Here is a 57,671-nt window from a genome sequence, read left to right as displayed (position 1 = left end):
GACCCCAGCCGGTCATCATGGGTATGGTGTTTTCGGGAAGCTCCATTTCCATCTTGCCCATGTCGGACATGCCGGCCGTACCCATCGGCATGTATTCCGGGTGGACCTTCCGGATCTTTTCCGCGGCCCCCTTCTTGTCGACGCCGATGAAGGTTGGGATGTCGTGTCCCATGGCGTTCATCGTGTGGTGCGACTTGTGGCAGTGGATCGCCCAATCGCCCGCGTATTTGGCGTCGAATTCGTAGGCGCGCATGGCGCCGACCGGAATGTCGATGCTGACCTCCGGCCAGCGCGCCTCCGGTCGGACCCAGCCGCCGTCGGTACATGTGACCTCGAAGTCGTAGCCGTGCATGTGGATCGGGTGGTTGGTCATGGTGAGATTGCCGACCCGCACGCGCACGCGGTCGTTCCTGGAAACGACCAGCGGGCTGATGCCCGGGAAGATGCGGCTGTTCCAGCACCACATGTTGAAGTCGGTCATTTCCATGACACGCGGCACGTAGGAGCCCGGCTCGATGTCGTAGGCATTGAGCAGGAACACGAAATCCCGGTCGACCGGCATGAATTTCGGGTCCTTGGGGTGGATCACGAAGAAGCCCATCATCCCCATCGCCATCTGCACCATCTCGTCGGAATGCGGGTGGTACATGAAGGTGCCCGACTTCACGAGATCGAACTCGTAGACGAAAGTCTTGCCGGGCGGGATGTGCGGCTGCGACAGCCCGCCGACGCCGTCCATGCCGGATGGCAGGATCATGCCGTGCCAGTGGATCGTCGTCGGCTCCGGCAGCTTGTTGGTGACGAAGATGCGGACCCGATCGCCTTCGACCGCCTCGATCGTCGGACCTGGCGACTGGCCGTTATAGCCCCAGAGATAGGCGGTCATGCCCTCCGCCATCTCGCGCTCGACCGGCTCGGCGACGAGATGGAACTCCTTGACGCCGCTGTTCATCCGGTGGGGTGCGGTCCAGCCGTTGATGGTCACCACCGGGTTGTAGTCAGGCCCGGAGGAAGGCCGGACGGGGGCTTGCGTATCCGCCGTCTCCATGAATGCCGCCTCGGGCAGGCCCATATTCGACGTTTTCGCCCAGGCGGCGGTGGAAACCAGTGCGGCGCTCGCGCCGAGTAACTGTCGTCTGTTGAACATTTTGCGTGCCTTTCTCATTCGCCGTTTTCGGCGGCCGCCGCGACCTCGGTTTCGCGGGAGGCCGCGCCCCCGCCGTAGATCGCCGGAGCCAGATCCGCCTCGGCCAGCCAGAAGTCGCGCTTGGCATTGATCGCGAGCAGGATCGCATTGACCTTTTCGCGGCTGTCGGCGAGCAGTTCGAAGGTGCTGGTGATCATCCCGTTGTAGGTGAGGAGTGACTGTTCCTCGATTTCGGTGCGCAGCGGCACGACGCTGCTGCGGTAGTGCCGGGCGATGTCGTAGTTGGCGCGGTAGGCCTGATAGGCCGAGCGTGCTTCCGAGCGGACATTGACGGCCTTTTCGGCGAGAAGGTTCGCCGCCCGCATATAGGCGAGCTCGGCCTTGCGCATGCGCGCTTTGCCGCTGTCGAAGATGGGAATGACGAATTCGAGATCGGCCCGGCCCGTCGTCTCCGACGAGATGTCGCCGTCCTCCTTTGCCCGCTCGGTCTCGAAGCCGGCGAGGAGGTTGAGGTCGGTGACGTAGCGGGTGGCCTCGGTCAGATTGTAGGATCTGGCCGTCGCCTCCAGATCGAGCTTCGCAATCTGGAGATCGACCCGCCGCCGCAGAGCTTCCGCCTCGATCTGGTCGCGCTTCATCAGACCCTTCGGCAGGGGAGCCAGCCGGTTCGGCACCTGGAATTTGACGTCCGAACCCCAGAGGCCCATCAACCGCGTCAGTTCCTCCTTGGCCAGACGCGCCTGGAGCCGCGCCTTGGCCCCCTCTCCCGCCAGTTCGGCGTAGAAGACATGCTCGCGGGCCTGCGCCCCCTTTGTCATGGCCCCGCTCTCGCCGAGCTTTTCGGCAAGCGCGGACGCTGCGTCGGCCGCCGCCTGCGCCCGGTTGAGCTGGCCCACCGTTTCCCAAGCCGCTACGGCATTGATCCAGGCGCGCCGCGTCTCGGAAGCAAGCTGCAAGGTGCGCGAAGCGGCATCCAACTGCGCCTTCCGGAACTCGGTGTCGGCGAGCGCGATATTCCTGTCGCGCGTGACGAGCGCAAGAATATTGGAGACGATCGCGCCCTCGACCGTCCGGAATGCCGTAAGCCCCGGCGTGCCGATGCCCGTCAGCCCGACACCCACGGTCGGGTTGACGAGCATTGTCGCCTGCCAGGCGTCGGACGCCGAATCGCCGAGATCGGCATAGGCCGCCTGCAGCCCCTTGTTGTTGAGCAGCGCGACCTGGACTGCCGTCTCGACGTCGATCGACTTCTTCGCCATCAGCGCCTTCACCCGCTTGGAGACGGATCGGGCCTGTTCCTGGTTCTGCACCCACACGGTCTGCTTGCCGGCGGCTTCGGCCGTTGTCGCCGCGACCAGGGAAAATCCGGCGTGCTTGACTGCGTACTCGCCAGCCGTAACGCAACCGCCGAGCACCAGCGGCAGTGAGAGCGTCGCCGCCAGCTTCATCTTGGCTTTCATCATGATCCGCCTCCTTTCGGAGCCTGCGCATCATTCTGGTCGCGCCATGGTTTGGGATCGACGGCCCTGCGGTCCGTATAGCCCGCGACAGGACTCGTATAGGCAACGGGCCACACGTCGGCATCGCTGGCCGGGAGTTCGCCCGAGGCGATCACATCGGGAGGCAAGGTGGCGGCGCAACCGCTCGCAAAAAGCGGCAGGACGGCCACGAAAAGCAGATGTTTCATGGATTTATCCGAATAGGAGATTGCGGCAGCGCTCGAGAGCAAGGCTTGCTCGCGAACACGCGTTCGACCCGTCAAACGGACGGGCGCATCCTATTCAGGCGCTTGGGGGGCGGTGCAGCAGCGGCAATTCGCCCGTGGTCCCGGCCTCGTCGACGAATTCCCGGACGGGGGATAGGCGGGGTCTGCCAATAGCGTCGGTCCCCGCCAGAATCGCCATGCTGGCACAAACGTCTTTACAGCATTGCTGCTTCCCGGGCTTCTCGTCGCCTGCGGCAGAGGAGTCCTGATCGCCGTGCGAATGCGCGCCGCTCGCCATATCGGAATGATCGCCCGGCTGCGCGATTTCAGACTGGGACCAGTCGCCGTGCATGGCTGCGGCGGAACTCGGCAATGCATATGCCGCCAGTGACACGAAAATCACCAGGCGGAACAGAATCAACAGCTTCTGCGTCGTGATTCGAAGCATGCCCATGTTCAATGCCTATCATCGGGCCCAAAATTTTCAATCTTCAGCTCACGTTGACGCGCAAGGCGCATCGAGTGTGGCGCGGCCACAACGGGCGAACTTCGCCGCTGCAACCTGATTTTCAAGTTCTAGGGCTTACAACGATGGCAAGGTCAATCGGAAAAATTTCAGGGAAGAGAAGCAATTGAAAGCCTCAGGTGGCGTGGCATGCCCGCCACGGTCAGGAGATTGTTAACCATATTCTCCGTTCCTCGGGGAACAGTCCGACCGGCGCCACAGGAATAACTCTATTCCGCGGTCTTTCACACGCGCAAACAAGCAACGGTCGGAGAAGATGGACATGATCAAATCGGGTCTCGGCGTCACTGTCGCGGTTCTCGCGCTGTCCATCACAGTCAGCGGCATCCTGCATTTTGCGCTGTCCAGCTATCGCCCGGAGGCGAATGCCGCCGTGTCGCACGAAATCACCTCATCGATACCACGATGAAAGCGGCCGCCTTGTCAGGCGCAAAGATCGCCTGGGGACATGCGTCATGAAACGCGGCGACGTTGCTCCGGGCCGAAATCTCCCAGCTGAGCCAGAAGTTCGTCGCAGGAACACTTCTTCGTGTCCATCAGGTCGAGAATGCGCTTGGCGGCCCTGTTGGCCTCCACACCATCCCTGCCGACATTGTGCAGAGCGCACCAGATATCGAGCGCTCCGCGCATGACGTCCACGTCATCCGGAGAATAGGCCTGACGCACGAACCCCTCCCAAGGTGTACCTCAACGACCTCATCATGGGGCAATCGGGGGGAAATTCAAGGAAATAGTGAGGTACCGCAATAAGTCATATGATTGAGGGATTGGAAGCCGCAGACGCCGGCTTCTTCCCCCGTCACACCCGTACGGATTGCTCCACGAAATCCTCGCTGCCGAAGAATTTCAGATAGCGCGAGACTTCGGCCGGATCCCCCGTCGCCTTGCGCGGGTTGTCCGAGAGCTTGACCGCCGGGCGGCCATTGGCCTCACTGACCTTGCATACGATGGAGATCGGGTTGAGGCCCTTGATTTCGGTCGGAGCGCAGCCGGCGAAATCATTGGTGAGATTGGTTCCCCAGCCGAAGCTCATGCGCACGCGCCCTTCGAAGTGGCAGTAGGTCTTGATGATCGTGTCGACGTCGAGGCCGTCGGAGAAGATCAGGAGCTTCTCCCGCGGGTCTCGGCCCATCTTCTTCCACCAGGCGATGATCTTCTCGCCTCCCTCGATGGGCGGGGCGCTGTCCGGCCGGAAGCCGGTCCAGTCCGCCACCCAGTCGGGCGCATCCCTGAGAAACGCGGCCGTCCCGAACGCGTCCGGGAGCACGATCAGGAGGTTGCCGCCATAGAGCTGGTTCCAGTCCTGCAGAACCTTGTAGGGCGCGGCCGCAAGCTCGCGGCCGTTGCGGGCAAGCGCCGCGGCCACCATCGGCAGCTCGTGCGCATTGGTGCCGACCGCCTCCAGGTCGTTGTCCATTGCCAGCAGCACGTTACTGGATCCCGTGAAGGACGGGCCGATGCCTTCCTTGAGCGCCTCGACGCACCAGCGCTGCCATAGGAAGCTGTGCCGCCGGCGCGTGCCGAAGTCGGAGATGCGCAGGTTCGGATGCTCGCGCAGCTGCTCGACCTTCGACCACATCTTGGCCTTGGCGCGGGCATAGAGCACGTCCAGCGTGAACGGGCCGAGCCCTTTCATCGCCGCGCGCGAGCGCAACTCGTTGATGATCGCGAGCGCGGGGATTTCCCACATCGTCGTCTCGGCCCAGCGGCCACGGAACGTCAGCTCGAACTGGCCGTCACGACGCGACAACTCGTATTCCGGAAGGCGGAATTTTGCGAGCCAGGCCAGAAATTCCGGCGAGAAGATCTGCGTGCGGCCATAGAAGCTGTTACCCGCGAGCCATATCATCTCTTTCTTGGTGAAGCGCAGGCCGCGCGCGTGGTCGAGCTGGTCGCGCAGTTCCTGCTCGTCGATCTCCTCGGCAAGGCGTACCGTCTTCGTGCGGTTGATCAACGAAAAGGTCGCGTCCACGCCCGGATAGAGCTGCCAGATCATCTGCAGCATCAAAAGCTTGTAGAAATCCGTATCCAGCAGGCTGCGGACGATCGGATCGAGCTTCCAGGTATGGTTATAGACCCGTCGCGCGATATCGGTCTTTGGCATCTGCAATACGCTCCTCTTGGACCGTCATGACCCGCTCTGTGGCGAGGCGATCGTGGTCGATATCCTAAGTCCGGGCGGGGATGCGGCCGGTGCCGCGCTTCCCCGTCCCGGGGCGACTAGATCAGCCGGACGCCGGCATCGCGCATGCGCAGGGTCATGGCCGCGAGAGAGCCGTTCAGATCGATGCCGCGGCAGGCACCGAGCACCACCGACGTCGAAAAGCCCTGAGCGACCGCATCGAGTGCCGAGAAGCCAACGCAGAAATCGGTAGCCAGGCCGCAAAGCGTCACGCTCTTTAAGCCGCGCTCGCGCAGGTAACCGGCAAGTCCGGTCGGGGTCCGGTGGTCGTTTTCGAAAAAGGCGGAATAACTGTCGATCTCGCGGCGGAAGCCCTTGCGTATGACCAGTTCCGCCGAGGTCCATCGCAGGGACGGATGAAAATCGGCACCGGGGCTCCCCTGGACGCAATGCTCGGGCCAGAGCGTCTGCTCTCCATAAGGCATCGCCACGGTCTGAAACGGAGCCTTGCCCGGATGCGTCGAGGCGAAACTCGAATGGCCGGCCGGGTGCCAGTCCTGGGTCAGGACGACATGCGGCGACGCGTCGATGAGGCGATTGACGGCAGGCACGATCTCATCGCCGCCCTCGACCGCGAGAGCGCCGCCGGGGCAGAAGTCGTTCTGCAAGTCGATAACGATCAGGGCGTCGTCAGGCATTGCCTCTCGCAATCCGGCCGAGCCGCATCGGCCATCAACAATCGATCTCGATCACGATGGTTCAGGTCGGATCGACCTCAGTCACGAACGTGATCGATTCTAATTAGCTAGAGCGGGATGCGGGCGGAAAATCGCATACACCTTTCCTCATCCCGCTCTAACCAGATCAACCATAGAACGCGCACCGCGGCAAGCACGTTCGGCGCTCGTGACGTGAATCTCGCGGCGAACGGGCGAACCTTATAAAGGTGATTGATTATAAGATCTTAATTCATGCCGGCCGAAAGCGTTCAGCGGCAACCGCGTCGACACCGGACCGACGCCCGGTGTCGCGCGCCCCAAGATCAGTTGTTCAAATCGCTGAGATTGTCGGCGACGTTCACGCCGGAGTTGACGATACCGATCGGCCTTGCGACGAAATCGAGGAATTTCGTGATGTCGACAGAAGGATGGCGCGAGGCATAGATGACGTCGCGATTTTTGACCGGGAAGGTCTGACCGACAATGAGGCTGTCCGGTTTCGTCATGTCGAACCGGTAGACGACCGGGTAGCGCCCGACGCGGTCGGCCTTCATGCCCTTGCTCAGCAGCTTGTGAAACCGCTCCTGCCCAAGCAGGCTCATGACGATGTCCGGCTCCTCGTAGCGGAAGACGAAGTAACCCTTGGCATCCACCGTCCGATCCGAGCCGCCGCCCGCGAGCGCGACGGCCTCTAGCAGGTTGAGATCGTTGGCGCCGAATTCGACGCGCTGATTTGCGCGGACCTGGCCGAGCACGGTGAAGGTCCGCGGATCGCGCGTCACGAAGATCTGGTCGCCCGGCTTCACGTGAATGTTTTCCGACGGGCTCTCGATGATCGATTTCAGCAGGACCGTGCCGGTCTTCTTGCCGCGCACCAGGGTCACATAGGTCTCGTAGGGCTGCGCCGACGGGCCGCCCGCCTTCGCGATGACCTCGTTGATCGTCTCGCTGACGAGATTGAGAGGCACGACCGAGGGACGGCCGACGGCACCGGAGACCGTGACGATGCGCGACGCCGTCGACGTCGACGTCACGATCACATCCGGCTCGACGGCCTTCTGTTTCAATGCATCGAGGATCGCCTGGCGCGCCTGCTCGAGCGTCAGGCCGGCAAAACGGACCGATCCGACATAAGGAATTGCCGCCTTGCCATCGGGCTGGACGACGAGATCGATGCTCGTCTGCTTCGATTCAGTTGTGGAAAACAGTCCGTCGCTGCCCGCCTCGAAGATCGTGACCTTCAACTGGTCGCCAATGCCGATGACCACCTGACCGACGCCGCCGCCAATGCCGAAGCGGCGGCTGAGGGTTGTGGAAACATATTCGGAAACGAGCCGCGCCGACTGGCCATCGACATCTACAATATCAAATACCGTCGCGTTCCTTCTGCCGATCTCCGAGCCGGACTGGCCGGCATCCGAAACGATATCGGTTGTCAGAGGGCCCTCGCCCGGCACGGCCTGGCATCCCGCAAGCGCGGTACAAAGCAGAAGGGCAGTCACTCGTTTCACTACGACACTCCGTGTTCGGCGCAGCAATGATTCCATACAGATATCTGCGCCGCATTTTCCCGGCAGGGAATCCGCCGGTCTCTGAAAAGCACAAAGGCCGTCCCACAACAAGCCACCTCGCCGCGACAGCCGGCAAAATAATCGAGACTGCGCTCTTCCGGCCATACCGCCTCGATCTTGGTTACGAACCGTCGCGGTAATTGTATTGGACGGAACGCAGGAGACGTATATCTAGCCCTTCGGGGTTGAAAGCTAGGCACTATGAGTTAAAAGCTCACTAATACAGCGCAGGGGATAAACCCGGGGATACCTACAGAGCAGGAATGTCGCCGATTGCAATTTACGTTTGACCTTGCAATGGGCTAAGACAATTTTAACGGCAGTTCAGAGCGTTCGATCTTACATGACGGTTGAAATCATAGGGCGTGCATGCCTTGCCCCGGGAGCGAAATCTCCGCAGGCGCTGTTCAAAATCCTTCGTCAGGGCAAGTGCACCGTGACCCGCGTCCCTTCGGACCGCTGGGACCTTGCGCGATTCTGGCATCCGGTCATGGGCACGCCCGGCAAGACCTATTCCTTTGCCGCCGGCGTCCTCGACCATATCTACGATTTCGATCCCGCCGTTTTCGGGATGTCGCAGCGCGAGGCCATGTATATGGACCCTCAGCAGCGGGTTCTGTTGCAGCTCGCCTGGCGTGCGCTCGAGGACGCCAATATTTCCGTCGCCTCGCTGCACGGTGAAAACGTCGGCGTCTATGTCGGGGCCTCCAGCCTCGATCACGCCAATCTCACGGTCGACGACCCGGCTGCCGCCGGCCCCTACTTCATGACGGGCAACACGCTGTCGATCGTCTCCAACCGTATTTCCCACGTCTTCGGCCTGAGCGGTCCGAGCATGACCGTCGACACGGCCTGTTCCTCTTCGCTCGTAGCCCTAGATCAGGCAATGCGGGCGCTGAACGCCGGAGAGATCGACACGGCCATCGTCGGCGGCGTCAATATCCTCGCCCACCCGCTTCCCTTCGTCGGCTTCGCACAGGCGCGCATGCTCTCGCCCGAAGGGCTCTGCCGCGCCTACGACAACGACGGCGCCGGCTATGTGCGCGCCGAGGGCGGCGTCGTCTTCGTCCTGCGCCGCACGGACCGGGCGCAACGCGAGCGCGACCGGAGCTATGCGCGGATCGTCGCCACCGGCGTCAATTCGGCCGGCCGCACCAACGGCATCTCGCTGCCCTCGCGCGAGGCGCAGGCCAATCTGCTGAGGATGATCTACGAAGGCAATGGCATCGACGCCAACCAGGTCGCTTTCGTAGAAGGCCACGGTACCGGCACGAAGGTCGGCGACCCGGCTGAGGTATGGTCCATCGGCACGGTCATCGGCGCGAAGCGCCGGGCTCCGGTGCCGATCGGCTCGATAAAGTCCAATATCGGCCATACCGAGCCGGCCTCCGGCCTGTTCGGGATGCTGAAAGCGGTTCTGGCTCTGGAGAACAATTATCTGCCGGCCTCGCTGCATTTCGAGACGCCGAACGAACAGATCGACTTCGACGGACTCAATGTCCGCGTGACGGCCAATCCGATCGAGCTGCTGAAGGGCAAGCGGGCGCGGCTCGCCGGCATCAATTCCTTCGGCTTCGGCGGCGCCAACGCCCATGTCGTCATCAGCGATCCGGATCCGGCACAGGCGGAAAAGGCTGCGACCTCTCCGGCGGGCCACGTGTTTCTGGCAAGCGCCCATACCGCGTCGAGCCTCGAAAACCTGCTCAGAGACTATAAGGCCGCCTTTGCGGGCGCGACGAAGGAAGAGACGCGCGCGATCGTCGCCGCTTCCGGCGCCAACCGGACGCATATGCGCCATCGGTTCGCGGCACGCAGCGATCATCCCGAAGATATCGTCCGGGCGATTGCCAACCACCTGGAAAAGCCCGGCTCCGATATCGGGGAGACCGGCGAAGCGGCGGCGAAGGAAGCAAAGGTCGCCTTCGTCTTCTCCGGCAACGGCTCGCAATGGGCCGGCATGGGTGTCGAGGCGTTCCGCGAGAATCTGCACTTCCGTCAGTCGTTCACCTCGGTCAGCGCCCTTTTCAGGTTCCATTCGGATATCGTTCTCACCGATCTCCTGACCGACCCTGGACTCGACAGGAAGCTCGCGGACACGAAGGTGGCCCAGCCGCTGCTTTTCGCGATACAGGCCGCGCTCTCCGACTCGCTCGTGGCCATGGGCATCAAGCCGACCGCCGTCTTCGGTCATTCGGTCGGCGAAATCGCTGCCGCTTATGCGGCAGGGGCGCTGTCCCTCGTCGACGCCGTGTCGATCGTCGCCAAACGATCGCTGCACCAGGACCTTCTGGCCGGCCAGGGCACGATGGCTGCCGTTATGCTGGGCGAGCAGGCAGCCAAGGCCTTCGCGGCGGAGCGCGGGCTCGACGATGTCTGCGTCGCAGCCATCAACGCTCACAATTCGGTGACGATTTCCGGCCCGGCAAACGAGATTTCGGCGTTCCGCGACGCTGCGCGCAAGGCTAAAATCCCGGTTCAGATCCTCGACATCAATTATCCGTTCCATCATCCGATCATCGATCGGGCGAAAGAGGCGTTTCTCGCCGACATCCCTGATATCGCCCCCCGCCGGACGGAGCTGGCCTATCTGTCGACCGTCACGGGTGCCGCGCTCGACGGGACTGCGCTCGATCCCGACTATTGGTGGAAGAACGTTCGCGAGCCGGTGCGTTTCCAGGCCGCTGCCGAGGCCGCGCTCGATCTCGGCTGCACGCTGTTCATCGAGATCTCGCCGCGTCCCATTCTCGGATCTTACGTCAAGGAGACGATCAAGCAGGCGGCGGTGCCGGCTTCGGTGGTGGCGACATTGCTGCGCGATGCCGGCGAGAACGGCCACGATCCGATCTCGGCATCGATGGCGCGCGCCGTCGCCCACGGTGCCGCCGTCGACCGGTCGCGTGTCTATGGCAAGCGGGACGCATTCATCGAACTGCCCGCGCTGCCCTTCGAGCCGGCAGAGCTGCGGCCGGCAGTCACGACCGATGCGACGGATCTCTTCGGACGCTCCGCAAAGCCCTATCGTCTCAACGGCTGGCGCGGCGACCCCAATGCGGGAAGCTGGAAGAACCACGTCGACGCGCATCTCTTTCCGGATCTCGCCGAGCACGTGGTCGACGGCAAGGCGATCCTCCCGGGCAGCGGTTTCATCGAAATCGCCGTTTCCGCCGCACAGCAATATCACGGCAGCGACGAGGTCGAGATCACCAATCTGGAGATCGTCCGCCCGCTCGAACTGAGCGACAGCCGGATCATGGAACTCTCGACCATCCTGTCGCCGGAGACCGGCGACATCGAGATCCGGTCGCGCGAACGTCTCTCGGAGGACGATTGGACGGTGCATGCCGTCGCGCGAAGCCGCAAGCCCTTGCCGACGACGAGCAACGGCTGTCCGTCCACCAAAGGCTTGGCGAAGACGGCGACCGTGACGGCGGCCAAGGCCTATGAAACGGCGAAGCAGTTCGGGCTGGACTACGGCCCGCAATTCCAACTTCTCTCCAAAGCCGTGGCCTATGGCGACCGGCTCATCGACGTCGAGTTGAAGCATCCTCAGGCGACGGGGCACCCACACGTCACCTACGCCCTTCATCCGATCTCGGTCGACGCGACCTTCCACGGCCTGGTCGCACTCTTCGACCGCTTCACCGGCGACAGGGGCGGCGCCCCCTATATTCCTGTCCGTTTCGGCTCCGTACGCGTGGTCAATGCCGGCCGGGCGATCGCCCGCGCGACGATCGAGATCGAGCGGGTCAGCGCCAACTCGATCAAGGCACGGTTCCATTTCTTCGACGAGACCGGCGTCGCGATCGCACATTTCGAGGATTGCCGCTTCCGCCGTACCTATCTGCGCAAGCACAAGACGCTTGAAGGCCTGTCCTTCCATTATGAGGCAGTTCTGTCCAACGCGACCGTGCCCGGCATGAAAGTTGCGACGGCCATGCCTGCGACGCTGGCCGAGCCGATAGATGGCGATGGCGTCGACAACGCGACCCTGCTCTTCAACGCGGCCATCTATCGCGCCGGCCAGGAAATTGCCCTGAAGCTCGGCAAGGGGACCGCCACAGTGCGAGCCGACGCGCTGCCCGGGGACTTCGCTTTCCAGTGCTTCCTGACGAGCTGCCTCCTGACGCTGGAGGATGCCGGTCTTTGCGAACATCAGAACGGCAACTGGAAGGTCGCACGGGAATTCACGCTTCCGACCGTGCCGGAGATCCTTGGGGAGCTCTATGGCGACCGCCCCGACCGTGCGGTCGAAGCGGTGCTCGTCAACAACGCCTATGCGGAAGCGCTCAGCCGTCTCGACGCGCTGCTTGCTCCCGTACCTGCAGGTGACGACGCGGCTTCGTTCAATGCCGGTTTCGTCAGCGAAGCGACGCTCGACCATCAGGCCGTGCATTCCGTGGCGAGCCGGTCGCGCATGGACCAGGTGCTTCACACGGTCGAACGCGTTCTCGCGGCGCAACCGGCAGGCGCCCGTCTGCGGCTCGTCGAACTCGGCAGCGTCTCTGCCGGCTTCAGCCGCCGGCTGGCCGATCTCGCGGCGCGCAACGGTGCGGTACTTTCCATTTTCGAGCCGCGCGACAATGCACAACGGAGTCTGGAAATCGCCTTCGAGGAGGATGCGCATGTGCGCGTTCTGAAGAAGAGCGAATTCGCAGATATCGGGCCGTTCGACCTCGCGGTCAGCGCTTCGGACAATCTCTACCAGCTGATCGAAGAGGAGAGCGGGGTGCGCACCGCCCTTCGCTCGATGCTCACCGGAAGCGGGCTCGTCGCGGCCGTCAGCGCGCCGTCGATCTTCGCCGATTTCGCCTTGGGTCTCTCGGGCGGATGGTTCGAGCGCAGCCAGACGGCAGAATTCCCGATCGGCAGGATCGCTGCCGTACCCCATTGGCAGAAGTGTCTCGCAGATCTCGACCTCGGCGACGTGGTCGTGACGGATCGCGAATGCCCGCATGGGAACACCATCCTGATCGAGGCCCGGGGCACGGCGGCGGCAGGCTCAGGCGCCGAGCCGGGCGAAGCCGCGACACCCTATCTGCTGATCGAGACTGCCTCTGCCTCGAAACCGGTCGCGGCCGGTGGAAGAAGTGCCACTCCCGTCCGGATGACAGGCGACCTTGCCGCAGACATGGCGACGCTCCGCGCAGCCCTAGAAGCCATGGGCGACAGACCGTTGCGCGCGGTTTTCACGTCTGAGGCGGAGCGCGCCGGCGGCGACGGATCGGACCTGTTGCAGACGCGCGTATTGGCGCTCAGCGCCTTTGCCGAGGCATTGAAACAGCATCTCGCCGGCGTCGAGCCGGAAGGCGACGACCGGCCGCGCCTCGTGCTCGTGGCCCCGGGCGGCGCTCCCCTGTCAGCCTCGGCAAGCTCCGGGCTGAATTCCGGATTGTGGGCCTTCGCCCGCGTCCTTCAGAACGAATATGAGTTCATCGACATTCATGCGCTCGATGTTGCCGGCGCTGCCGACGTCGCCCGCAAGGATTTGCTTGCCGCAGCGCTTTCCCTGCTGACGGTTTCGGGACAGAACCGGGAATGGCTGCTGGACCAGAAGACGGGCCTGCTTTCGGAGCTTCGGGCCGTACCCGGCGCAACGAACAAGGCCGACGGGAAAACCAGCGCGTTTGCGGCCGCGACCATTCGCCAGCGCGTCAGTTCGCAGGTTGCAAGCATCGCCTGGGAAGAGGCGAGCGTACCGGAGCCGGGCCCCGGCGAGGTCGTCGTCGCCGTCGCGGCAACCGGCTTGAATTTCCGCGACGTGATGTGGGCCATGGGCCTGTTGCCTGAAGAGGCGTTGGAAGACGGTTTTGCCGGGGCGACGATCGGCATGGAACTATCCGGCCACGTGGTCGCCGTCGGCGAAGGGATCGACGATCTCGCGGTCGGCGATGCGGTGATGGCGATCGCCTCCGCGGCCTTCTCGACCCATGCGGTCGTCGCGCGCGCCGGCATTGCCAAGCTGCCCCGAGCGATGAGCCCGGTGGCCGCGGCCACCTTGCCGGTCGCCTTCCTTACCGCCTATTACGCCATTGTCGAACTCGGCCGCATTCAGGCTGGAGAGACGATTTTGATCCACGGTGCTGCCGGCGGCGTCGGCCTCGCCGCGCTCCAGGTCGCAAAGCTCAAGGGCGCCAAGGTCATCGCCACGGCGGGAACGCGCGAAAAGCGGCGCTTCCTGACGATGCTCGGCGCCGATCATGTCTTCGATTCGCGTTCGCTCGGCTTCGTCGACGATGTCCGTTCGGTCACCCGCGGGGAAGGCGTCGACCTCGTGCTCAACTCGCTTTTCGCCGAGGCGATGGAGCAGAGCCTCTCGCTGGTGAAACCCTTCGGCCGGTTCCTGGAGCTCGGCAAACGCGACTATTACGCCGACAGCAAGATCGGGCTCAGGCCGTTTCGCCGCAATATCAGCTATTTCGGCATCGACGCCGATCAGCTGCTGGTGAATGCGCCGGATCTGACCAGGCGCATCTTCATGGAGATCGGAGCGCTCTTCGAGGAAGGCAAGCTCACGCCGCTTCCCTATCGCGCCTTCGATTACGATGAAATCGGCAATGCCTTCCGGCTGATGCAGAATGCCGGGCATATCGGCAAGATCGTGGTGCTGCCGCCTGTTGCCGGCAGGCACGAGGTGACCGCGAAGGCTGTAAGGGATATGAAGGTCGACCCGGACGGCGTCCATCTCGTCGTCGGCGGCATCGGCGGCTTCGGCCTCGTCGCCGCCAATTGGCTCGTCGAGAAAGGCGCCCGCCGGATTGCGCTTTGCTCCCGCCGAGGCCAGCCGGATGCGGAAACGCACGCGATGATCGAGCGCTGGCAAAATGGCGGCGTTGCGGCTTCGGTCCATGCTTGCGACATCACGGATGCCGCGGCCGTGGAGACGCTTCTGGCGACGCTTCGTTCGGAAGCACCGCTTCGCTCCGTCGTTCACGCGGCGATGGTGCTCGACGATGCGCTGATCAGCAATCTGAGCCGCGAACGCAACCGGCCTGTCATCGACACGAAAGCCAAGGGCGCGGCAATCCTCGATCGCCTTACCCGTGGTGACAGGCTCGACAACTTCATCCTGTTCTCCTCGGCGACGACGCTGGTCGGCAATCCCGGCCAGGCGAACTATGTCGCCGCCAACGGCTATCTCGAAGGCCTTGCCCGTGCACGGCGCCAGGAGGGCCTGTCAGGGCTCGCCGTCGGCTTCGGCGCGATTGCCGATGCCGGCTACCTGACGCAGAACGCCGACGTCAACGACCTGCTCGCCAAGCGCATCGGCAAAACGGCGTTGAAGGCCCAGGTGGCGCTCGACATGGTGGAGAACCACATCGCCGCGGATCCGGGCACGGTCGACGCGGCCGTCGTGATGATTTCCGAGATCGACTGGACAGCTGCGCGGAATCTGCCGGTCGCCCGCAACGCGCTCTTCGAGGTGATCCTGCGCAGCGCCGATCAGCATGCCACAGGCGCCGAAGGCACGAAGATGGACCTCGTCGCGATGATCGAGGGCAAATCCCCTCAAGAGGCCGAGGACATCCTCTTCGATCTGGTTGCGAGCGAGATCGCCGCCATCCTCCGCGTGTCGAAGGATACGGTCACTCGCGGAAAAATATTGAAGGAGATCGGTCTCGACAGCCTCATGGCGGTTGAACTCGGCATGAGTTTCCAGCAGAACACCGGCTTCGACATGCCTTTGAGCGGCGTCGCGGATAATACCACTGTCGGTGACATTGCACGCAAGCTCCATGAAAAGGTAAGCAAGCGCGATCAGGGCAACGAGACCGAGGCCGGGGACGACAAGCTCGTCACGGAACTTGCGCAACGCCATGTCGGAGCGGACAAGGAAAAAGCACTGAGCCAATGAGCAGCGACGGAAACGGCCAGACTTTCCCGAAGATGAACAGCACGCTCAAGGAGAGTCTGCTGGACAGGATGCGGAACACGCATCAATCGTCCGAGCGCAACCGGATGGCGCGCTCGGAGCGGGAGTTGCCGCCGGCTCCGCGTCGCCAGCAGGCGCGTTTCGAGGATCTGCCCGAATATAAGCAGGTCCTTACCCAGAAGATCGCCAGCGAGCAGCTCGGCATCGCCAACCCGTTCTACCGACCGCATCAGACGGCAGCCGGTGCGACGACGATGATCGATGGCCGCAAGCTGATCAACTTCGCCTCCTACGACTATCTCGGGCTCAACCGGCATGCTCACGTCCTCGAGCGTGCGCGCGAGACGATCGCCGGCTTCGGGATTTCCGCGTCGGCAAGCCGCCTCGTCGCCGGCGAAAGACCGCAGCATGTGGAGCTCGAAGAAAAGATCGCGCAATTCTACGGCGTCGATGCCGCCGTCTGTTTCGTAAGCGGCTACCTGACCAATGTCGCCGCGATCAGCTGCCTGATGGGACCGAAGGACCTCGTCATCCACGACGAGTTCATCCACAACAGCGCGCTCGCCGGGATCAAGCTTTCAGGCGCGACACGCCGCTTCTTCAAGCACAACGACACGGCGGATCTCGAGCATGTCCTGCGCACCGTCGCCGGTGACTACCGGCGCATCCTGGTGATCGTCGAGGGCATCTACTCGATGGACGGCGACGTCGCCAATCTGCCGGCGCTTCTTAAGCTCAGGGCCGAATACGGCTTCTGGCTGATGGTCGACGAGGCGCATTCGCTCGGGGTCCTCGGCCGGCACGGCAGGGGCCTCGCCGAACATTTCGGGGCCGATCCGCACGAAGTTGACATCTGGATGGGAACATTGTCGAAGACCACGTCGAGCTGCGGCGGCTACATAGCAGGAAGCGCCGCTTTGGCGGCCGTCCTGAAGGCATCTGCCGGCGGCTTCGTCTATAGCGTCGGCCTCGCGCCCGTGCTTGCCGCATCCGCGGTCGCCAGCCTCGACGTGCTGGCAAGCGAACCGGAACGCACGGCGGCGGTGAGACGCAACGGCAGCCTTTTCCTGAAGCTGGCCAAGGAGGCCGGCCTCGATACGGGGCTGAGCGGCGGCTTTTCGGTCGTGCCCGTGATCGTCGGCGATTCGCTGCGCGCCGTCCAGCTTTCGAACGACCTGCTCGCCGCCGGCGTCAACGTGCTGCCGATCATCCACCCGGCGGTGCCGGAAGGACAGGCGCGCTTGCGCTTCTTCATCACCTGCGACCACACGGAGGAACAGATCCGCCGCACCGTCACATTGACGGCCGAACGCCTGAAGGATCTTACCGACCGCAATTTCGGGCTCGGCGGCGTCGATATCGAGAAGATGCTGAGTGCGCTCTCGGCGCGCTGACCACGAGCCGCCGCAAGCGGGCCGCCAACGGGTGCGTCCATGACACATGTGATCATCACCGGCGGCTCGAGCGGAATAGGCCTCGCGGTCGCCTCGATCTACGCAGCCCGGGGAGCGAGGCTCTCTCTTGTCGCCCGCTCCCGCGATCTTCTGGAGCAGGCAGCGCAGAAGCTGGTGGCCGAACACGGCCTCGAGGCCGGAGCGCTCCGCATAGAGGTCGCCGACGTCACTAAAGGAGAGGAGATCGAGGCCGCGATTTTGCGCTGTGTGGAGACGTTCGGGCCTTGCGACGTTCTCGTGACCTCGGCAGGCGTCGTCGAACCGGCGCCCTTCGAGGCGATGCAGGGCGCGGCCTTCCAGCGACAGATGGAAACGAACTTTTCGGGCACGGTACATGCCGTGCGCGCCGTTTATCCGGACATGAAGGAGCGGCGCAGCGGCCATATTCTGATGGTCTCTTCGGGCGCCGGGCTGATCGGCATCTACGGCTATACCGCCTACTGCGCCTCGAAGTTCGCCCTCGGCGGCTTCGCCCAGGCATTGCGCAGCGAAGCACGCGTCCACAACGTCGGCATATCGATCTGCTTTCCACCCGATACCGTGACGCCGCAATTTACGAGGGAGCTTGCCGCCCGGCCGCAGGAGGCCAGCCTGATCGTGGGAACCGTCCGCCCATGGACGGCAGAGGCGGTTGCGCGAAAGATCGTCGACGGGATCGACCGGCGGCGCTTCGAGATTTATTTCGGCGGGATCTTATATCTTCTCGGCCGCTTCGGGCCGGCGGTCAGGCCTTTCCTCAATTGGTGGTTCGATCGGGCGATCGCGCGCAACAGTGGACTGTGACGGCGGCGCCCCCGGCCATGCTTGTGCCAGCCAATATTAGGCTTTAAGTGTCGGGAGAAGCCTTCTGCCGAGGCGGCGACGGTGAAATGGCTCAAAGGTATCGGCTTGGCGCTCATTCCCTTCCACCTGCACGACTACCCGATAGCCTTGACCCTCGGGTGCTATCTGCTGTCCTGCGCGGTGATCTTCTATACCGACCGGTTCGCCCTTCCGGCGCGCGAACGCAGGAAGAACGCACCGAAATACGGGCGCTATCAGGACAGGATCGACCGTCTCGCCCGGCTACCGGTCATCGCGCTCGTCTTTGCCGGCTTCTTCGCGATCTCGTGGCGGCCCCTCTATGCCGCCGCCGGCACGATGAGTTTCTTCATCATTTTCACCGGCATTTCCCGCGCGAAGTTCAAGTTCATCCGCGAGCCGCTGGTCTTTTCCGATATTGCCCTGGTCGCGGATGTCTTCAAGTACAAGACGATCTTCTATGCGAGCTCGCTGAACATCGTGTTCTGGATCGTCGCCTTCCTTTACGTGTTCGGCGTATCGGCACTTTACATGTATTTCGAGCCGACGATACTGCCCGAAAGAAGCAGGCTCTTCTGGGTTCTGATGATGGTGGGGATCGCCGCCGGACCCTGGGGCCTGTTGTTTTACGGGCCGGTGAACCGCCCGACGGCCGCCCTCGTGCAGAGACTGGTGAAGGCGATCAACGTCAAGAAGAACACGGTGCGTTTCGGTACCTTCGCTTCCGTCGTCTTCCATTTCATCATCTGGCTCGGCGTCAAGCGCGACAAGATCGTCGCCGAATTGTCGGAAATACTGCGCGCCGCGGTACACGACCTTATCGGCCACGAGGAGGCCCCGCTGATCGTCGTATGGCAGTCGGAGTCCTTCATCGACATGCGGCATTTCGGTGTCGATTCGATCAAGCTTCCGACGGTCGACCGGTTGCGCAAGCAGGCGGTGCAGTGGGGGCGGTTGAGCAATGTCTTCGAGGGCGGCTACACGCTGCGCACCGAATTTGCCGTCCTGAGCGGCCTTGTGCCCGACGACATCCACGTCGATGCCAGCTATCCGTATCTTCGTGCCGCGCACTATGCCGATGTCGTCTGGCCCGGAAAGCTCAAGCGCGCCGGCTGGCGCACGCATTTCATTCATCCCTATGACCGGACGTTCTTCCTGCGGCACAAGGCGATGCCCCTCCTTGGATTCGAGAAGCTTACCATGCTCGATGCCTTCGACCATAAACCGGAGCGCGACGGGCTTTATGTCTCGGACGCCACGCTGGCAGCCCGCGTGCTCGCCGAAGTCGAGAAGCTGCCGGAAGAGGAGAGCGGCTTTTTCTTCGTCGCCTCGATGGCCAATCACGGCCCCTGGGAACCGGGGCGCGTCGGTACGCTCACCCATCCCGTCGATATCTACCTGGCGATCCTCGAGCAGTCTGACGCTGCGTTGAAGCAGCTGATCGACGGCCTCAACAAGCTCGACCGGCCGGTCTGGTTCGTCTTTTACGGCGACCACGCACCCCTTCTGAAATCCTTCGCGGATCCCTTCCCGGATCCCCGCACGGATTATTTCATCGTGCCGCTCGCCAAGGCGCGCGCTGCGGCCCACAGCCCGAAGCGAGCGAAGGACGAGGATCCCTGGAACCTGCTCGGCTCCATGCTGAAGCACGCCAATCTGCACAAGGACGCGCTGCAATAGCAGCGTCTTCCGGAAATCCGCCCGATGACAGCAGATACGACCTTCGATCCCGCGCCGCCAAGAACCTTCCTGTTCCTGCAGGGGCCGGCGTCGCCGGTCTTCGCCAAGGTCGCCGGGCATCTCGAAGCCCTGGGCCATTGCTGTCTACGCATCAACCTCAATCCCGGCGACCAGATATTCTGGCGACGCCGGGGCGCCCATAACTACCGCGGCTCGTCGGCGCGGTGGCCGGCCTATGTCGAGGCCTTCATCCGCCGCCACGCCGTCACCGACCTCGTCCTGCTCGGCGAAGAGCGCCCCTATCACCGGATCGCCACAGCTGCCGCGCGAAAAGCCGGCATCCGAGTCTTCGTGGTCGAAATGGGTTATCTCAGGCCGGACTGGCTGACTCTCGAGCGCGGCGGCATGTCGTCCAACTCGCACTTTCCGGTCGATCCCGCGCAAATCCTGCGCGCGGCAACGGGTTTGCCCGAGCCCGACTGGCAGCGGCGCTACCGGCAGAGCTTTCTTGCAGAGGCTGCATACGACCTCCTGTACAACCTGCCGAACGTGTTTTTCTCTTTCCTCTTTCCCGGCTACCGCCGGCACGGAATCTTTCATCCGCTCGCCGAATATGCCGGGTGGATCCGGCGGCTGGCGGCCGGCAAAGGCGAGCAGCGGCGCGCGGATGCGTTGATCCGCTCGCTTTCGGCGAAAAATGCGCCGTATTTCGTCTATCCGCTTCAACTTGAAACAGACTTTCAATTGCGTGCGCATTCACCCTTCCGCAGCCAGCGGGAAGCGATCGACGGCATTCTTGCCTCTTTCGCGCGACATGCGCCGGCAGGAACCAGTCTCGCCATCAAGGTGCACCCGCTCGACAATAGCCTGATCTCCTGGCGCAGGATCGCCTCGGGCAAGGCCGCCTCGCTCGGTGTCGGCGACAGGGTCCTCTATCTCGACGGCGGCAATCTCGATTCGCTTACGCAGCACAGCTGCGGAATGGTAACGGTCAACTCCACCGCCGGATTGCATGCTCTGAAGCAGGGCAAGCCCGTTAAGGTCCTGGGGACGGCCGTCTTCGACATTGCCGGTCTCACCGACCAGCAGCCGCTCGACGCGTTCTGGACGGCGCCCGAAGCCCCGGATCCGGTGCTGAGCGGGGCAATGTTCAGGCTGATGGCCGCTTCGATCCAGGTGCGCGGGAACTTCTATTCCCGTGCGGGTACGGATGCCGGCGCCAAGGCGATCGCGGAGCGGCTGCACCGCAACGACGTCAATGAACCGGGCGCCTTCGTCGACCCGCCGCCCCGGCAAAAGCCGGCGAAAATCAGCGAAGATCAGGCGACGCCGGCACGCAGCAGATCGTGAATGTGCAGGATGCCGGCCGGCGCGCCCGCTTCGTCGACGAGGAACAGCACGGTGACCTTGTGGTCCTGCATGAATTCCATGGCGGCGCTGGCAAGGACGTCACCCTTGATCACCCGCGGATTGCGCGACATCACCTCTTCGACCGGTTGCGCCAGGAGGTCGCCCGTCATGTGACGGCGCAGGTCGCCGTCGGTGATGACGCCGACCAGCTTGCCGCTTTCATCTTTTATGCCGACGACGCCGAAGCCCTTGGCCGACATTTCGATGACCGCCTCGCTCATCGGGCGACCTACGGAGAGCAGCGGCATCTGTCCGGTGCCATGCGCCAGCTCCTGAACCAGGCGCAGCTGCGCGCCCAGCTTGCCGCCGGGGTGGAAGGTCTTGAAATCCTCGGCCGAGAAGCCGCGCCGCTCCAGGAGCGCGATCGCCAGAGCATCGCCGACGGCAAGCTGCAGCATGGCCGAGGTCGTCGGCGCCAGGCCGTGCGGACAGGCCTCCGGCACCTTCGGCAGCACGAGGGCGATCTCGGAATTGCGTGCAAGCGTGCTCTCGCGGTTCGAGGAGATCGAGACGATCGGCACTTTGAAGCGCTTGGCGTAGGTCAGCATGTTGGCGAGTTCCGCCGTTTCGCCCGACCAGGAGAGCAGCACCAGCGCATCCCGGGCGGTGATCATGCCGAGGTCACCGTGGCTTGCCTCGGTCGGATGGACGAAATAGGCCGAGGTGCCGGTGGATGCGAGCGTGGCTGCAATCTTGCGGCCGATATGCCCGCTCTTGCCGACCCCGGAAACGACGACCCGGCCATCGCCGTCGCCCATCAGTTCGACCGCATCGACGAGGGCGGCCGCGAAGGCTTGGTCACCGGTCAGATGGTCTGCAAGGGCCTTGATGCCGTTCGAGGCAGTCGTCAGCGTCCTCCCGATCGACTCCAGCACGGTGCCACCGGCATGCGCATCCGCCGTCGCGTGTCTCACACCCATCATCGCCCCCCTGTAGGGCACCTCCGGGAAAAGTGTGTCACGGTTTTCCGCCGGAAGTGCGTAGCAAAAAAACGGCCTCGTCAGCGGGCCGCAGCAAGATAGAGGCCAGATAGGCTCTTTTCACGGACAAACCAAGTCATTCGGCGGCCATTTGTACCAAACCGGCGACTTTTCGGGACCGTCAGGTCAGCCGATGCGCTTTTCGGCCGAGGTCTCGGGGGGGAGGATTCCGCCGGCGGCAAACTCGGCGAGCGTCATCGAATCGAGGATGGACGACATCGCGTCACGCACCGAGGTCATCGAGATGCGCACCCGGCAGGTCTCCGGATCGTTGCAGTCATCGCACATTTCATAAGCCGTGCGACTGGCGCAGCGTATCGGCGCCAGCGGGCCGTCGAGCGTCCTTATGACATGGCCGATGCGAATCTCGGAGGCCGGTCGCGACAGGGAATAACCACCGCCGGGCCCTTTCTTCGAGCGCAGCACGCCGGCGTTGCGCAGTTCCAGGAGTATGGTGTCTAAAAACTTCTTCGGAATGTTGTTGCGCTGCGCGATTTCGGTGATGAAGGCAGTCTGCCCGGGTGGAAGCCGTGCCAGGTTGACCAATGCTTTCAGTCCGTATTTTCCCTTCTTCGTCAGCATTCGAGCCAATTCTCCCCGATCCCGCAGAATCGCCGGATCCGCCCTCGGATACAATCTTGTCCTGGCATAGCACAAGAATGCGCTGCCAACACAGCTATAGTCGACAACTGGGAGATGACGGGCAATCAAGACGCAAAGAGCGGGAGCGCGCGTATATTACGCTCGCATCCCGCCCGCGGTCCTGAAACGATAATGGGGACTAAAGCACTTCCAGCGAAACTGTGCAGCGGCATTCCGTCGGGAAATGCGTACTCTTGAGAGTATGCGGTTCTGAAGCAGTTCGACTTCTGCCCTCACGCGGCGGCAATGCCGGGTGGCCGGCTGGTAAGATTCCGCCCGCCCTGGGCGGAAAGGAGCCGGCCAATGGCCGCGCGTGCTTCATCGACCGAACGGAAGCGCTGAGCGTCCAGGTCCCAGACGTGATACTTGACCGCCAGGAACTTCAGACGGTCTTGGTCAGGAACGACGACTCCGACGGCCTCGCCACCATATTCGATAACTTGCTTGCTCATGTAAATAACGCTCCTCCGCACCCACGGGCGCGGATAATTCAATTCTCGGCAAAGGATGAACTCGGTAAGTTTGAACGGTCACATTCGGCGAAGTTGGCGAATGAGACCTTTAACCGTTGCACGACAATGGGAACGTGAGCCGCAGAAAGCGGCGGTCGAGAATTCGAACATGTCACTCTCCTTTGGCTGGCCCGGCACAGGACGCCAGGCGCTCATGAACAAATCGAAGCGGAATCCTTCCGCCTCCCACGATGGCAAACTAAAATAATCTACCAATTTCATCAACTGAAGAAACGAGAACGCGAAAAATAATTCCCCATCTCGTTTCCCTAGCTGCCGTCTCGGCAAATCCGTTCGCCTGTCCGGGCTATCTCGCTATCTAGGTAGCGCCGAATCGCCGTGCAAGGGACGGGTCGAATATAGGCAGTTATTTCCGACGAAAAAGGGGCAGCCCCCGGAGAGGCTGCCCCTTTGCCGCGATCGACACGGCGGCATCAGCAAAAGCGCGGACGGTTTTCCGCCCGCATCCGTCAACGGCGGGGGGCCGTCAGGCCGTCGGCGTTTCCGCCTGCTGTCCGGTGGAACGAGCGGCTTCCCGCTCCTTCCACCAGCGGCTCAGGAACAGCAGGATCGGGCCGCCGATGTAGATGGACGAGGTCGTCGCGACGATGACGCCGAAGATCATCGGCCATGCGAAGCTCTGCACCGCCTCGCCGCCCCAGATCGCCATCGGCACAAGGGAAAGCGCCGTTGCAGCCGAGGTGAAGATGCATCGCGCGATCACCTGGTTGATGCTCATGTCGATGAGATCGGAGAACGGCATCGACTTGTACTTGCGCAGGTTTTCGCGCATGCGGTCGTAGACCACGACCTTGTCGTTCACCGAATAGCCGATCATCGTGAGCAGCGCTGCGATCGCGGTCAGGTTGAAGTCGATGCCCGTAAGCGCGAAGAACCCGACGGTCTTGGTGATGTCGAGCAAGAGCACGGCGATGGCGCCGACGGCAAAGTGCCATTCGAAGCGGAACCAGATGTAGAGCAGGATCGCCAACATGGCGAGGGCCACGGCGAGGAAGCCGGAGCGCGCCAATTCGCCGCTGACCGTCGGACCGACGACCTCGGTCCGCTCCATGCTGGCACCGGGGATGGCGGTCGTCACCGCATCCTTGACCTTGTTCAGTGCCACCGTCTGCGCCTGCTCGCCGCCCGGCTGCCGCTGCACGCGGATCAGCACCGATTGGCCGCCGCCGAAGTCCTGGAGCGCCACCTCGCCGAGATTGAGCTCCTCGAGGCTTTGACGCAGCGTCGGCAGATTGATCTTCTCTTTCGAAACCGCCTCGACCTGAATGCCGCCGATGAAGTCGATGCCGTAGTTGAGGCCCGGCGTGAAGAACAGGATGACGGAGCTGATCGACAGGAATGCCGAGAAGCCGATCGCGAGGAAGCGGCCCTTCATGAAGGAGAAGTTGGGCAGCTGCGGCACCTTGCCAAAAAGCGACGGGATTTCCAGCTTCTTCATCTTGCGGCGCACGACGACCTCGCGCATCAGCAGGCGCACGACCGTAACGGATGTGAACATCGAAATGCCGATGCCCAGCATCATGGTGACGGCAAAGCCTTTCACCGGCCCGCTGCCGAACCAGAAGAGAAGCACAGTGCCCGCAAGCGTGGTGACGTTGGAGTCGATGATCGTCGCATAAGCCTTGTTGAAGCCGAGATCCAGCGCCTTCATCGCTCCGGCGCCCGCCTCGGTCTCTTCGCGGATGCGCGCATTGATCAGGATGTTAGCGTCCACGGCCATGCCGATGCCGAGAATGATACCGGCGATACCGGGCAAGGTCAGCGTCGACCCGATCAGGCCGAGTACGCCGATCGTCATGATCGTGTGCAGCACCAGACCCACATTGGCGATCATACCCCAGGCGCCGTAGAGCACGACCATGAGGACCACGACGAGGCCGAAACCGGCGAGACCGGTATAGAGGCCCATGCGAATCGAGTCGCTGCCGAGATTCGGACCGACCGAGCGCTCTTCGATGATCGTCAGCGGTGCCGGCAGCGCACCGGAGCGCAGGAGCGCGGAAAGAACCGTCGCCTCCTCGACCGTGAAGCTGCCGCTGATCTGGCCGCGGCCACCGAGAATGGGCTCGTTGATGACCGGTGCCGTCAGAACCTTGCCGTCGAGCACGATCGCAAACGGCCGGCCGACGTTTTCGCGGGTGATGTCGGCGAACTGGCGGGCACCGAGCGAGTCGAAGCTGAAATCGACGACCGGCTGATTGGTTCGCTGATCGAAGCCGACCTTGGCGTCGTCCAGGCGCTCGCCGGAAATGGCGACGCGGCTTTCGACCGGATAGCGGTTGCCGTCATTGGCGCCCGGCAGAATGTCGACCCCGCGTGGCGCCGGCTGCGTGACGTCGACGGCCTGGTCGAGCATGTGGAAGCTCATCTGTGCCGTCGAACCCAGAAGCTCGCGCAGGTGAGTCGGATCCTGGAGACCGGGCAGCTGGACGAGAATGCGGTTGGAACCGATGCGCTGGATCAGCGGCTCGGCGACGCCGACCTGGTCGACGCGGTTGCGGATGATTTCCAGGCTCTGCTCGACCGCCTTGGTCATGCGGTCGGCAAGACCCGCCTCGGTCATGGCCAGGGTGATGACATCGCCCGCCGTCGTTACCTCGACCTCGGGAGCGGGGGCGGCAAAACCCACAGTGCTCACGGGCGTCGCCAGTTCCTGCAGCTTCGGCAGAACCTTTTCCCGGTCCTGAGCATCGGGGATGCTTACGGTCACGCTGTTGCCGCTGATACGCGCAGAGGAGGCGGAGACGCGCTCACCGCGCAGGACGCGACGGGTATCGTCGAGAAGCGAGTTGAGGCGAGCCTTCTGCAGCCCCGCCCCGTCCACTTCGAGAACGAGGTGCGAACCGCCCCTCAGATCGAGGCCGAGCGTGACCGGCTTGAACGGAAGAACGGAAGCGACCTGCTCCCTCATGGCCGGCGTCAAAACGCTCGGCAACGCCGCAAGGCATCCGAAAATGATGATCGCGACATAGGCGAGGACCGCCCATCTGGATGTACGCATGTGGGAATTCCATAAATGCCTGAACGCGCTTCGAGCAGCGTCCGGGCTGGGTTTTCATCAATGGCTGAGGCGGGATCGAAAGCCCTGCCGAACTCAAACGATGGCGGCCGACGGTGGCGGCGCGCGGATGCACTCGTTCTGACACGGTGCGCCGCCTGCGATTTCGGCTCGCGGCAGAGTTGGAGCAGGAGAATCCTCGGGCGCAGCGAGCGCAACGCGTTGGAGCTGGATGAACGGCGCCGGATCGCCGCCGACCATCGACTTGCCGTCCGCGCGCTCGCCGCTGAAACGCAGGTCGGGCAGTGCAACCGCCCTGCATATCTGGCGGGCGACCGGCCGGTCGGAGGAACCTGTATCGGGTTGAGCGACATTGCCGGCCGGCGCTCCGGCCGCACGGCTTGCTGCACTCTGGCCGACCGCAATGACCTGCATGGATAGAGAGGCGCAGAACAGCCACAGCACGGCGAGAAGCCGGCTGGCGTGCATGCTCCTGCTGCCACCACCCATGAGGTCCATCTAGGACGCGGTCCCTTTCTCTTTGCGTCCGGTCTATCCGCGATCGAACGCAAGCGAGACAATTCAGCCCGAGCACCAAGCTACACGAAGAACGTGGCCGGATTCGAGCATGTGCGCTCTTAACATCACTCCGGGCCGTAAAAGTCAAATCCGGGCCGTCACGCTGTAGCGCCGGCGGTTCTCTCCTGGTGGATTTCGATGAGCGAAGGCCCCGGGCGCGACGCCGCATCGGCGAGAGCGCGCGGCAAATCCTTCACGGTCGCCAGCCGCTCTGCAGGCAGTCCGTAGGCTTTGGCGGTCAGCAGGAAATCGGGCGCGGAAGGTTTTACGCCCTCCGGCGTGATCCCCGATTCGACCATGTAGGACTCGATTTCCCGGTATCCGTCATTGTTCCAGACGAGGAAGACGACCCTGGCATGCGCATCCACCGCCGAACCGATCTCAGCCAGAGAAAACTGGAACCCGCCATCGCCGACGAGGCATATGACCGGCCGCCCCCGATCGGCGACCGCAGCGCCTACCGCGGCGGGAGGCGCATAGCCGAGCGAGCCGTAGCCCGTCGCCGAATTGAACCACGCCCTTTGCCGCGGTGCATCGCAATAGAGGTTGCCGGCATAGACGGCCTGGGTCGAGTCCCCGACGATGGTGCAGTCGGGAAGCGTCCGGTAGATCGCCTCGACGACGCCGATTTCCGCAAGCATTTTCGGTGTCAGCTCCTTCAGCGCCTGCCTGCGCGCGGCCTCCGCCCGCGAGGCTCCATTCTTGGCTGACGCATGGTCCGGCAGGAAGCCCAGAATGCCCGCAGTCGCAGCCTTCGCGCCGGAAAGTATCGAAAGTGCTGCTTTAGGTCCGCGCGCGAGCTGCGCCGCATCGATGTCGGTGCGAATAAGGTTCTTCAGCAGCGGAAAGCCGCCATCCGCATAGAGATCGTAATCGGTCTGGCCCATTTCGGTGCCGAGCGCCAGCACGAGGTCCGCCTCCCGCAACAGCTCGCGTATCGCCTTGAGGCTCGGGCTTGCCGGTACCCGGAGCGGATGGCCGGCAAGCATGCCGCGGGCGTTGACCGTCGTGACCACCGGCGCACCGATCCGCTCGGCGAGTTCCCGCACTTCGGCTTCCGCCGTCAGGGCGCCGCCGCCGCACAGAATGACGGGCCGGACGGCTTCGGCGCAGAGGATCGCCGCCCTTTGCAGCGTTTCGCTGTCGGAGCGCGGGCGGGTCGCCGCCGCCGGCTTTGCCGGACGACCCTCGATCTTCAGGGCCATCACGTCGGTCGGGATTTCGATATGGACCGGGCCCGACCGGCCGGAAAGCAGCACGGCAAAGGCGCGGTCGACGACGAGCGGCAGATCGGCGGGGTTGAGAAGCGTGTGCGAATAGAGCGCCAGCGTCTTCATCATTCCATTCTGATCGGGCAGCTCGTGCAGCAGCCCCCGGCCATGCCCGAGGGAATCCCGGCGGTTGACGCCGGAGATCACGAGCATCGGGATCGAGTCCTGCCGGGCTTGCGCCATGGCGGTGATCGTATTGGTAACGCCCGGACCGGTGATCACGAGGGCCACGCCAGGCTTGCCGCTGACGCGTGCATAACCGTCGGCCATGAAGCCCGCACCCTGTTCGTGGCGCGGCGTGACGTGGCGAATATTCGATGCGGCAAGGCCCCGGTAAAGTTCGACCGTATGCACGCCCGGAATGCCGAATACGACCTCCACTCCGTTTGCCTCCAGGAGATCGACAAGGGTCTCGCCGACGGTTTTCGATTCGACTGTCATGCGCGGCGCTCCTTGCGGGTGGTGCAGCGTTCGGCCAGTGCGGCGATGCGGCGGCAGGCCTCCTCGATGGCGGCATCCGGAACGGTGAGGCTCACGCGCAGAAAGTTGCGTGCCTTGTCGCCGAAGGACGACCCCGGCATGACCGCAACTCCCTCCTCTTCCAGGAGCGCCCAGGCGAAGGCTTCGCCGGAGAGGCCCGTGCCGGAGACGTCGATCAGCGCAAACATACCCGCTTCCGGCGGCAGCACCGAAACCCCGGACGCCCCCGCAAGACCGTCGATGATCCGCCGGGCACGCCGGCTGTAGGATTTCCGCATCTGCCTCGCCGTATCGATGTCATGCGTCAGCGCGTAAGCGGTCATATCGGCGATGAACGGCTGCTGGCCGAAAAGCATGGTCTCGGAGATCGGCAGCAGGCGCTCGGTGAACTCGGCCGGGCCGACGGCCCAGCCGCTGCGAAAGCCGGGTGCTGCATGCGACTTCGAAATGGACGAGACGACCACGGTGCGTTCGGCAAGATCGGGATTGTCGAACGGCGAAGCGAAGAGCGCATCGAAGACGAGCTCCTCATAGACCTCGTCGCAGACGATCCAGAGATCGTGACGGCGCGCGACTTCACCGATCGCCGCAATCTCTTCCGCCGTCAAAACGGCGCCGGTGGGGTTGTGCGGCGTATTGAGGAGCAGCACGCGGCATTCGGGCGTGACCGCATTTTCCAGATCCTCCGCCCGCATGTGGAATCCGTTTTCCGGGTCAAGCGGTACGAATACCGGATGGGCCCCCGTGGACCGGATGACGCCTTCATAGGTCGCGTACAGGGGGTCTCCGACGAGCACGCCGTCGCCCGTCTCGGCAAGCGCGAACATCACGGCAAAGAGCGCCGTCTGCGTTCCCGGGAAGCAAAGAATGTTCTCCGCGGTCACGGCGGCACGGCGGCGACGGTATTTTTCGGTAAGCGCCGCCACGACCGCCGGCTCTCCGCGGCCGTTTGAATAGCGGTAGCGCCCCGCATTCATCGCCCGCTGGCACTCTTCCAGAAGCGCGCGGTCAGGCGGCAGATCCGGTTCGCCGATTGTGAGCTCGATGAGCTCGGCGCCACTCGCCTTCAGCTGACGTGCGCGGGTGTGCAGCGTCCATTTGCCGGAACCGAGCTCGGCAAGACGTGATGTGATCGACGCGTAGCGCAAGTATTCACTCCCTCATTCGTTTTCTATTTTTCGATCCGAAGACCGAGCAGGGCTTCGACCGAGGCCATGGCGATGCCGACCAGTTCGCCCTCGCGAAAGAGATCGCCGGCTAGGCAGCCTTCGACCCATAGCCCGTCCACGAGGCCGTTGATCGCGATTGCGTAGCGGCGGCACTCCTCGGGACCGGCGGGCCGGCCCTTGGCCGCAAGAAAATCGCTGAGCAACTCCTGCAACGCGTTGCGAAAGGCGAGGTAGCCGTCGCGATGGATTTCCGCGAGCACCGGATCGACCCGCACCTGGCTGATGAAAGCGGCCCAGAGCGAGATGCTGCGGCTGTCGGCGACCGGCTCGGTCAGATTGATGGCGATGAAATCCTTGAGACGCGTCGCCGGATCGCCCTCGACGTTCTTCGCCTTCTCCGTGAGAGAGGCGATGACGGCGCGGTATGCCTCCGCAACCATCTGGTCTTTGGATTCGAAATAATGACGGACGAGCCCTGCGGTAACGCCGGCGCGAACGGCGATCTGGCGCACAGTCGCACCCTTGAGGCCGAATTCCGAGATGCAGTCCAGCGTCGCCTCGATCAGTTCCTGGCGCCGCTCGCCCTCGGGGGCGCGATAGAAGCTGCGCCGGTTCACCGCATACCCCGCGCCGTGCCGTTCAGCCAGATCGTCATTGCCTGCCAACCGGTTGGGCTCATGCGTTGCTCCCGGGAATGACCGTTGTTGCGAGGAGCGTCAGAAAATCGACGCGGGTGTTATTATACGCTTGAATAATAGCGACACAAGTGCAACGATGCCTTCCAGAAACAGCGTGACAAGCCGAAGATGCTGCACGAGAGAACGACCAGGGGAACTGTTTTTATGGCTTCAACGAGCGTTCCGCGAACGAGAGGAGCCGCGCGCCGATGACGGATGCGGCCCAGGCAATCGCGGTTACCGACCTCCACAAGCGTTTCGGGCCATTGGAAGTGCTGAAGGGCGTATCGCTGAGCGCGCAGCAGGGCGACGTCATCGCGATCATCGGCGGCAGCGGTTCCGGCAAATCCACGCTTCTCCGTTGCATCAACATGTTGGAACTGCCCTCGGCCGGCCAGATCAGCGTGCACGGAGAAGAGATCCGCATGACGCCGGACGGACACGGCGGATTGATGCCGGCCGACCGCAAGCAGGTCCAGCGGATCCGCACCCAGCTCGGCATGGTTTTCCAAAGCTTCAATCTCTGGCAGCACATGACGATTCTCCAGAATGTCATCGAGGCGCCGGTGCACGTACTCGGCAAAACGAAGGCCGAAGCGGTTGAGACGGCCGAGGCGCTGCTCCGCCGGGTCGGCCTTTACGAGAAACGGGATGCCTATCCGGCTTTCCTGTCCGGCGGCCAGCAGCAACGCGCCGCCATTGCCCGGGCGCTTGCGATCCAGCCGCTGGTCATGCTCTTCGACGAGCCGACCTCTGCGCTCGATCCGGAACTCGTCGGCGAAGTGCTTTCGGTCATCGGCGATCTGGCGCGGGAAAAGCGGACGATGGTGCTCGTGACCCATGAGATGAAATTCGCGCGTGACGTCGCCACTCACATCGTTTTCCTGCACAACGGCGTGATCGAGGAACAGGGTCCGCCAGAGGCGATCTTCGGCGCTCCGAAATCCGAAAGGCTCAAGAAGTTCATCAGCTCCATTCACTGAATTCCGCAATGCTCAACAACCAAAAAGGGAACGGCATGAAGAAGACATTGAAACTCGTGGCGCTCGCCGCCGCCCTGGCCATCACGGGTGCGGCCGCCGCCTCGGCCCAACAGGTCAAGGTGGGAATTGCGGCGGAGCCTTATCCGCCCTTCACTTCGCCTGACGCCAGCGGCAACTGGCAAGGCTGGGAGATCGAGTTCATGAAGGCCATGTGCGCCGAGGCCAAGCTCGACTGCGTCGTCACCCCGGTTGCCTGGGACGGCATCATTCCGGCCCTGACCTCCAAGAAGATCGACATGATCATCGGCTCGATGTCGATCACCGCGGAGCGGCTGAAGACCATCGACTTCTCCGACAAGTACTACAATACGCCGACCGGCATCATCGGCGCCAAGGGCGACGACATCAAGCCGACGCCGGAGGGTCTCGCCGGCAAGACGATCGGGGTGCAGGTGTCGACCGTGCACCAGGCCTATGCCGTGAAACACTTTGCGCCGGCCGGCGTCGAAGTGAAGGAATATCAGACGCAGGACGAGGCGAACCAGGACCTCGCCGCCGGCCGCGTCGATGCCGTCCAGGCTGACGCGATCGCCCTCGATGCCTTCCTGAAAAGCGATCAGGGCAAGCAGTGTTGCGATTACAAGGGCGAGGTCGCCGAGGACGTCGACGTCATCGGACCCGGCGTCGGCGTAGGGTTGCGCAAGGGAGAGACGGAACTGAAGGAAAAGATCAACGCGGCGATCAAGGCGATCCGCGAGAACGGCACCTACGACGCCTTCTCGAAGAAATACTTCGACTTCGACATCTACGGCGGATAACCGCAACCGGCCGGCGGTCCGGGCGATCGCCGGCCTGAATTCGTGTTCGAGCGGGATGCGGATTGCGGACATCGTCCGTGATCCCGCTCTGTTTAAGAGGCTGCCGTGCTCGGTGATTCCTTTATCAACTGGAGCCTGCTTTCGCTCTCGGCGCCCGGCTGGGGCGGTGTCCTGCTGCAGGGTTTCCTCAGCTCGATCGAGATCGCAGTCGGCGGCTATGCGCTCGGGCTCGCACTCGGTATCGGCGGGGCCTTCGGCAAGCTCTATGGCGGGCCGGTGCTTCGCGATCTTCTGGAGTGTTACACGACGGTGGTTCGCGCGGTGCCCGAACTGGTACTCATCCTGCTTCTCTACTATGCCGGCACCGATCTTCTGAACCAGTTCCTGGGCGCCATCGGGGTCGGAGCCGTCGATATCAGCGGGCTCGTGGCCGGCATCTTCGTGATCGGGGTCGTGCAGGGCGCCTATTCGACGGAGGTGCTTCGCGGAGCGATCAAGGCGGTTCCCGCCGGTCAGATCGAGGCGGCGCGCGCTTACGGCATGTCGCCGCTCCTGGTGCTGCGGCGCATCACGCTTCCGGCGATGCTGCCCTATGCCATCCCCGGGCTTGCCAATCTGTGGCTGATCGCCACCAAGGACACGGCTTTGCTCGCTGTCGTCGGTTTCAGCGAGCTGACGCTGGTCACCCGGCAGGCGGCAGGCGCCACCAAGGCCTATCTCCTCTTCTTCTGCGCCGCCGGCGCGCTCTATCTGACGCTGACGCTCGTTTCCAATGTCTTCATCGGCATGGTCGAACGCCGTGCGCGACGCGGCTTCGCGGAGCAACGATGACCGACGAAACCACCCACGCGCTCGCATACACGCCGGAAGACCTCCCGAGAAAGGAGAGTTTCCTCAAGCCCCATCGCATCGTGCTGATGCTTCTCTTCGCGGCGCTCGTGGTGGCGGTCGCGGTCTTCATGCGCTGGGACTGGCTGCCGCGTTACCTGCCGAGGCTCGGCTCCGGCATTCTCGTAAGCTTGGCGATGCTCTTCAGCACCGCGATCCTCGGCTTCCTCCTGGCCGTGCCGCTCGGCCTCGCCCAGGTGACCGGCCCCTGGTTCTTCAAGGCTCCGGCCCGCATCTTCTGTACCGTCATCCGCGGTACGCCGCTGCTGCTGCAGCTATGGCTTCTCTATTACGGGCTCGGCTCGCTCTTTCCACAGTTCCCCGCGATCCGGCAATCCTTTCTCTGGCCTTATCTGCGCGAGGCCTGGCCCTATGGGGTGGCGGCGCTCACGGTATCCTTCGCCGCATATGAGGGCGAGGTCATGCGCGGCGCGTTCGCCGGCGTGCCGTCCGGGGAGCTGGAGGCCGCCCGTGCCTACGGCATGGGCCGCTGGACGATGTTCCGGCGCATCTGGCTGCCGCGGGCGATCCACCGCGCGCTGCCCACCCTCAACGGCGAGACCGTGCTGCAATTGAAATCCACGCCGCTCGTCGCGACAATCACCGTCGTCGACGTCTATGCGGTGATCTCGAAGGTGCGGCAGGAAACCTACCTGACCTATGAGCCGCTCCTGCTGCTCGCGGCGATCTACATGTGCTTGACGGCCATCCTGGTCGTGGCCTTCCGTTACTTCGAAAACCGCATACCCACCCGTGGTGCCTGACATGAAGCTTTCCGCCTCCATCGACAATGCCATGCCGGAACTCGTCGCTATCCGACGCGATCTGCACGCCCATCCCGAACTTGGGCTCGAAGAAACGCGGACGTCCGCCTTCATCGCCCGCCATCTTGAAGCACTCGGCTATGAGGTGACGACGGGCCTGGCGAAGACAGGCGTGGTCGGCACGCTGAGATCCGGCACCGGGTCGCGCTCGATCGGCATCCGCGCCGATATCGATGCGCTGCCGATCCAGGAGGAAACCGGGGCCGCCTATGCAAGCACGAAGCCGGGCTTGATGCATGCCTGCGGTCATGACGGCCATACGACGATGCTGCTCGGCGCGGCCCGTGCGCTTGCCGAGCGAAAGAATTTCGACGGCACGATCCACCTCATCTTCCAGCCTGCGGAGGAGAATGCGGGCGGTGCGAAAATCTTGGTCGACGAGGGTCTCTTCGACAGATTTCCCTGCGATGCCGTGTTCGCGCTCCACAACGAACCGAACCTGCCCTTCGGCCAGTTCGCTCTGCGCGAGGGCCCGATCATGGCGGCGGTCGACGAGGCGCGAATCACCGTTCACGGCTGCGGCGGCCACGGCGCCGAACCGCAGGAGACCGCCGATCCTATCGTTTGCGGCGCCAGCATGGTCATGGCGCTGCAAACCATCGTCGCACGCAACATCCATCCGATGGACCCCTCCGTCGTGACCGTCGGCGCGTTTCACGCCGGCTCCGCCAGCAACATCATTCCGGAGCGCGCAGAGATCGTCGTCGGCATACGCTCCTTCGATCCGGGTGTCCGCGACGAGCTCGAACGCCGCATCCGGATGATCGCCGAGGCTCAAGCGGCAAGCTTCGGCATGCGCGCAACCGTCGATTACGAGCGAAGCTACGATGCGACGATCAACCACAAGGCGGAGACTGATTTCCTCCGCGAGGCCGCCATCCGCTTCGCAGGCGCCGACAAGGTCGTCGATCTCGCCCGGCCGTTCATGGGAAGCGAGGACTTCGCCTATATGCTCAAGGAAAGGCCCGGCAGCTATTTCTTCCTGGGCTCGCGGGTGACGGGCGAGGAAAAATCGCTCCACCACCCCGGCTATGATTTCAACGACGATCTGCTGCCTATCGGCGCTGCCTTCTGGACCGAGCTCGCCGAGGCCTACCTCGCGCGCCGGTGATTTCTCGGAGTGCTTTCCTCAACCCTGTTCACGTCACAGAGATGAGGCCAGAGAGCGTGACACGGCAGGCTGCGTAGAGGACGCTGTCGCACGCGGGGCTGCCCTGATGGGCACCGCTTCAAAGTGCCGCGGGCGAACGATTGCCGCAGTGTGACAACGTGACGGTCCGCCCGTCATTGACCTTTGGCAATATTGCGTCAGATTCAATCACACGATGCAGATCGCAAATGCCGGACGCCGTTCGCGTCTGAGCTTGCGGTTTCCGCCCGAAAGGATCAGCGCCGTGTTCGAAGCCTTTGACGCAACTGTCCTTGCACGCATACAGTTCGCCTTCACCGTCTCCTTCCACATCATCTTCCCGGCCTTCTCCATCGGGCTTGCCAGCTATCTGGCCGTTCTCGAAGCGCTCTGGCTCTGGAAGAAGGACGAGGTCTATCTGGAGCTCTTCAACTTCTGGAAGACGATCTTCGCCGTCGCTTTCGGCATGGGCGTCGTCTCCGGCATCGTTATGTCCTACCAGTTCGGCACCAACTGGAGCGTGTTTTCCGACAAGGCCGGGCCGGTAATCGGGCCGTTGATGGGCTACGAGGTGCTGACCGCCTTCTTCCTGGAAGCGGGCTTTCTCGGCGTCATGCTTTTCGGCCTCAACCGGGTCGGCCCGAAGTTGCATTTTTTCGCAACCGCCATGGTCGCGCTTGGCACCCTGATCTCGGCCACCTGGATCCTCGCGGTGAACTCCTGGATGCAGACGCCCGCCGGCTTCTCCGTCAACGAGGCCGGGCAGTTCATTCCCGACGATTGGTGGGCGGTCATCTTCAATCCATCGTTCCCGTATCGGCTGACGCACATGGTGCTCGCCGCCTATCTGACGACGGCCTTCGTCGTCGGCGCCTGCGGGGCTTGGCACCTCCTGCGCAAGACCGCGCCGCGGCGCGCCCGCACGATGTTCTCAATGGCCATGTGGATGGCGGCGATCGTCGCGCCGATCCAGATCTTCGCCGGCGACCAGCACGGACTCAACACGCTCGAACATCAGCCGGCAAAGGTAATGGCGATGGAAGGGCATTATCAAAGCCATCCGGAAGGCGCGCCGCTGATCCTCTTCGGCATGCCGAACTCCGCCGAGAAGCGCGTCGACTACGCGCTCGAGATCCCGAAGCTTTCGAGCCTGATCCTCAAGCACTCGCTCGACGCGCCCCTTGCCGGTCTCGACACCATACCAGAGGACCGGCACCCGCCGGTCGCCATCGTCTTCTGGTCGTTTCGCGTGATGGTGGCGATCGGCTTCGCCATGCTCGGTCTCGGCCTCTGGAGCCTCTGGTGTCGGCTGCGCGGCACGCTCGACACGAATGCCGCGCTCCACCGCGCGGCGGTGCTCATGGGCCCGGCTGGCTTCGTGGCGGTGCTTGCCGGCTGGATCACCACGGAGGTCGGGCGGCAGCCCTACACGATCTATGGGCACCTTTTGACGGCGGACTCGATCTCCCCGATCGCAGCGCCGGCTGTGGGCGCCTCGCTCGTCGCCTTCATCATCGTCTATTTTCTCGTTTTCGGCGCCGGCACCTTCTACATCCTGCGGCTGATGGCACGCCTGCCGCGCGATGCGAGGCCGGAACTCGACGAAGGACCCTTGCGCACGGCCGGAGTGACGCCCGGGCCGGCAACAGCCAACCAGGGAGGCCATCATGGCCATTGATCTGCCACTGATCTGGGCCGCGATCATCGCCTTTGCGGTGCTTGCCTATGTCGTTCTCGACGGCTTCGACCTCGGCGTCGGGATATTGTTTCCGTTTTTCCCCGAAAAGCATGACCGCGACGTCATGATGAACTCCGTGGCCCCGGTATGGGACGGCAATGAAACCTGGCTCGTGCTCGGCGGCGGAGGGTTGCTCGCCGTATTTCCGCTCGCCTATGCGACGATCCTGCCCGCACTTTACGCGCCTATCATCGCCATGCTGATCGGCCTCATCTTCCGCGGCGTGGCCTTCGAGTACCGCTGGCGCACGCAGCGCGGCGAATTCCTGTGGAACTGGGCCTTTGCGGGCGGCTCGATGCTCGCTGCCTTCGCGCAAGGCCTGGCGCTCGGCGCCCTCGTGCAGGGCATCCCGGTCGAGAACCGGGCCTATGTCGGCGGCTGGTGGGACTGGCTGACGCCGTTTTCAATCGCGACCGGGGTGGCGATCGTTATTGGCTATGCGCTTCTTGGAGCGACCTGGCTGGTCATGAAGACCCGTGGCGAGCTCGCCGAACGCGCGCGCGGCGTCGCGCTTCGAACCGCTCTCGCCACGGTTGCGGCAATGGGCGTCGTCAGCCTCTGGACGCCGTTTCTCGAGCCGGTCTATCTGGAGCGCTGGTTCGGATGGCCGACGGCGATCTTCAGCGTCATCGTGCCGCTGCTCGTCCTCGGCTGCCTTTACCTTCTTCTCAAGGGCATCCGCGACCGGCACGATGTCCAGCCCTTCATCGCCGCGCTCGGCCTGTTCGTACTCGGCTATATCGGCATCGGCATCAGCTTCTATCCCTTCATGGTGCCGCCTTCGCTGACGATCTGGGATGCCGCCGCGCCGGACGAGAGCCTCGCCTTCCTGCTCGTCGGCGCGCTTGTGCTGGTGCCGATGATTCTCGCCTATACCGCCTATGCCTACTGGGTGTTCCGCGGCAAGGTCGATCCGGAGGAGGGCTATCATTGACGCGCTCCAGCGGCACTGCCCGCAAGCTTCTCTGGTTCGTGGGCCTATGGGCCGCCGGCGTCGCGGCGGTCAGCATTGTCGGTCTTGCGATCAAGCTTGCTCTCGGCGCGTGAAAACCCCCGCTGCAGCGGAGCCGTCACGCTGCGTCGGTTTAACCCCTTCTCAGCCGGCGCCCCCTTTGCTAGCAGTTCGGCGCTATCAAATGGGGCGGCCTCCGCTCCGCGAGGATCCGACATGCAGAAAACACCGGCAGAATGCACGACGATGGACGATATACGTGCGGAGATCGACCGCCTCGACCGCGCCTTGATGACGCTTTTCGCCGAACGCTGGGGCTATATCGAGCGCGCCGCGGAGATCAAACGCCCGCTCAACCTCAAGGCGGACATCCCGGCACGGGTGGCGGAGGTGAAGGAAAACGCGCGCCGGAACGCGGTCGAGCTCGGCCTCGATCCGGACTTCTACGAACGATTCTGGGGACAACTCGTCGAACGTGCCATTGCGCACGAGCGGAAACTGCTCGGAGAGGACCACGCCTGAAGGCTTCACCCGACGGGCTCAGCCGTTCGCGATCAACCGCTCGTCCTGTTCCTCGTCGAAGCTGTTCTTGCGGCCGAGATGGCTTTCCCAGTCGAAGGCGCTCCGGACGATATGCTCGAGGCTCGCATGCGTCGGGACCCAGTCGAGCTTCAGCCGGGCTACGGAAGAGTCGGCGACGATTTGCGCCGGATCGCCCGGACGCCGGGGCGCGTAGTCCACCATAAAATCGCGGCCGGAAACCTGGCGCACAGTATCGAGCACCTGCAGCACCGAGAAGCCGTGGCCGTAACCGCAATTGGCAACCAACGGTTCACCGTCAGCCCGCAGATAGGCGAGCGCGCTCCTGTGTGCCGCCACGAGATCACTCACATGGATATAGTCTCTGACGCCGGTACCGTCCGCCGTCGGATAGTCCGTCCCCAGGACATCGACCTTCCGACGCCTCCCGAGCGCCGCCTCGCAGGCGACCTTGATCAGATGCGTCGCGCCGAAGGTGGACTGGCCGGCGCGGCCGAGCGGGTCGGCCCCGGCCACGTTGAAATAGCGCAACGCGACAAAACGGAAATCATGCGCGGCCGCGGCGTCCTGCAGCATCATCTCCGACATCAGCTTGGAGCGGCCGTAGGGACTCTGGGGCCGCAGGGCGGCCGTCTCGCCGACCGGATCGGACGTATCCTGGGTTCCATAGACGGCGGCGGTCGAAGAAAAGACGAAATGGCGAACGCCGGCCTCGATGGTTGCGGCAATGAGCGTGCGCGTATTGGCCGTATTGTTTTCATAATAGGCAAGCGGGTTGGCGACCGATTCCGGTACGACGGCCGAGCCCGCAAAATGGACGACCGAGTCGATATCGTTCTCGGCAAAGACCCGCTGGAGCAGCGCCCGGTCACCGACATCGCCGAAGTAGAAGCGCGCCTCCGGTGCGACCGCCCAGCGAAATCCAGTCGACAGACAGTCGAGCACCACCACCGCTTCGCCGCCGTCGAGCAGCGACCATACCATGTGGCTGCCGATATAACCTGCTCCGCCTGTTACCAATACGGCCATTTCCCCGTCCCCTGTCCTCAGCATATGCGGGATCAGAAAAGACGCGTTCGCGTTTCAGAAATTCTAAATCGGGGCGCTGTTCGCCGGCAGGCAGCGGCTATTCTCGGTGGGGTGGTTAAGGTTCCGCCGCACCGATCGCTCGGATTTTACCGATTGGCCGTATCCTCGCCGAAAATGCCCCGTCAGCGGCTGAGGATGTAGCGCTGCAAGCGCTCCGCGGCCTCGGCGATCTGGAGCGGATCACGCAGGAAGCAGGCGCGCATGAAAAGCGCTCCGCCCTCGCCGAAGGCCGTCCCCGGGGCCAGACCGACGCCGGTCCGGTCGACGAGGTCGAGCGCCGCGGCCCGCGAGTCGGTGACGCCGTCGATCTTCAGGAAGGCGTAGAGCGCGCCATCAGGTTTCAGCGTTTCGACGCGGTTGGTCGCGATCAGCGCATCGCAGAGCGTATCGCGGTTGCGCTTCGCCTTGGCAATGTTCTCGTCGACGAAGCCGTCGCCTTCATCGAGCGCGGTGACTGCCCCGCGCTGCATGAACTGCGCGACACCGGAGGTCGAATACTGGATGAGATTTTCGAGCACCTGCCCCATCGCCGGCGGCGCGACGATCCACCCGACACGCCAGCCGGTCATGGACCAGTTCTTGGAAAAGGAATTGACGAAGAGGATGCGGTCATCCTCCTCCATCACGTCGAGGAAGGACGGCGCCCGGCCGCCGAGATAATAGTAGAGCGCGTAGATCTCGTCGGCGATGATCCAGAGTCCATGTTGACGCGCGAGCGCCAGAATGGCCCTGAGATCCTCGTAAGTGGCGGTCCAACCGGTGGGGTTGGACGGCGTGTTGATGAACAGCGCCCGCGTTCTCTCCCCGATCGCCGCCTGAAGACGTTCGGGATCGAGCTGCCATTTGCCGCCTTCGAATTGCAATGGAACGGCGACCGGGCGAACGCCGGAGAGGTCCGCAGCGGCCGCGAAATTCGGCCAGGCGGGCGTCAGCAGAACCACCTCGTCGCCGGGAGAGCCTACCGCTTCGATCGCAAGCTTGATCGCCTGCATTCCCGAACCGGTAACATAGAAATTCTCGGGCGAAAGCGCCTTCTGGAACCGGCGCTGGTAATAGCGGACCAGCGCCTCGCGCAGCGGCGGGATGCCGCGCTGCCAGGTGTAGAAGGTCTCGCCGGCCATCAACGCGTCGGCCGCCGCGCGACTGACGAAATCCGGCGTCGGCAGATCACCTTCGCCGACCCAGAGCGGGATCAGTCCTTCGCGCCCGCGCGCATAGTTGACCACTTCGACGATGCCGCTTTCGGGCGCTGCCGTCGCGCGGGGGCTGAGACTGGTCATGATCGTCATCGGCGGGCTCCTGATTGCCCGCCGTTTCTAGACGCTTTGGCGTCGGCGATCACGCGAATTTCTCTGACCTGTTTATCGAATTTTGTGATGTTTCCATCACTCGGCGGCACCGAGCCGCCGCGTGATCCGCGTCTCAGGCGCGCTGCTTCAGGAGATCGCGAATTTCCGAGAGAAGCAGGATGTCCTGCGGCGGAGGTGCGGACGGGGGCGGCGCCTTATCCCTTTCCACCGACGCACGCGCGCGATTCACGAGCTTGATCAGCAGGAAGATGATCCAGGCGAGGATCAGGAAGTTGATGAGCACCGTGATGAAATTGCCATAGGCAAAGACCGCGCCCTGTTCGCGTGCGGCTGCGAGCGTCGGCGCGGTAACACTAGCGGAGAGCGGCAGGAAATAGTTGGAGAAGTCGAAGCCGCCGCCGGTGATCGCTCCCACGACCGGCATGACGAGGTCGTTGACGACCGAATCGACGATCTTGCTAAAGGCCGCACCGATGATCACGCCGACCGCAAGGTCCATGACGTTGCCGCGGGCGATAAACTCCTTGAATTCGTTCAGCATGCCTCTCTCCTCGAAATACCCCCGAACGTCCACCCGCACCTGTCTTGCGCGGCAACCGCCGGTAGGAATCTAGACCAAAGCCCCGCGTGAGGAAATCGCACTCCTTGCATTTGGTCAAGCGCTGCGGATATCGGCGCGTTATCTTGAACTTAAGACTGATGCACCGCCGATTTCCAACCAAATGGACTTGCCCTATGCTGGCAGCGGAGGAGTGAGGCATGCTTTCGGGTTCGGTCATTTTTGCCTCGGCCTTCGCCTATCTGTTGCTGCTCTTCGCAGTTGCAAGCTATGGCGACCGGCGAGCCAGACGAAACAAGATTGCCGAGAAGGGCAGGCCGCTCGTCTATGCGCTGAGCCTGGCGATCTACTGCACCTCCTGGACCTATTTCGGCGGCGTCGGCCTTGCGGCGGAGCGCGGACTCGAATTCACCGGCATCTACATCGGTCCGATCCTGATGTTCACGTTCGGCATGCCGCTGATCCGCCGCATCGTTCGGCTCGCCAAGACCGAAAAGCTAACCTCCGTCGCCGATTTCGTGGCTGCGCGCTACGGCAAGAACCCGGCCGTTGCGGCAATCGTCGCGCTGATCTCGCTCGTCGGGGCCATTCCCTATATCGCATTGCAGCTCAAGGCGGTGTCGAGTTCGGTCGCCACGATGATCGACACCAGCGACTACGGCATAGGTTCGGGCGAGAACTTCGTCGACCTGCCGCTTCTGGTCACGCTCTTTCTCGCCTGTTTCGCGATAGTCTTCGGTACACGCCACACGGATGCGACGGAACACCAGGACGGCCTGATCCTCGCGATCGCGATGGAATCGGTCGTCAAGCTCGTGGCGATGCTCACGGTGGGCATCTATATCGTCTTCTTCCTGTTCGGCGGGCCTGCAAATCTATGGGCGGAAGCGCAGCAGAGTCCCACGGTGCTCGCCGCGCTCGAATACCAGACGCCGGTCGCGCGCTGGATTCTGATGATCGCGCTTTCCGCCTTCGGCATCATCATGCTTCCCCGGCAATTTCACGTGACGGTCGTGGAAAACCGCACCGATAACGAACTGCGCACGGCGGGCATCCTCTTCCCGCTCTATCTGATCGCAATCAACGCCTTCGTCCTGCCGATCGCGATCGCCGGCATCCTGACCTTCTCCGGCTCCGGCAATGCGGATCTCTATCTTCTGGCACTGCCGCTTGCCGGCGACGTGCCGCTCGTCACGCTTTTCACCTTCATCGGCGGCTTCTCCGCGGCGACCGCCATGGTCATCGTCGCTTCGGTCGCGCTCTCGATCATGGTTTCGAACGACATCGTCATGCCGGTATTCCTGCGCCGCAGGCTCGGCACCCGCGGCTCTCTCCAGGAGGACATGGCCGGTACGCTCCTCAATATCCGCCGAACGGCGATCTTCGTCGTCCTCTTCCTCGGCTACGGCTATTATCGCGCCGCCGATATCAGCGCCGGGCTTGCCTCGCTCGGACTGCTCTCCTTCGCCGCCATCGCGCAGATGGCGCCGGCGCTCCTCGGCGGACTCGTCTGGCGGCAGGCCAATGCCCGCGGCGCGATCGCCGGGATGGTCAGCGGCTTTCTCGTCTGGGCCTATGTCCTTTTCCTGCCGAGCCTCGGCGGGCCGGACAATTCCCACATCGCCTCCACGGTGCTCAGCTTCCTGCTGCCCTTCGCCGATCTCTTCTCCGGCGCCCAGTCAGACCCGCTGGTAAATGCGACGGCTCTCAGCATGCTCGTCAATGTCGCGGCCTATATCGTGGGTTCGCTGACGCGCGCGCCCAAACCCTTGGAGCGTTTCCAGGCGGGCGTCTTCATCACCCGCCGCTCACGCACCGAGCGGACCTTCCGCGGGCGCAAGACCAAGGTGACGGTGCGCGACCTCAAGACGACGATCGGCCGTTACATGGGCGAGGAGCGCATGCAGCGCTCCTTCCATACCTATGAGCAGCAATCCGGCCGCTGGCTCGACGACAACGCCTCCGCCGACATGGCGCTTGTCCACTTCTCGGAACAATTGCTCGGCAGCGCGATCGGCTCGTCTTCCGCCCGGCTCGTCCTTTCACTTGTCCTGCAGCGCATGGACGACACCTCCTCCGACACCGCCTGGCTGCTCGACCAGGCAAGCGAGGCGCTCCAATACAACCAGGACATGCTGCATACGGCACTCTCGCAGATGGACCAGGGCATTGCCGTCTTCGACAACGCCAACAATCTCATCATCTGGAACCGCCGTTTCCGGGAACTCCTGGATCTCCCCGAGGCCGCCGGACAGGTGGGCTTTCCGCTGGCCGACATCGTCGCGATTCTTGCCCGTCGCGGGGATGTCCGCCAGGATGAGGAGAAGGCGCTGATCGCCAACTTCCTGACGCTCGACAAGCCGTTCCTGCTCGAACTCGAAGGCGGCGCCCGCATCCTGGAGGTCAGAAGCAATGCCATGCCCGACAAGGGCATCGTCACGACCTACACCGACATAACACAGCGCGTCGCGGCCGACATGGCGCTCAAACAGGCGAATGAAACGCTGGAACTGCGCGTCGCCGAGCGGACGGGAGAACTCACACGCGTCAACCGCGAACTGGGCGAGGCAAGGGCGGCCGCCGAGGAGGCGAATATCGGCAAGACCCGCTTCTTTGCCGCTGCCGGTCACGACATCCTGCAGCCCTTGAACGCGGCACGGCTCTACTCCTCGTCGCTGGTCGAGCGACTCGGAGATTCCGACAACCGGGCGCTGGTGCAGAACATCGATTCATCGCTGGAATCGGTGGAAGCCATCCTCGGCGCCGTGCTCGACATTTCGCGGCTCGACACCGGCGCGATGAAGCCGCGCCTGCAATCCGTACCGCTCGACGAATTGCTCAGGCGGATCGAGACGGATTTCGCGCCGATGGCGAGGGCGAAGGATATCGAACTCGTCATCATGCCGACATCGCTCGCAGCGCGCAGCGATCCGAACCTGCTCCGGCGCCTCGTCCAGAACCTCGTATCGAACGCCATAAAATACACACTCCGGGGCAAGGTGCTGGTGGGCGTGCGCCGGCACGGACAGACGGCGACGATCGAAGTTCTCGATTCGGGCATCGGAATTCCAACATCGAAATTCCGCACCGTCTTCAAGGAATTCGCGCGCCTCGAAGAAGGCGCGCGAACCGCGTCGGGGCTCGGCCTCGGTCTCTCCATCGTCGACCGCATCTCGCGGGTTCTCAATCACCCGGTCGGCCTGCAATCGAAGCCCGGGAAAGGCACCGGCTTCAAGGTCACCGTGCCGCTCGACAAGAGCGCCGGCGGCAGGGTCAGGCCGCAACCCGTCGCAGCGGCGAAAACGAGCGAAGCACTGGCCGGGCTAAACGTCATCTGCATCGACAACGAGCCGAAGATTCTCGAAGGCATGGCCCTGCTGCTCGGCGGCTGGGGCTGCAGCGTGACGACCGCCGAATCGCTCGCCGCCTGCACTGAAATGGCGCCCGGTACATTGAGCGTGCGTCCCGACGCGGTCGTCGCCGACTATCACCTCGGCGACGGCACCGGCGTCGAGGCGATCGCCGCGATCCGCGGCCTCTGGCAGGAGAGTATCCCCGCACTCATGGTAACGGCCGACCGGTCACCGGAAGTGCGCGGCGCCGCCGAACGGGACGGCGTCTCGCTGCAGCACAAGCCCGTCCGCCCGGCCGCGCTGCGCGCCTGGCTCACGCAGCTTGCCGCGGCGGGCCGCGCCGCGGCGGAATAGCGGCGGGATAATTGGCTTAGCTCGGGATCGCCCCTCATCCGGCCTGCCGGCCACCTTCTCCCCGCAGGCGGGGCGAAGGGACAAGTCGCGAACTCCTGACGCACCCTCACCGCTCAAAAACGGGGAGAGGGTCGCGGCAGCGGGATGAGGGGCAAAATCTCCAGCGTGGGGAGCGGCCGCTCAGGCCGCCGCGACCGTCCCCAGCTTCGATAGCTGGATCACCGCCTGTGTACGGCTGTCGACGTTGAGCTTCAGGAGGATCGCCGAGACATGCGCCTTGATCGTCGCCTCGGAGACGCCGAGTTCATAGGCGATCTGCTTGTTGAGCAGCCCCTCGGCGAGCATCGAGAGGACGCGGGACTGCTGCGGCGTCAATGTCTGCAGCCGGTGCAGCAGGTCGGCAACCTCCGGCTCGTATTCCTGGTTCTGGTCGTAACCGGCCGGGACGAACACCTCGCCGGCCATCACCTTTGCGATGCCTTCACGGATTTCCTCGATACCGGCCGATTTGGACAGGAACCCTGCCGCGCCCAGGTCGAGCGCACGATGGATGGTCGCCGGATCGTCATGGGCCGAGACAATCATCACGGGCAGGCTCGGAAACTCGGCACGCAGCGCGATCAGCCCCGAAAGCCCGCTCACGCCCGGCATCGTCAGGTCGAGCAGCATCAGATCGGCGTCCGGGTTGTCGGCCGCAGCCCTGCGCGCAGCGGCGAAATCTCCGGCCTCGACGATGGCCGGTGCGCCCGCCATGCCGCTCAGCGCCTGGCGCATTGCGCCACGAAAGAGCGGGTGGTCGTCGGCGATGATGATGGTCATTTCCGGCATGATGACGCTCCCTCCCAAGAGCCTCGGCTGCCATCCTGCAGCTTTGCGCTGTGGATCTGCCGTATCATCTTATTCCCAAATGATCCCTGTTTCAGGGAAACATGCGCGGCGCGTGCCCTCCAGCACGTCACCGCTCGTTTTCAGGTCTTCTGCGGCAGATTCTCACCCTCGTCGGCGGAATCGCTGCCCTTGTCCTCGAATTCCTTCACGATTCCCATGAACTTGCGCACCATTCTTTCCATGATGCTCATTGCCCGGTCAATCTCTTCATCGTCGGGTAGCGCCGGTTCGGCCGCGGTTTCACCGCTTTCCACGGCCTTTTCCAGCGCTTCGATGCGACTTGTGAGGAGGTCGAGTTCGCGCTCGAATGCGGCTCTCTCGTCGGCCGCCATCCTGCAGATGAGCTCCCCGCCCTTTTCCTGGCACAAGGTGACCTCGCCGGTCTCGGTGTCGAGCCGGGCTAATCCCGTTTCCGACTTCTGCATGCTGTAGCGGCCGGGCGAGGCTTCCTGCGCAGCCGCCGGGGCAATGAGACCGAACCCCAACCCGACTGCGAGTATTGCGACTGCCTGTCTCATGACGTTCTCTCCGTTGAATGCTTACGGAAAATCCGCCTCGATCTCATGCTGTGCGGTGGACAGGCGCCGATATTTGCGGCAAGGCCATCACTCATGCTCACGACGGATAAGCGAACAAAGATGAACGCTACCATATACAAGATCGTTCCGGCACTTCTATGGCAGGAGGCGCGGCGGACCGGCGCGTTTGCAGGCGCGCCCGTCGATCTCGCCGACGGGTTCATTCATTTTTCGACCCGGGACCAGGTCGTCGAAACCGCCTCCCGGCATTTCGAGGGTCAGGGCGACCTGCTGCTCGTTGCGGTCGACGCGCCGGCACTGGGCGACAAACTCGTCTATGAGCCCTCTCGCGGCGGCGCGCTGTTTCCGCATCTTTACGCTCCGCTCCCGCTTGACGCCGTATTGTGGGAGAAGCCCCTGCCGCTGCGGCCGGACGGTCAGCACAGCTTCCCGGAACTCGCCCCATGATCCGCCGGTTGGAGCACCTCGCACGGCGCGGCCTCTTCCTCTTCGATCCGGAAGCGGCGCACGGCCTTTCGATCAAGGCGCTGAAAGGCGGCCTGGTGCCGAGTTGCGCCGCGCCGGCGGACCCCCGGCTCGGGCAAACCGTGGCGGGCCTCGTTTTTCCCAACCCAGTCGGCATGGCCGCCGGCTATGACAAGAATGCCGAAGTCCCGGAAGCGCTGCTGAAGATCGGCTTCGGCTTTACCGAGATCGGCACGGTAACGCCGAGGCCGCAGCCGGGCAACGACAAGCCGCGGCTCTTCCGGCTCGTCGAGGACGAGGCGGTGATCAACCGGCTCGGCTTCAACAACGAGGGGCACGGGGCGGCGCTGGCGCGGCTCAAGGCCTGCTCGCGCGAGGCGCTGATCGGCGTCAATATCGGCGCCAATAAGGACAGCGCCGACCGGATCGCCGACTACGTGACAGGCATCCATACCTTCCATTCGGTGGCACGCTATTTCACCGCCAACATCTCCTCGCCCAACACGCCGGGCCTGCGCGATCTGCAGGCGCGCGAGAGTCTCTCGGCGCTGCTTTCGGCCGTGCTTTCCGCCCGGGACGATGAGGCGCGAAAAAGCGGCCGGCAGGTTCCGGTCTTCCTCAAGATCGCTCCGGACCTGACCGAAGAAGGCATGGACGACATCGCAGCCGAGGTGCTGGCGCATCGTCTGGACGGGTTGATCGTTTCCAACACGACGCTTTCGCGCGAGGGTCTGAAGGACCGGCGCCAGGCCAACGAAGCCGGCGGCCTTTCCGGAAAGCCGCTCTTCGAGAAATCGACGGCAGTGCTCGCCCGGATGCGCAAGCGGGTAGGACCGCACTTGCCGATCATCGGGGTCGGCGGCGTGTGCTCGGCGGAAACCGCAGCGGAAAAGATCCGCGCCGGAGCCGATCTCGTCCAGCTTTATTCCTGCATGGTCTATGAGGGACCGGGATTGCCGGGCCGGATCGTGCGCGGCCTCTCGGCCCTTTGCGAGCGCGAGAAACTTGCCTCGATCCGCGACATCCGCGACAGCCGGCTCGACTACTGGAGCGGCCGGAACGTCTGAGCCGCCCGGCGCGGCACCATCAGCAGCAGGAAAGCGCCGCGCAGCAGCAGGAAAAGGTTGAGCGCGGCCCACAGACCGTGATTGCCGAAGGCAGGGACGAGCACGGCAAGCGCCGCCACGTAGCCGATGAAGGCGGCCAGCATCATATTGCGCATGTCGCGCGACCAGCCGGCACCGATGAAGACGCCGTCCATCAGGAAGGCGAGTGCGCCGGTCAGCGCCGTCACGGCCGCCCATGGCATATATTCATAGGCGAGCGCGCGCACGTCCGGCCCAGTCGTCAGCATGTTCACCACGGTGTTGCCGAAAGCGAGCAGGACGAGCGTGGTCGATGCGGCGAGGCCCAGCGACCACAGGGCAGTCATCCGCAGAACCCGGTCGAAAGCGGGGCGATAACCGGCACCGATCGACCGACCCGTCAGTTGCTCGGCCGCGGTGGCAAGCCCGTCGAGATAATAGCCGGCCACAAGGAAGATCGTCATCAGCACGGCGTTTGCCGCAAGCGTCACCGGCCCGAAGGACGTGCCGATCCGGGTCACGAGCGTGAAGGCGGCCAGAAGGGCGAACGAGCGGATCATGATATCGCGGTTGAGGCCGAACAGTTTCTTCAGGCGGTCGCCGGCAAAGATCATCGCCCAACCGGGCGCGTCCTTCCTGTCGAAGCGGCCGTAGACGACGGCAAAACCCGCAAGCGCGCCGATCACCTCACCCGCCACGGTGCCGATCGCGACGCCGGCCACGCCCCAGCCCAGAACGAGGCCGAGCAGGATCGAGAGTACGATATTGGTGCCGTTGATCAGCGTCTGCAGCATCAGGCCGAGCGTGCCCTCGCCGCGCCCGAGCACGAATCCGAGGATGGCGTAGTTGGCGAGGGCGGCCGGGCCGGAAAGGATGCGATAGAGGAAATAGGTTCGCGTCACCTCCGCAACCTCCGGACCGGGCCCCATAAGCCAGAGGCCGGCGGAAAGCAGGATGGGCGATATAAGCACGATGGTGCCGCCGGTGACGAGCGCGATCATGAGCGAACGCCAGAAGACCGCCTGCTGTTCGCGCCGGTCTCCCCGTCCATAGGCTTGCGCGACGAGACCCGTGGTTGCGGCACGCAGGAAATTGAAAGTGGTGAAGATGAGGTCGAACATCACCGCGCCGACCGCGAGACCTGCGAGCAGCTCTGCCTTGCCGAGCCGTCCGACGACGGCCGTGTCGACGAGGCCGAGGAGCGGCGTCGTCAGAAAGCCGAGCGTCATCGGCAGGGCGATCGAGAAGATAAGCCGGTTGGTGACCAGGAAAGGTCCGGCTTCGGGGTTGTCCGTGTCGCGTTCGAGGCTTTGCGTAGCCGTCATGATCCTGTCCCTACGGTCCGATTCCGTAGGTCACCCGGGAATCAGCTCAGCTGCAGAGCACCATGGCCCAATAGGGGCGGTTTCCGGAAGCGGAATTCTGCGCCACGGCGACGCCGAGCCCCCGGTAATTGCCGAGCATGTTTTCAAGATGCTTCGGAGAATTGAACCAGGCATCGTAGGCGCGCCCGGCATCCTTCTGACCGACGGCGATGTTTTCGGCGGCCGGCAGCGTGACGCCCTGCCCCTTCATCCGATCGTAGAAACTGTCCCGCCAGCCGATATTGTGCCGCATCTTGCCCGCGCTCGCCATGCGTGCCGCCTGATGCATGGCCGCAACGGAAGCGACCGGGTCGCCGGAAAGCGCCGGAAGACCCCTGCCCTTGCGCAGCGTGTTGACGTAACCGAGCGTCGCTTCGGTCTGATCGCTGCCCGTACCACTGCCCGGAGAAAGGAGATTCGAGGTGGTGCAGCCGGTGATAAGACCGAGGGAGACCACGGCACCGGCACGCAGAAGCAGCCGTCTGCGGGCGACAAAGATCTGGTCGTGCATGCTTACCGTCGATAGCTGAAGAGACGCAGAATGATGAAGAGCGGAATGACGACGACCGCGCCGAGGAGCAGGTAGTCGCCCACCCGTCCGAGAGCCGCGAATCCGGTCCGCCAGAGATCGAGGAGGAAGTTTCGGATACCGTAATAGATATCTGCCGGATACCAGTCGAAGACCGTCATCACGAAGCCGACCAGGATCGACACTACCAGCAGCTTGACGAGCACGCGTAGCGGCGAGTCCCCCAAGAATTTGTTTATTCCGTCCGACATCAGCGAGAACTTCTCCTGTTTCCCTTCACATAAGCCGCCATTCCCAAGCGTGCAAGGCATGACGGCCCGAGGTGCCGCTTTCAGAATCCGCTTGTATTTTGCCTTTTGCGGCGTCAGAAGCGTCCATCGCAACCAAGCCGCATCTCCATGACCTTCAACCAGCTCTCCTCCGGCGACCTGATCGCCGACCGCCGCGCCGACTACGCGAAGATGCTTGCGGAAGCGGGCGATGCGCCAGGTGCGGCGGAACTCATGGCCCAGGCGCTGGAGCTTGCCCCGGAATGGGCGGCCGGTTGGTTCAGGCTGGCGGACTATGAAGAGAAATCGGGCCGAATAGAGGCAGCCGTCGACGCGCTGCGCAATACGCTTCGGCTCAATCCGGAAGACATATTCGGCGCCAGCCTCAAGCTCGCTTTGCTCGGCGCTACCGAGACGCCCGAACAGCCGCCGAGCGTTTACGTCGAGCGCCTTTTCGACGACTATGCCGAGCGCTTCGACCACGCGCTCGTCGAAAAGCTCGGCTACAGCGTCCCGGAGAAACTTGCGGCCCTGATCGACCGGGTGAACGGCGTCGGGCGTTTTCGCCACGTCACCGATCTCGGCTGCGGCACCGGGCTCTTCGGCGAACGTATCCGCGATCGCGCCGATTTCCTCGAGGGTTTCGATCTTTCCGCCAATATGCTCGCCAAGGCCGAAGCGAAGGGTGTCTATGACCGCCTCGCCCAGGCGGACCTTTCATTGGCTCCCGAGGATTCGGGCGTGTTCGGCGGGCTGGAGCAGCGGCGTGCCGACCTCGTCAGCGCGGCGGACGTTCTGATGTATCTCGGCAATCTCGAAGGTGTCTTCGTCATCGCCGACCGCCTGCTCGCACCGGGCGGGCTCTTCGCGTTTTCCGCCGAGGATGCAGGCGGGGCCGACGGCTTCGTGCTGCGTCCGTCGCTGCGCTACGCGCATCCGGAAACCTATATCGCCTCCCTCTGCGAAGAGAGCGGTCTGTCCATGATCGGGACCGAGCGCACGACCATCCGCAGGGATGCCGGCGAGCCCGTCGCCGGGATATTATTCCTCGCCCGCAAGCCGTCTTGATGCAGCTCCCCGACGCGTGCGGCGAAAATAGGTCAGCATTGCTTACATATTTTGCTTGAATTTTTTTGTGCGCTGCAGCAATGGTGATTTCGTCGCGATCTGAGGGTCAGCCATGGCACAGGCAAGCAGCGTTTTCGGTCTCTGGAATACAAGCCCCACACGTCACACGCCCGTGGAGGACGTTCAAGGCGTCTTTTCCGGCAGCCTCGTCGCCGCCCTCGGTCTCTATTTCCTGGCGAGCGCCGGACTTCTGACCGGCAGCACCGCCGGCGTCGCCTTTCTTTTGCATTACGCCACGGGCGTGAACTTCGGTCTCACCTTCTTCCTGCTCAATCTGCCGTTCTTCTACCTGTCGCTGAAGCGGCTCGGTCCGGCCTTCACGCTCAAGACCTTCATTGCCATCGCGCTCACCTCGTTCCTGACCGACATGCAATCGCGTCTTTTCGAGATCGGGCAGATTCACCCGGGCTGGGCCGCTCTCATCGGCGGCCTACTCCTCGGATACGGTCTCCTGGCGCTCTACCGCCACCGCGCGAGCCTCGGCGGCGTGGGTATATTGGGCATCTACCTGCAGGAGCGCTTCGGCATTCGCGCCGGTCTCGTGCAACTCGCGATCGACATGATCGTTCTGGCGGCAGCATTCTTCGTGACGACGCCGACGGTCGTCATCTGGTCGGTAATCGGCGCGGTCGTCCTCAACGTTTTCGTGACGATCAACCACCGCGCCGACCGCTACATCGCTCTGTAACAGCCCTATCGCTTCCGGGAATTGTGTAGTCTCAAGTGGTTAGAGAGCGTGGTGCGGACCGAAACCCGCACACACTTTTCCTCATCCCGCTCTAAGCCGCCACGGCCGGCTCGTCGATCGGGGGCAAGGCGCGGAAGCCGACGCACAGCCGGTTCCACACGTTGATGGCGCCGATAGCGACGGTGATCTTGGTCATTTCCTCCTCGTTGAAATGCGCCTTGAGCGCCTCATAGGCGTCGTCGGGCGCACGTGTCTCGGCCACATTGGTCAGCGCCTCGGTCCAGCCGAGGACCGCCCGTTCGCGCTTGTCGAAATGCGGCGATTCGCGCCAGACACAGACGAGGTTGATCCATTGCTGGCTGAGGCCGCTGTGGCGCGCCTCCTTGGTGTGCATGTCCACGCAATAGGCGCAGCCATTGATCTGCGATGCGCGCAGCTTGATCAGGTGGATAAGGCGAGGCTCGATTCCGGAGCCTTTGACATAGCTGTCGAGCGCGGCGACCGCCTTGTAGGCGTCCGGAGCGGCTTTCGCAAAATTCAGACGTGACTGCATAATCTTCTCCTGTTTGGCTGATTGGATGGTGGTTCACATCAGGCGGCGTTGCCCGATTTCCGTTCATGAAGGGCGAGAAAACCGTTCGTTCGCGCCGCGATCGCCCCGTCGCGGTCGATAGCTTTCAGGTCGGCCATGATACCGGCGATGGTCACGCGCCGGAGTTCGGCGCGATAGGCCTGCTCGGCCCTGAGCATCGCGACATTGATCGTGCACGGCGCGGCCGGCTTGCAGGAATAGGGATTGGGGCCGCGAAGGCGGATTTCGTTGCAGCGAAAGGCGGGCTCCGCCCCCTCCACCGCGAGGACGATATCGAGCAGGGTGATCTTCTCGGGCGCGCGCGCAAGCCGGTAGCCGCCCTTCGGCCCCGGCACGGCTTCGAGCAGTCCGGCCCCCGACATCGCCTGCAGATGCTTCAGCAGGTAACTGGTCGAGACGCCGTGGAACTCAGCAAGCGCTGCGGCCGACAGGGTACTGCCGGGCTGAAGACAGCTCAGCATCGTCACGCTGTGAATGGCCTGTTCGACGCCGTCGCCGAGTTTCATCTGCATCTCCTATCGTAGATAAAATTTATCCATGATTCTCGTTGGGAGTCAATCCTTGCAGCAGCACGAAGATGCCGGCTTCTCTTTTGCCGCGTTTGATCTACCTTTGTTCTGCGTGGACAGGATCGATTCTCCGTCGCCGGAAGGCGACGCCCTGACGTTGCCTTCACCCTTTCTCCGGTGGTTCGCCGAAAAGGGTTGGCGCCCGCGCGCCCATCAGCTCAAGCTTCTCTCACGCGCCGAGGCGGGCGAGAGCACGCTTCTGATCGCGCCGACCGGAGCCGGCAAAACGCTTGCCGGCTTTCTGCCCTCCCTCGTCGACATCACCAGGCGCGGCAGGATCCCGCCCGGCGCGGCCTTCACCGGCATTCACACGCTCTACATCTCGCCGCTCAAGGCGCTTGCCGTCGATATCGAGCGCAACCTCATGAAACCGGTCGGCGAGATGGGGCTGCCGGTGAGCATCGAAAACCGCACCGGCGACACGCCGCAGGGCAAGCGGCAGAGGCAGAAGCTCAACCCGCCCGACATACTGCTCACAACGCCGGAGCAGCTCGCGCTGCTTCTGGCCAATGGCGAGGCGGAGCGCTTCTTCAAGGACCTGCGCTATGTGGTGCTGGACGAGTTGCATTCGCTGGTGATGTCGAAGCGCGGCCATCTCCTCTCGCTTGGCCTCGCGCGGCTGCGCCGCCTGGCGCCCCGTCTCCAGACGACGGGTCTTTCGGCTACGGTCGCCGATCCGATGGATCTGCAGCGCTGGCTGATCGCTCAATCTCTCGCCAAGGAGAACCATGCGGGACTGATCACCGTTTCCGGGGGCGCAAAGCCCGAGATCTCCATCCTGCGGACCGAGAACCAGGTGCCTTGGGCCGGGCATTCGGCGCGCTATGCAATCCCGGATGTCTACGCTGCCATCAAGAAACACCGGACGACGCTGCTCTTCGTCAATACCCGCAGCCAGGCCGAGATGCTGTTCCAGGAACTCTGGAAAATCAACGACGACAATCTGCCGATCGCTCTGCACCACGGCTCTCTCGATGTCGCCCAGCGCCGCAGGGTCGAGGCGGCAATGGCAGAAAACCGCCTGCGCGCCGTCGTCGCCACGTCGACCCTCGATCTCGGCATCGACTGGGGCGACGTCGATCTGGTCGTCCATGTCGGGGCGCCGAAGGGAGCAAGCCGGCTGGCGCAGCGCATCGGCCGCGCCAACCACCGCATGGACGAACCGAGCCGCGCGATTCTGGTTCCGGCCAACCGTTTCGAGGTTATGGAGTGCCAGGCGGCGCTCGACGCCAATTACGTCGGCGCTCAGGACACGCCGTCGATCGGCAGGGGTGCTCTCGACGTGCTGGCGCAACATATCCTGGGCATGGCCTGCGCGCAGCCCTTCGATGCGCTTGAACTCTATGACGAGGTGATCAGCGCTGCGCCGTATGCCCGGCTTCCCTGGGAAACCTTCGAGCGCGCCGTCGATCTTGTCGCGACCGGCGGCTACGCGCTTCGCACCTATGAGCGCTATGCCCGCATTCGCAAGACGAAGGACGGGCTCTGGCGGGTCTCCAACCCGATGGTTGCTCAGCAATACCGCCTCAATGTCGGGACGATCGTCGAGTCGCCGATGTTGAATATCCGCATGGTCAAGCGCAATCAGCGCGGTTCGCTTGGCCGCGGCGGCATGTCGCTCGGCAAAGTCGAGGAATCGTTCCTCGAAATGCTTTCCCCGGGCGACACCTTCGTCTTTTCCGGCAAGGTGCTGCGCTTCGAAGGCATCCGCGAGAACGAGTGCCTGGCCTCGCAGGCCTTTTCCTTCGATCCCAAGGTGCCGAGCTATGCCGGCGGCAAGTTTCCGCTCTCCACCTATCTCGCAGCACAGGTGCGAAAGATGCTCGCCGATCCGGCCCGCCGCGCAGGTCTGCCCGACCAGGTCAGGGACTGGCTGGCGCTGCAGGGCGACGTGTCGATGCTTCCGCGCGACGACGAACTCCTGATCGAGACCTTCCCGCGAGGCAGCCGGCACTACATGGTCATCTACGCCTTCGAAGGCAGGCTTGCCCACCAGACGCTCGGCATGCTCCTTACCCGTCGTCTCGACCGCGCCGGCCTGAAGCCGCTCGGCTTCGTGGCGACCGACTATTCGCTCGCCATCTGGGCGCTCGACGACATGGGCGCGGCGTTCCGGGCGCGGGCGCCGTCGCTCGGGCAGCTCTTCGACGAGGATATGCTGGGCGACGATCTGGAGGCGTGGCTGAACGAATCCTTCCTCCTGAAACGTACCTTCCGCAATTGCGCGGTCATCGCTGGACTCATCGAGCAGCGCCACCCCGGCAGGGAGAAGACCGGGCGGCAGATCACCGTTTCCGCCGATCTCATTTATGACGTATTGCGCGCGCACGAGCCGGATCACATTCTCCTAGAGGCGACGCGCAACGATGCGGCCACGGGACTTTTGGACATCGACCGCCTCGGCTCCATGCTCAAGCGGATCAAGGGCCATATCACCCATCGCAGGCTCGATCAGATCTCGCCGCTTGCCATCCCGGTAATGCTGGAGATCGGACGGGAATCGGTGCATGGAGAAGCGCAGGACTTCCTGCTCACGGAAGCGGCCGACGACCTGATCAACGAGGCGATGAGCGGCCACGGTACGGATGGATGAGAGAATTATGAGAGAGCGAAAATCCTCCCCAAGCCCCCAACCCCTCCGCGGCGCCCCTCATCCGCCTGCCGGCACCTTCTCCCCGCAGGCGGGGAGAAGGGACCCGCGGCAAGCGCCGCCGCTACCGTTTTCACCGGTATCGTGGGGCACGTCCCCTCTCCCCGTGTGCGGGGAGAGGGTTAGGGTGAGGGGCAAGCCGGAGGAAAGAAGCCTTTTTCGCCCACACACAAGAACACCGCAATGACCATGCATCGGCTCATCTACGCGACATCACCTGCCGTCAGCCCATCCCTGCACGCGCGCACGTCCATCAATGGAATCGCCGCGATCTGCGATCCGCTCGGCGGTCTCTACTTTCCCGAAAGCCGCACCCTCGTCGTATCCGACCTGCATCTCGAAAAAGGCTCCGCCTTTGCGCGGCGCGGCATGATGCTGCCTCCCTACGATACGCTTGCGACGCTCAGGATATTGGAGGCGGTCATCGCCCGCCACGACCCCGCGACCGTCATCAGTCTTGGCGATAATTTCCACGACCGGAAGGGATCGGCTGCAATGCCGGAGACCTTCCGCCAGATGATCGCGGCCATGGCCTGCGGCCGCGAATGGATCTGGATCAACGGCAATCATGATCCGGACGGCGCACAGGGGCTTCCCGGCGCCTCCATGGACGAGCTCCGCCACGCGGGCCTGGTCTTCCGGCACGAGCCTTCGAGACGCGACGGCATCGGCGAGATCGCCGGCCACCTGCATCCTTCGGCGACCGTGAGGCGACGGGAAAGATCGGTGAGGCGCGCCTGCTTCGCGACCGACGGCAAGCGCCTCGTCATGCCTGCTTTCGGGGTCACGACGGGAGGTCTCGACCTCAGGCACCGTGAGATGAGCGGCCTTTTCGAGCGGCAGCAGCTCGTCGCCCATATGCTTGGCCGCGACCGAATCTATTCGGTGCGCTTCGCCAACCTTCTCGGGTGAGGTTAGAGCACTTCCAGGAAAAGTGTGTAACGGTTTCCGTCCGGAAGTGCGTAGTTTCACGGCCCTAGAGTCGGTCAGCCTTAAGCTGAATCGAACCGGGATTCCCTTTTTGCTTCGATTGTGATTCAAGATCATTGCTGGTGAGGAGGCCAGCAATGATGGCGCGACCTCTTTCTCTTGATTTACGCCAGCGCGTCGCCGACGCCTTGGCAGGAGGCATGACGGTGCGGGCGGCAGCGTTGCGCTTTGGAATATCAGCGGCGACGGCGGTGCGGATCGGCCAGCTCGACCGGTCCGGCCGCGGTTTGGCGCCGGCCAAGATGGGTGGCCATGTCAAACCCATGCTGCGGGGCGCGGCGGCCGATGAGGTTCACCGTCGGCTGGCGGCCAAGCCCGATTGGACGGTGCGGGCGCTTGCCGCCGATCTGAAGGCGGCCGGGATCGATGTCTCTCACGACACCGTTTGGCGTTTCCTGCGCCGCGAAGGCAAGACATTTAAAAAAAACGCTGATCGCCAGCGAACAGGACAGGCCGAAGGTGGCGCGGTTCCGAAGCCGCTGGAAGACCCATCAACATCGACTTGATCCGCGCCGCCTGGTGTTCGTCGACGAAACCTGGGTCAAAACCAACATGACGCGCACCCGCGGCTGGTGTCAGCGCGGCCAGCCGCTTTTCGCCAGAATACCGCATGGCCATTGGAAGACGCTGACCTTCCTCGCCGGGCTGCGCCACGACCGCATCGTCGCGCCCTTCGTGCTCGATGGCCCGATCAACGGCATTGCCTTCACCGCGTGGGTCGAGCAATGCCTGGCACCAACCCTCAGTCCCGGCGATATCGTCATCCTCGACAATCTCGGCAGCCATAAGGGCAAGCCTGCGCGCAACGCCATCCGCGATGCCGGCGCCCATCTGTTCTTCCTGCCGCCTTACAGCCCCGACCTCAATCCGATCGAGATGATGTTCGCCAAACTGAAGACCCTGCTGCGCAAATCCGACGAGCGCAGCGTCGACGCGACATGGAGACGCCTCGGCGAAGTCCTCAAAGCCTTCAACCCGCACGAATGCGCCGCCTATCTCAGGCATGCAGGATATGTTTCAACATAAACCTGACAGACTCTAGAA

General features: G+C 63.5%; 48 protein-coding genes (1 of these 48 running past the window's edge). 22 read left to right on the top strand and 26 right to left on the bottom strand.

Annotation, left to right across the window (positions count from 1 at the left end; all coding sequences use genetic code 11):
* The 4 genes from ACTJKL_RS17685 to ACTJKL_RS17670 all read right to left on the bottom strand — a co-directional run.
* Nucleotides 1–1,147: the 5' portion of a multicopper oxidase family protein gene (locus tag ACTJKL_RS17685; RefSeq protein WP_440853430.1), read on the bottom strand. The gene continues 203 nt to the left of window position 1, outside the view; 1,147 of the gene's 1,350 nt are visible here — the first part of the coding sequence; the start codon lies at nt 1,145–1,147; its stop codon lies off the left edge, out of view.
* A 14-nt stretch (nt 1,148–1,161) separates the two neighbouring features.
* Nucleotides 1,162–2,610 carry a TolC family protein gene (locus ACTJKL_RS17680; RefSeq protein ID WP_440853429.1) on the bottom strand — a complete coding sequence of 483 codons (1,449 nt, stop codon included), beginning with the start codon at nt 2,608–2,610 and terminating at the stop codon, nt 1,162–1,164.
* Nucleotides 2,607–2,834 carry a hypothetical protein gene (locus tag ACTJKL_RS17675; RefSeq protein WP_440853428.1) on the bottom strand — a complete coding sequence of 76 codons (228 nt, stop codon included), beginning with the start codon at nt 2,832–2,834 and terminating at the stop codon, nt 2,607–2,609. The genes ACTJKL_RS17680 and ACTJKL_RS17675 overlap by 4 nt, the downstream gene beginning before the upstream one ends.
* Before the next feature lie 94 nt (nt 2,835–2,928).
* A complete protein-coding gene (locus ACTJKL_RS17670) occupies nt 2,929–3,306 on the bottom strand; it encodes a hypothetical protein (protein ID WP_411932632.1) in 378 nt (125 codons plus the stop codon).
* A gap of 334 nt (nt 3,307–3,640) precedes the next feature.
* Here ACTJKL_RS17670 and ACTJKL_RS17665 point away from each other — a divergent pair, with 334 nt between their 5' ends.
* The gene (locus ACTJKL_RS17665) at nt 3,641–3,787 is read left to right on the top strand and encodes a hypothetical protein (RefSeq protein WP_013843957.1); all 147 of its coding nucleotides are present in this window, start codon (nt 3,641–3,643) and stop codon (nt 3,785–3,787) included.
* Nucleotides 3,788–3,831: 44 nt separating this feature from the next.
* Here the strand turns inward: ACTJKL_RS17665 and ACTJKL_RS17660 are convergent, their stop codons facing one another.
* The 4 genes from ACTJKL_RS17660 to ACTJKL_RS17645 all read right to left on the bottom strand — a co-directional run bounded on the left by ACTJKL_RS17660 (nt 3,832) and on the right by ACTJKL_RS17645 (nt 7,730).
* Nucleotides 3,832–4,044 carry a hypothetical protein gene (locus tag ACTJKL_RS17660; protein ID WP_004435886.1) on the bottom strand — a complete coding sequence of 71 codons (213 nt, stop codon included), beginning with the start codon at nt 4,042–4,044 and terminating at the stop codon, nt 3,832–3,834.
* A 133-nt stretch (nt 4,045–4,177) separates the two neighbouring features.
* Nucleotides 4,178–5,482: a nicotinate phosphoribosyltransferase gene (pncB, locus tag ACTJKL_RS17655; RefSeq protein WP_440853427.1), complete on the bottom strand. Its 1,305-nt coding sequence runs from the start codon at nt 5,480–5,482 to the stop codon at nt 4,178–4,180.
* A gap of 116 nt (nt 5,483–5,598) precedes the next feature.
* Complete coding sequence (gene pncA / locus ACTJKL_RS17650; protein ID WP_440853426.1) at nt 5,599–6,198, bottom strand: bifunctional nicotinamidase/pyrazinamidase; 600 nt, start codon at nt 6,196–6,198, stop codon at nt 5,599–5,601.
* A gap of 344 nt (nt 6,199–6,542) precedes the next feature.
* Nucleotides 6,543–7,730 carry a polysaccharide biosynthesis/export family protein gene (locus ACTJKL_RS17645; protein WP_018094165.1) on the bottom strand — a complete coding sequence of 396 codons (1,188 nt, stop codon included), beginning with the start codon at nt 7,728–7,730 and terminating at the stop codon, nt 6,543–6,545.
* Nucleotides 7,731–8,133: 403 nt separating this feature from the next.
* Between ACTJKL_RS17645 and ACTJKL_RS17640 the strand changes: the two genes are divergently transcribed.
* From ACTJKL_RS17640 to ACTJKL_RS17620, 5 genes are all read left to right on the top strand, one after another.
* The gene (locus tag ACTJKL_RS17640) at nt 8,134–15,642 is read left to right on the top strand and encodes a type I polyketide synthase (RefSeq protein WP_440853425.1); all 7,509 of its coding nucleotides are present in this window, start codon (nt 8,134–8,136) and stop codon (nt 15,640–15,642) included.
* A complete protein-coding gene (locus ACTJKL_RS17635) occupies nt 15,639–17,054 on the top strand; it encodes an aminotransferase class I/II-fold pyridoxal phosphate-dependent enzyme (protein ID WP_324762872.1) in 1,416 nt (471 codons plus the stop codon). Before ACTJKL_RS17640 ends, ACTJKL_RS17635 begins: the two co-directional genes overlap by 4 nt.
* Nucleotides 17,055–17,093: 39 nt before the next feature.
* On the top strand, nt 17,094–17,897 hold the full coding sequence (locus tag ACTJKL_RS17630) for an SDR family oxidoreductase (protein WP_440853424.1): 804 nt from the start codon (nt 17,094–17,096) through the stop codon (nt 17,895–17,897).
* 81 nt (nt 17,898–17,978) lie between these two features.
* The gene (locus ACTJKL_RS17625) at nt 17,979–19,595 is read left to right on the top strand and encodes an LTA synthase family protein (protein ID WP_440853423.1); all 1,617 of its coding nucleotides are present in this window, start codon (nt 17,979–17,981) and stop codon (nt 19,593–19,595) included.
* A gap of 24 nt (nt 19,596–19,619) precedes the next feature.
* On the top strand, nt 19,620–20,945 hold the full coding sequence (locus ACTJKL_RS17620; protein WP_440853422.1) for a capsule polysaccharide biogenesis protein: 1,326 nt from the start codon (nt 19,620–19,622) through the stop codon (nt 20,943–20,945).
* On the opposite strand, the gene ACTJKL_RS17615 is transcribed toward ACTJKL_RS17620, so the two are convergent.
* From ACTJKL_RS17615 to ACTJKL_RS17580, 8 genes are all read right to left on the bottom strand, one after another.
* Nucleotides 20,915–21,928, bottom strand: coding sequence for a KpsF/GutQ family sugar-phosphate isomerase (locus tag ACTJKL_RS17615; RefSeq protein ID WP_100669643.1), 1,014 nt, complete (start codon nt 21,926–21,928; stop codon nt 20,915–20,917). The genes ACTJKL_RS17620 and ACTJKL_RS17615 overlap by 31 nt on opposite strands.
* Before the next feature lie 183 nt (nt 21,929–22,111).
* Nucleotides 22,112–22,567: an RrF2 family transcriptional regulator gene (locus tag ACTJKL_RS17610; protein ID WP_440853421.1), complete on the bottom strand. Its 456-nt coding sequence runs from the start codon at nt 22,565–22,567 to the stop codon at nt 22,112–22,114.
* 293 nt (nt 22,568–22,860) lie between these two features.
* A complete protein-coding gene (locus tag ACTJKL_RS17605; protein WP_018094157.1) occupies nt 22,861–23,079 on the bottom strand; it encodes a hypothetical protein in 219 nt (72 codons plus the stop codon).
* Between the two features lie 547 nt (nt 23,080–23,626).
* Nucleotides 23,627–26,161, bottom strand: coding sequence for a protein translocase subunit SecD (gene secD / locus ACTJKL_RS17600; protein WP_440853420.1), 2,535 nt, complete (start codon nt 26,159–26,161; stop codon nt 23,627–23,629).
* Between the two features lie 93 nt (nt 26,162–26,254).
* Complete coding sequence (locus tag ACTJKL_RS17595) at nt 26,255–26,677, bottom strand: hypothetical protein (protein WP_324762867.1); 423 nt, start codon at nt 26,675–26,677, stop codon at nt 26,255–26,257.
* Between the two features lie 158 nt (nt 26,678–26,835).
* Nucleotides 26,836–28,449 carry a 5-guanidino-2-oxopentanoate decarboxylase gene (locus ACTJKL_RS17590; RefSeq protein ID WP_440853419.1) on the bottom strand — a complete coding sequence of 538 codons (1,614 nt, stop codon included), beginning with the start codon at nt 28,447–28,449 and terminating at the stop codon, nt 26,836–26,838.
* A complete protein-coding gene (locus ACTJKL_RS17585; RefSeq protein ID WP_275596810.1) occupies nt 28,446–29,636 on the bottom strand; it encodes a pyridoxal phosphate-dependent aminotransferase in 1,191 nt (396 codons plus the stop codon). Before ACTJKL_RS17585 ends, ACTJKL_RS17590 begins: the two co-directional genes overlap by 4 nt.
* 23 nt (nt 29,637–29,659) lie before the next feature.
* Nucleotides 29,660–30,274: a TetR family transcriptional regulator C-terminal domain-containing protein gene (locus ACTJKL_RS17580; RefSeq protein ID WP_027992654.1), complete on the bottom strand. Its 615-nt coding sequence runs from the start codon at nt 30,272–30,274 to the stop codon at nt 29,660–29,662.
* A 269-nt stretch (nt 30,275–30,543) separates the two neighbouring features.
* Here ACTJKL_RS17580 and ACTJKL_RS17575 point away from each other — a divergent pair, with 269 nt between their 5' ends.
* The 8 genes from ACTJKL_RS17575 (at nt 30,544) to ACTJKL_RS17540 (ending at nt 38,188) form a co-directional block, all read left to right on the top strand.
* The gene (locus ACTJKL_RS17575) at nt 30,544–31,317 is read left to right on the top strand and encodes an ABC transporter ATP-binding protein (protein WP_275596811.1); all 774 of its coding nucleotides are present in this window, start codon (nt 30,544–30,546) and stop codon (nt 31,315–31,317) included.
* 35 nt (nt 31,318–31,352) lie between these two features.
* Complete coding sequence (locus tag ACTJKL_RS17570) at nt 31,353–32,135, top strand: transporter substrate-binding domain-containing protein (protein WP_100670015.1); 783 nt, start codon at nt 31,353–31,355, stop codon at nt 32,133–32,135.
* 105 nt (nt 32,136–32,240) lie between these two features.
* Nucleotides 32,241–32,966 carry an ABC transporter permease gene (locus ACTJKL_RS17565; protein WP_018094149.1) on the top strand — a complete coding sequence of 242 codons (726 nt, stop codon included), beginning with the start codon at nt 32,241–32,243 and terminating at the stop codon, nt 32,964–32,966.
* Nucleotides 32,963–33,787 carry an ABC transporter permease gene (locus ACTJKL_RS17560; RefSeq protein WP_013843943.1) on the top strand — a complete coding sequence of 275 codons (825 nt, stop codon included), beginning with the start codon at nt 32,963–32,965 and terminating at the stop codon, nt 33,785–33,787. The genes ACTJKL_RS17565 and ACTJKL_RS17560 overlap by 4 nt, the downstream gene beginning before the upstream one ends.
* Before the next feature lies 1 nt (nt 33,788).
* Nucleotides 33,789–34,958: a M20 aminoacylase family protein gene (locus ACTJKL_RS17555; RefSeq protein WP_275596812.1), complete on the top strand. Its 1,170-nt coding sequence runs from the start codon at nt 33,789–33,791 to the stop codon at nt 34,956–34,958.
* A gap of 214 nt (nt 34,959–35,172) precedes the next feature.
* Complete coding sequence (locus ACTJKL_RS17550) at nt 35,173–36,654, top strand: cytochrome ubiquinol oxidase subunit I (protein ID WP_198516585.1); 1,482 nt, start codon at nt 35,173–35,175, stop codon at nt 36,652–36,654.
* Complete coding sequence (gene cydB, locus ACTJKL_RS17545) at nt 36,644–37,648, top strand: cytochrome d ubiquinol oxidase subunit II (RefSeq protein ID WP_018094145.1); 1,005 nt, start codon at nt 36,644–36,646, stop codon at nt 37,646–37,648. The genes ACTJKL_RS17550 and cydB overlap by 11 nt, the downstream gene beginning before the upstream one ends.
* A gap of 234 nt (nt 37,649–37,882) precedes the next feature.
* Entirely contained in the window at nt 37,883–38,188 is a 306-nt protein-coding gene (locus tag ACTJKL_RS17540) for a chorismate mutase family protein (RefSeq protein ID WP_440853418.1), read from the top strand.
* 18 nt (nt 38,189–38,206) lie between these two features.
* Here the strand turns inward: ACTJKL_RS17540 and galE are convergent, their stop codons facing one another.
* From galE to mscL, 3 genes are all read right to left on the bottom strand, one after another.
* A complete protein-coding gene (gene galE / locus ACTJKL_RS17535; RefSeq protein ID WP_018094143.1) occupies nt 38,207–39,235 on the bottom strand; it encodes a UDP-glucose 4-epimerase GalE in 1,029 nt (342 codons plus the stop codon).
* 182 nt (nt 39,236–39,417) lie between these two features.
* On the bottom strand, nt 39,418–40,584 hold the full coding sequence (locus ACTJKL_RS17530) for a pyridoxal phosphate-dependent aminotransferase (RefSeq protein ID WP_440853417.1): 1,167 nt from the start codon (nt 40,582–40,584) through the stop codon (nt 39,418–39,420).
* Between the two features lie 133 nt (nt 40,585–40,717).
* Nucleotides 40,718–41,146 (bottom strand): large conductance mechanosensitive channel protein MscL, encoded by a 429-nt coding sequence (gene mscL, locus ACTJKL_RS17525; protein WP_018094141.1) that lies wholly within the window; start codon nt 41,144–41,146, stop codon nt 40,718–40,720.
* A 218-nt stretch (nt 41,147–41,364) separates the two neighbouring features.
* Between mscL and ACTJKL_RS17520 the strand changes: the two genes are divergently transcribed.
* The gene (locus tag ACTJKL_RS17520) at nt 41,365–44,871 is read left to right on the top strand and encodes a hybrid sensor histidine kinase/response regulator (protein ID WP_338278016.1); all 3,507 of its coding nucleotides are present in this window, start codon (nt 41,365–41,367) and stop codon (nt 44,869–44,871) included.
* Nucleotides 44,872–45,051: 180 nt separating this feature from the next.
* Here the strand turns inward: ACTJKL_RS17520 and ACTJKL_RS17515 are convergent, their stop codons facing one another.
* Nucleotides 45,052–45,699, bottom strand: coding sequence for a response regulator (locus tag ACTJKL_RS17515; protein ID WP_029959395.1), 648 nt, complete (start codon nt 45,697–45,699; stop codon nt 45,052–45,054).
* Between the two features lie 140 nt (nt 45,700–45,839).
* Nucleotides 45,840–46,277 carry a hypothetical protein gene (locus tag ACTJKL_RS17510; protein WP_100669655.1) on the bottom strand — a complete coding sequence of 146 codons (438 nt, stop codon included), beginning with the start codon at nt 46,275–46,277 and terminating at the stop codon, nt 45,840–45,842.
* 120 nt (nt 46,278–46,397) lie between these two features.
* Between ACTJKL_RS17510 and ACTJKL_RS17505 the strand changes: the two genes are divergently transcribed.
* Nucleotides 46,398–46,745 carry a DUF952 domain-containing protein gene (locus ACTJKL_RS17505; protein ID WP_100670017.1) on the top strand — a complete coding sequence of 116 codons (348 nt, stop codon included), beginning with the start codon at nt 46,398–46,400 and terminating at the stop codon, nt 46,743–46,745.
* Nucleotides 46,742–47,830: a quinone-dependent dihydroorotate dehydrogenase gene (locus ACTJKL_RS17500; RefSeq protein WP_100669656.1), complete on the top strand. Its 1,089-nt coding sequence runs from the start codon at nt 46,742–46,744 to the stop codon at nt 47,828–47,830. Before ACTJKL_RS17505 ends, ACTJKL_RS17500 begins: the two co-directional genes overlap by 4 nt.
* On the opposite strand, the gene ACTJKL_RS17495 is transcribed toward ACTJKL_RS17500, so the two are convergent.
* From ACTJKL_RS17495 to ACTJKL_RS17485, 3 genes are read right to left on the bottom strand one after another with little or no spacing between them, the layout of a single operon-like run.
* Nucleotides 47,806–49,173, bottom strand: a complete 1,368-nt coding sequence (locus ACTJKL_RS17495; protein ID WP_338278011.1) for an MATE family efflux transporter — start codon at nt 49,171–49,173, stop codon at nt 47,806–47,808. The genes ACTJKL_RS17500 and ACTJKL_RS17495 overlap by 25 nt on opposite strands.
* Before the next feature lie 46 nt (nt 49,174–49,219).
* Nucleotides 49,220–49,723, bottom strand: a complete 504-nt coding sequence (locus tag ACTJKL_RS17490; RefSeq protein WP_437407878.1) for a CAP domain-containing protein — start codon at nt 49,721–49,723, stop codon at nt 49,220–49,222.
* A 2-nt stretch (nt 49,724–49,725) separates the two neighbouring features.
* Nucleotides 49,726–49,992, bottom strand: a complete 267-nt coding sequence (locus ACTJKL_RS17485; RefSeq protein WP_003530117.1) for a DUF6460 domain-containing protein — start codon at nt 49,990–49,992, stop codon at nt 49,726–49,728.
* Between the two features lie 147 nt (nt 49,993–50,139).
* Between ACTJKL_RS17485 and ACTJKL_RS17480 the strand changes: the two genes are divergently transcribed.
* On the top strand, nt 50,140–51,078 hold the full coding sequence (locus tag ACTJKL_RS17480; protein ID WP_440853416.1) for a class I SAM-dependent methyltransferase: 939 nt from the start codon (nt 50,140–50,142) through the stop codon (nt 51,076–51,078).
* Nucleotides 51,079–51,190: 112 nt separating this feature from the next.
* Nucleotides 51,191–51,826 carry a YitT family protein gene (locus ACTJKL_RS17475; RefSeq protein WP_440853415.1) on the top strand — a complete coding sequence of 212 codons (636 nt, stop codon included), beginning with the start codon at nt 51,191–51,193 and terminating at the stop codon, nt 51,824–51,826.
* A gap of 91 nt (nt 51,827–51,917) precedes the next feature.
* On the opposite strand, the gene ACTJKL_RS17470 is transcribed toward ACTJKL_RS17475, so the two are convergent.
* Both ACTJKL_RS17470 and ACTJKL_RS17465 read right to left on the bottom strand, forming a co-directional pair.
* Nucleotides 51,918–52,379 (bottom strand): carboxymuconolactone decarboxylase family protein, encoded by a 462-nt coding sequence (locus tag ACTJKL_RS17470; RefSeq protein ID WP_440853414.1) that lies wholly within the window; start codon nt 52,377–52,379, stop codon nt 51,918–51,920.
* Nucleotides 52,380–52,417: 38 nt separating this feature from the next.
* Nucleotides 52,418–52,924: an Rrf2 family transcriptional regulator gene (locus tag ACTJKL_RS17465; RefSeq protein WP_026168526.1), complete on the bottom strand. Its 507-nt coding sequence runs from the start codon at nt 52,922–52,924 to the stop codon at nt 52,418–52,420.
* A 106-nt stretch (nt 52,925–53,030) separates the two neighbouring features.
* Here ACTJKL_RS17465 and ACTJKL_RS17460 point away from each other — a divergent pair, with 106 nt between their 5' ends.
* The 3 genes from ACTJKL_RS17460 (at nt 53,031) to ACTJKL_RS17450 (ending at nt 57,653) form a co-directional block, all read left to right on the top strand.
* The gene (locus ACTJKL_RS17460; RefSeq protein ID WP_440853517.1) at nt 53,031–55,580 is read left to right on the top strand and encodes a ligase-associated DNA damage response DEXH box helicase; all 2,550 of its coding nucleotides are present in this window, start codon (nt 53,031–53,033) and stop codon (nt 55,578–55,580) included.
* A gap of 240 nt (nt 55,581–55,820) precedes the next feature.
* Nucleotides 55,821–56,549: a ligase-associated DNA damage response endonuclease PdeM gene (gene pdeM, locus ACTJKL_RS17455; RefSeq protein ID WP_100669662.1), complete on the top strand. Its 729-nt coding sequence runs from the start codon at nt 55,821–55,823 to the stop codon at nt 56,547–56,549.
* A gap of 158 nt (nt 56,550–56,707) precedes the next feature.
* Nucleotides 56,708–57,653, top strand: a protein-coding gene (locus ACTJKL_RS17450) for an IS630 family transposase (protein ID WP_440853413.1) whose coding sequence is annotated in 2 segments (ribosomal slippage) — nt 56,708–57,046 and nt 57,048–57,653 — 945 coding nt in all. Because the reading frame shifts where the segments join, the coding sequence is not laid out codon by codon here.
* Nucleotides 57,654–57,671: the final 18 nt, after the last annotated feature.

It is taken from the genome of Sinorhizobium sp. 22678 (genome assembly GCF_052044265.1).
Taxonomy (GTDB): Bacteria; Pseudomonadota; Alphaproteobacteria; order Rhizobiales; family Rhizobiaceae; genus Sinorhizobium; species Sinorhizobium meliloti_A.
The sequence above is the reverse complement of the archived record's forward strand: the minus strand, read 5'-3'. Positions and strand labels throughout refer to the sequence as shown.

Bases quoted from the DNA above. Each gene is read 5' to 3' on its own strand.
- ACTJKL_RS17550 (WP_198516585.1), top strand. From the start codon at position 35,173: ATGCAGATCGCAAATGCCGGACGCCGTTCGCGTCTGAGCTTGCGGTTT.
- ACTJKL_RS17575 (WP_275596811.1), top strand. From the start codon at position 30,544: ATGACGGATGCGGCCCAGGCAATCGCGGTTACCGACCTCCACAAGCGT.
- ACTJKL_RS17670 (WP_411932632.1), bottom strand. From the start codon at position 3,306: ATGGGCATGCTTCGAATCACGACGCAGAAGCTGTTGATTCTGTTCCGC.
- ACTJKL_RS17490 (WP_437407878.1), bottom strand. From the start codon at position 49,723: ATGCACGACCAGATCTTTGTCGCCCGCAGACGGCTGCTTCTGCGTGCC.
- ACTJKL_RS17495 (WP_338278011.1), bottom strand. From the start codon at position 49,173: ATGACGGCTACGCAAAGCCTCGAACGCGACACGGACAACCCCGAAGCC.
- ACTJKL_RS17640 (WP_440853425.1), top strand. From the start codon at position 8,134: ATGACGGTTGAAATCATAGGGCGTGCATGCCTTGCCCCGGGAGCGAAA.
- ACTJKL_RS17570 (WP_100670015.1), top strand. From the start codon at position 31,353: ATGAAGAAGACATTGAAACTCGTGGCGCTCGCCGCCGCCCTGGCCATC.
- ACTJKL_RS17520 (WP_338278016.1), top strand. From the start codon at position 41,365: ATGCTTTCGGGTTCGGTCATTTTTGCCTCGGCCTTCGCCTATCTGTTG.
- ACTJKL_RS17485 (WP_003530117.1), bottom strand. From the start codon at position 49,992: ATGTCGGACGGAATAAACAAATTCTTGGGGGACTCGCCGCTACGCGTG.
- ACTJKL_RS17480 (WP_440853416.1), top strand. From the start codon at position 50,140: ATGACCTTCAACCAGCTCTCCTCCGGCGACCTGATCGCCGACCGCCGC.
- ACTJKL_RS17595 (WP_324762867.1), bottom strand. From the start codon at position 26,677: ATGGACCTCATGGGTGGTGGCAGCAGGAGCATGCACGCCAGCCGGCTT.
- ACTJKL_RS17560 (WP_013843943.1), top strand. From the start codon at position 32,963: ATGACCGACGAAACCACCCACGCGCTCGCATACACGCCGGAAGACCTC.
- pncB (WP_440853427.1), bottom strand. From the start codon at position 5,482: ATGCCAAAGACCGATATCGCGCGACGGGTCTATAACCATACCTGGAAG.
- ACTJKL_RS17675 (WP_440853428.1), bottom strand. From the start codon at position 2,834: ATGAAACATCTGCTTTTCGTGGCCGTCCTGCCGCTTTTTGCGAGCGGT.
- ACTJKL_RS17540 (WP_440853418.1), top strand. From the start codon at position 37,883: ATGCAGAAAACACCGGCAGAATGCACGACGATGGACGATATACGTGCG.
- ACTJKL_RS17465 (WP_026168526.1), bottom strand. From the start codon at position 52,924: ATGAAACTCGGCGACGGCGTCGAACAGGCCATTCACAGCGTGACGATG.
- mscL (WP_018094141.1), bottom strand. From the start codon at position 41,146: ATGCTGAACGAATTCAAGGAGTTTATCGCCCGCGGCAACGTCATGGAC.
- ACTJKL_RS17470 (WP_440853414.1), bottom strand. From the start codon at position 52,379: ATGCAGTCACGTCTGAATTTTGCGAAAGCCGCTCCGGACGCCTACAAG.
- galE (WP_018094143.1), bottom strand. From the start codon at position 39,235: ATGGCCGTATTGGTAACAGGCGGAGCAGGTTATATCGGCAGCCACATG.
- ACTJKL_RS17555 (WP_275596812.1), top strand. From the start codon at position 33,789: ATGAAGCTTTCCGCCTCCATCGACAATGCCATGCCGGAACTCGTCGCT.
- ACTJKL_RS17510 (WP_100669655.1), bottom strand. From the start codon at position 46,277: ATGAGACAGGCAGTCGCAATACTCGCAGTCGGGTTGGGGTTCGGTCTC.
- ACTJKL_RS17605 (WP_018094157.1), bottom strand. From the start codon at position 23,079: ATGAGCAAGCAAGTTATCGAATATGGTGGCGAGGCCGTCGGAGTCGTC.
- pdeM (WP_100669662.1), top strand. From the start codon at position 55,821: ATGACCATGCATCGGCTCATCTACGCGACATCACCTGCCGTCAGCCCA.
- ACTJKL_RS17530 (WP_440853417.1), bottom strand. From the start codon at position 40,584: ATGACGATCATGACCAGTCTCAGCCCCCGCGCGACGGCAGCGCCCGAA.
- pncA (WP_440853426.1), bottom strand. From the start codon at position 6,198: ATGCCTGACGACGCCCTGATCGTTATCGACTTGCAGAACGACTTCTGC.
- ACTJKL_RS17615 (WP_100669643.1), bottom strand. From the start codon at position 21,928: ATGATGGGTGTGAGACACGCGACGGCGGATGCGCATGCCGGTGGCACC.
- ACTJKL_RS17635 (WP_324762872.1), top strand. From the start codon at position 15,639: ATGAGCAGCGACGGAAACGGCCAGACTTTCCCGAAGATGAACAGCACG.
- ACTJKL_RS17500 (WP_100669656.1), top strand. From the start codon at position 46,742: ATGATCCGCCGGTTGGAGCACCTCGCACGGCGCGGCCTCTTCCTCTTC.
- ACTJKL_RS17590 (WP_440853419.1), bottom strand. From the start codon at position 28,449: ATGACAGTCGAATCGAAAACCGTCGGCGAGACCCTTGTCGATCTCCTG.
- secD (WP_440853420.1), bottom strand. From the start codon at position 26,161: ATGCGTACATCCAGATGGGCGGTCCTCGCCTATGTCGCGATCATCATT.
- cydB (WP_018094145.1), top strand. From the start codon at position 36,644: ATGGCCATTGATCTGCCACTGATCTGGGCCGCGATCATCGCCTTTGCG.
- ACTJKL_RS17620 (WP_440853422.1), top strand. From the start codon at position 19,620: ATGACAGCAGATACGACCTTCGATCCCGCGCCGCCAAGAACCTTCCTG.
- ACTJKL_RS17680 (WP_440853429.1), bottom strand. From the start codon at position 2,610: ATGATGAAAGCCAAGATGAAGCTGGCGGCGACGCTCTCACTGCCGCTG.
- ACTJKL_RS17515 (WP_029959395.1), bottom strand. From the start codon at position 45,699: ATGCCGGAAATGACCATCATCATCGCCGACGACCACCCGCTCTTTCGT.
- ACTJKL_RS17475 (WP_440853415.1), top strand. From the start codon at position 51,191: ATGGCACAGGCAAGCAGCGTTTTCGGTCTCTGGAATACAAGCCCCACA.
- ACTJKL_RS17630 (WP_440853424.1), top strand. From the start codon at position 17,094: ATGACACATGTGATCATCACCGGCGGCTCGAGCGGAATAGGCCTCGCG.
- ACTJKL_RS17610 (WP_440853421.1), bottom strand. From the start codon at position 22,567: ATGCTGACGAAGAAGGGAAAATACGGACTGAAAGCATTGGTCAACCTG.
- ACTJKL_RS17665 (WP_013843957.1), top strand. From the start codon at position 3,641: ATGATCAAATCGGGTCTCGGCGTCACTGTCGCGGTTCTCGCGCTGTCC.
- ACTJKL_RS17505 (WP_100670017.1), top strand. From the start codon at position 46,398: ATGAACGCTACCATATACAAGATCGTTCCGGCACTTCTATGGCAGGAG.